The 47,821-nt window shown below is 62.1% G+C and carries 36 protein-coding genes and 6 pseudogenes; 27 read left to right on the forward strand and 15 right to left on the reverse strand.

What is annotated here, in order from left to right; genetic code table 11:
* The 4 genes from KQH60_RS13750 to metH all read left to right on the forward strand — a co-directional run.
* The coding region (locus KQH60_RS13750) for a DUF3108 domain-containing protein (RefSeq protein WP_237576990.1) at nucleotides 1-1,148 on the forward strand (1,148 nt) is incomplete at its 5' end.
* Nucleotides 1,149-1,369: 221 nt separating this feature from the next.
* Entirely contained in the window at nucleotides 1,370-1,627 is a 258-nt protein-coding gene (locus tag KQH60_RS13755; RefSeq protein ID WP_237576991.1) for a DUF3567 domain-containing protein, read from the forward strand.
* A 152-nt stretch (nucleotides 1,628-1,779) separates the two neighbouring features.
* On the forward strand, nucleotides 1,780-2,829 hold the full coding sequence (locus KQH60_RS13760; protein ID WP_237576992.1) for a homocysteine S-methyltransferase family protein: 1,050 nt from the start codon (nucleotides 1,780-1,782) through the stop codon (nucleotides 2,827-2,829).
* Nucleotides 2,826-5,543 (forward strand): methionine synthase, encoded by a 2,718-nt coding sequence (gene metH / locus KQH60_RS13765; protein ID WP_237576993.1) that lies wholly within the window; start codon nucleotides 2,826-2,828, stop codon nucleotides 5,541-5,543. The genes KQH60_RS13760 and metH overlap by 4 nt, the downstream gene beginning before the upstream one ends.
* A 92-nt stretch (nucleotides 5,544-5,635) precedes the next feature.
* Here the strand turns inward: metH and KQH60_RS13770 are convergent, their stop codons facing one another.
* Entirely contained in the window at nucleotides 5,636-5,962 is a 327-nt protein-coding gene (locus tag KQH60_RS13770) for a DUF1840 domain-containing protein (RefSeq protein WP_237576994.1), read from the reverse strand.
* A 195-nt stretch (nucleotides 5,963-6,157) separates the two neighbouring features.
* On the opposite strand from KQH60_RS13770, the gene argS reads away from it, so the two are divergent.
* The 7 genes from argS (at nucleotide 6,158) to KQH60_RS13805 (ending at nucleotide 13,181) form a co-directional block, all read left to right on the forward strand.
* On the forward strand, nucleotides 6,158-7,966 hold the full coding sequence (gene argS, locus KQH60_RS13775) for an arginine--tRNA ligase (RefSeq protein WP_237576995.1): 1,809 nt from the start codon (nucleotides 6,158-6,160) through the stop codon (nucleotides 7,964-7,966).
* Between the two features lie 128 nt (nucleotides 7,967-8,094).
* The gene (locus KQH60_RS13780; RefSeq protein WP_237576996.1) at nucleotides 8,095-8,862 is read left to right on the forward strand and encodes an SPOR domain-containing protein; all 768 of its coding nucleotides are present in this window, start codon (nucleotides 8,095-8,097) and stop codon (nucleotides 8,860-8,862) included.
* A 124-nt stretch (nucleotides 8,863-8,986) separates the two neighbouring features.
* Nucleotides 8,987-9,634, forward strand: a complete 648-nt coding sequence (locus KQH60_RS13785) for a thiol:disulfide interchange protein DsbA/DsbL (protein ID WP_237576997.1) — start codon at nucleotides 8,987-8,989, stop codon at nucleotides 9,632-9,634.
* 40 nt (nucleotides 9,635-9,674) lie between these two features.
* Nucleotides 9,675-10,463: an SDR family oxidoreductase gene (locus tag KQH60_RS13790; protein WP_237576998.1), complete on the forward strand. Its 789-nt coding sequence runs from the start codon at nucleotides 9,675-9,677 to the stop codon at nucleotides 10,461-10,463.
* A gap of 191 nt (nucleotides 10,464-10,654) precedes the next feature.
* Nucleotides 10,655-12,214: an ABC transporter substrate-binding protein gene (locus KQH60_RS13795; protein WP_237577020.1), complete on the forward strand. Its 1,560-nt coding sequence runs from the start codon at nucleotides 10,655-10,657 to the stop codon at nucleotides 12,212-12,214.
* A gap of 165 nt (nucleotides 12,215-12,379) precedes the next feature.
* On the forward strand, nucleotides 12,380-12,790 hold the full coding sequence (locus tag KQH60_RS13800) for a hypothetical protein (RefSeq protein ID WP_237576999.1): 411 nt from the start codon (nucleotides 12,380-12,382) through the stop codon (nucleotides 12,788-12,790).
* 1 nt (nucleotide 12,791) lies between these two features.
* A complete protein-coding gene (locus tag KQH60_RS13805; RefSeq protein ID WP_237577000.1) occupies nucleotides 12,792-13,181 on the forward strand; it encodes a GtrA family protein in 390 nt (129 codons plus the stop codon).
* Nucleotides 13,182-13,320: 139 nt separating this feature from the next.
* Here the strand turns inward: KQH60_RS13805 and KQH60_RS13810 are convergent, their stop codons facing one another.
* Nucleotides 13,321-14,403: an MBL fold metallo-hydrolase gene (locus KQH60_RS13810; RefSeq protein ID WP_237577001.1), complete on the reverse strand. Its 1,083-nt coding sequence runs from the start codon at nucleotides 14,401-14,403 to the stop codon at nucleotides 13,321-13,323.
* Between the two features lie 80 nt (nucleotides 14,404-14,483).
* Here KQH60_RS13810 and KQH60_RS13815 point away from each other — a divergent pair, with 80 nt between their 5' ends.
* From KQH60_RS13815 to bioB, 8 genes and pseudogenes are all read left to right on the forward strand, one after another.
* The gene (locus KQH60_RS13815) at nucleotides 14,484-14,915 is read left to right on the forward strand and encodes a MerR family DNA-binding transcriptional regulator (protein WP_237577021.1); all 432 of its coding nucleotides are present in this window, start codon (nucleotides 14,484-14,486) and stop codon (nucleotides 14,913-14,915) included.
* A complete protein-coding gene (gene aceK / locus KQH60_RS13820; RefSeq protein WP_237577002.1) occupies nucleotides 14,912-16,741 on the forward strand; it encodes a bifunctional isocitrate dehydrogenase kinase/phosphatase in 1,830 nt (609 codons plus the stop codon). The genes KQH60_RS13815 and aceK overlap by 4 nt, the downstream gene beginning before the upstream one ends.
* 53 nt (nucleotides 16,742-16,794) lie before the next feature.
* Nucleotides 16,795-17,592 carry a carbonate dehydratase gene (gene can, locus KQH60_RS13825; protein WP_237577003.1) on the forward strand — a complete coding sequence of 266 codons (798 nt, stop codon included), beginning with the start codon at nucleotides 16,795-16,797 and terminating at the stop codon, nucleotides 17,590-17,592.
* A 42-nt stretch (nucleotides 17,593-17,634) separates the two neighbouring features.
* Nucleotides 17,635-18,165, forward strand: coding sequence for a hypothetical protein (locus KQH60_RS13830; protein WP_237577004.1), 531 nt, complete (start codon nucleotides 17,635-17,637; stop codon nucleotides 18,163-18,165).
* Nucleotides 18,166-18,206: 41 nt separating this feature from the next.
* Complete coding sequence (locus tag KQH60_RS13835; RefSeq protein ID WP_237577022.1) at nucleotides 18,207-18,632, forward strand: YchJ family metal-binding protein; 426 nt, start codon at nucleotides 18,207-18,209, stop codon at nucleotides 18,630-18,632.
* 61 nt (nucleotides 18,633-18,693) lie between these two features.
* Nucleotides 18,694-19,735, forward strand: a pseudogene (gene bioA, locus KQH60_RS13840) (adenosylmethionine--8-amino-7-oxononanoate transaminase); the annotation flags it as partial.
* Between the two features lie 5 nt (nucleotides 19,736-19,740).
* Nucleotides 19,741-20,304: pseudogene (bioD, locus tag KQH60_RS13845) on the forward strand (dethiobiotin synthase); the annotation flags it as partial.
* Nucleotides 20,305-20,468: 164 nt separating this feature from the next.
* Nucleotides 20,469-21,542 (forward strand): biotin synthase BioB, encoded by a 1,074-nt coding sequence (gene bioB / locus KQH60_RS13850; protein ID WP_237577005.1) that lies wholly within the window; start codon nucleotides 20,469-20,471, stop codon nucleotides 21,540-21,542.
* Between the two features lie 90 nt (nucleotides 21,543-21,632).
* Here bioB and KQH60_RS13855 read toward each other — a convergent pair whose 3' ends face one another.
* Nucleotides 21,633-22,622 carry a sulfate ABC transporter substrate-binding protein gene (locus KQH60_RS13855; protein ID WP_237577023.1) on the reverse strand — a complete coding sequence of 330 codons (990 nt, stop codon included), beginning with the start codon at nucleotides 22,620-22,622 and terminating at the stop codon, nucleotides 21,633-21,635.
* A gap of 311 nt (nucleotides 22,623-22,933) precedes the next feature.
* Here KQH60_RS13855 and hemN point away from each other — a divergent pair, with 311 nt between their 5' ends.
* Nucleotides 22,934-24,325 (forward strand): oxygen-independent coproporphyrinogen III oxidase, encoded by a 1,392-nt coding sequence (hemN, locus tag KQH60_RS13860; RefSeq protein WP_237577006.1) that lies wholly within the window; start codon nucleotides 22,934-22,936, stop codon nucleotides 24,323-24,325.
* A 28-nt stretch (nucleotides 24,326-24,353) separates the two neighbouring features.
* On the opposite strand, the pseudogene KQH60_RS13865 reads toward hemN, so the two are convergent.
* The 4 genes and pseudogenes from KQH60_RS13865 to KQH60_RS15100 form a co-directional block, all read right to left on the reverse strand.
* Nucleotides 24,354-24,603, reverse strand: a pseudogene (locus KQH60_RS13865) (solute carrier family 23 protein); the annotation flags it as partial.
* A 209-nt stretch (nucleotides 24,604-24,812) separates the two neighbouring features.
* Nucleotides 24,813-28,445 (reverse strand): indolepyruvate ferredoxin oxidoreductase family protein, encoded by a 3,633-nt coding sequence (locus tag KQH60_RS13870; protein ID WP_237577007.1) that lies wholly within the window; start codon nucleotides 28,443-28,445, stop codon nucleotides 24,813-24,815.
* A 308-nt stretch (nucleotides 28,446-28,753) separates the two neighbouring features.
* The gene (locus tag KQH60_RS13875) at nucleotides 28,754-29,068 is read right to left on the reverse strand and encodes a hypothetical protein (protein WP_237577008.1); all 315 of its coding nucleotides are present in this window, start codon (nucleotides 29,066-29,068) and stop codon (nucleotides 28,754-28,756) included.
* Between the two features lie 398 nt (nucleotides 29,069-29,466).
* A pseudogene (locus KQH60_RS15100) lies at nucleotides 29,467-29,716 on the reverse strand (aspartyl/asparaginyl beta-hydroxylase domain-containing protein); the annotation flags it as partial.
* A gap of 348 nt (nucleotides 29,717-30,064) precedes the next feature.
* Here KQH60_RS15100 and KQH60_RS13890 point away from each other — a divergent pair.
* Nucleotides 30,065-31,816 carry a penicillin-binding protein 2 gene (locus KQH60_RS13890; protein ID WP_237577009.1) on the forward strand — a complete coding sequence of 584 codons (1,752 nt, stop codon included), beginning with the start codon at nucleotides 30,065-30,067 and terminating at the stop codon, nucleotides 31,814-31,816.
* Between the two features lie 733 nt (nucleotides 31,817-32,549).
* Here KQH60_RS13890 and KQH60_RS13895 read toward each other — a convergent pair.
* Nucleotides 32,550-33,542 (reverse strand): bile acid:sodium symporter family protein, encoded by a 993-nt coding sequence (locus tag KQH60_RS13895; protein WP_237577010.1) that lies wholly within the window; start codon nucleotides 33,540-33,542, stop codon nucleotides 32,550-32,552.
* A gap of 264 nt (nucleotides 33,543-33,806) precedes the next feature.
* On the opposite strand from KQH60_RS13895, the gene KQH60_RS13900 reads away from it, so the two are divergent.
* Nucleotides 33,807-34,499 carry a hypothetical protein gene (locus tag KQH60_RS13900; RefSeq protein WP_237577011.1) on the forward strand — a complete coding sequence of 231 codons (693 nt, stop codon included), beginning with the start codon at nucleotides 33,807-33,809 and terminating at the stop codon, nucleotides 34,497-34,499.
* 776 nt (nucleotides 34,500-35,275) lie between these two features.
* Here the strand turns inward: KQH60_RS13900 and KQH60_RS13905 are convergent.
* Nucleotides 35,276-36,235, reverse strand: a complete 960-nt coding sequence (locus KQH60_RS13905; protein WP_237577012.1) for a nitronate monooxygenase family protein — start codon at nucleotides 36,233-36,235, stop codon at nucleotides 35,276-35,278.
* 268 nt (nucleotides 36,236-36,503) lie between these two features.
* On the opposite strand from KQH60_RS13905, the pseudogene KQH60_RS13910 reads away from it, so the two are divergent.
* A pseudogene (locus KQH60_RS13910) lies at nucleotides 36,504-37,365 on the forward strand (alpha/beta fold hydrolase).
* A gap of 287 nt (nucleotides 37,366-37,652) precedes the next feature.
* Here KQH60_RS13910 and KQH60_RS13915 read toward each other — a convergent pair.
* A pseudogene (locus KQH60_RS13915) lies at nucleotides 37,653-37,985 on the reverse strand (YbaK/EbsC family protein); the annotation flags it as partial.
* Between the two features lie 192 nt (nucleotides 37,986-38,177).
* Between KQH60_RS13915 and KQH60_RS13920 the strand changes: the two are divergent.
* Entirely contained in the window at nucleotides 38,178-38,936 is a 759-nt protein-coding gene (locus KQH60_RS13920) for a Mut7-C ubiquitin/RNAse domain-containing protein (RefSeq protein ID WP_237577024.1), read from the forward strand.
* On the opposite strand, the gene KQH60_RS13925 is transcribed toward KQH60_RS13920, so the two are convergent.
* The 4 genes from KQH60_RS13925 to KQH60_RS13940 form a co-directional block, all read right to left on the reverse strand.
* Nucleotides 38,911-40,806 carry an ATP-binding cassette domain-containing protein gene (locus KQH60_RS13925; protein WP_237577013.1) on the reverse strand — a complete coding sequence of 632 codons (1,896 nt, stop codon included), beginning with the start codon at nucleotides 40,804-40,806 and terminating at the stop codon, nucleotides 38,911-38,913. The genes KQH60_RS13920 and KQH60_RS13925 overlap by 26 nt on opposite strands.
* The gene (locus KQH60_RS13930; protein ID WP_237577025.1) at nucleotides 40,803-41,648 is read right to left on the reverse strand and encodes an extracellular solute-binding protein; all 846 of its coding nucleotides are present in this window, start codon (nucleotides 41,646-41,648) and stop codon (nucleotides 40,803-40,805) included. Before KQH60_RS13930 ends, KQH60_RS13925 begins: the two co-directional genes overlap by 4 nt.
* 950 nt (nucleotides 41,649-42,598) lie before the next feature.
* Nucleotides 42,599-42,769, reverse strand: a complete 171-nt coding sequence (locus KQH60_RS13935; RefSeq protein WP_237577014.1) for a hypothetical protein — start codon at nucleotides 42,767-42,769, stop codon at nucleotides 42,599-42,601.
* A gap of 580 nt (nucleotides 42,770-43,349) precedes the next feature.
* On the reverse strand, nucleotides 43,350-43,868 hold the full coding sequence (locus KQH60_RS13940; RefSeq protein WP_237577015.1) for a DUF6496 domain-containing protein: 519 nt from the start codon (nucleotides 43,866-43,868) through the stop codon (nucleotides 43,350-43,352).
* A gap of 479 nt (nucleotides 43,869-44,347) precedes the next feature.
* Here KQH60_RS13940 and KQH60_RS13945 point away from each other — a divergent pair, with 479 nt between their 5' ends.
* Entirely contained in the window at nucleotides 44,348-44,902 is a 555-nt protein-coding gene (locus KQH60_RS13945; protein ID WP_237577016.1) for a hemerythrin domain-containing protein, read from the forward strand.
* A 362-nt stretch (nucleotides 44,903-45,264) separates the two neighbouring features.
* The gene (locus tag KQH60_RS13950) at nucleotides 45,265-45,510 is read left to right on the forward strand and encodes a DUF72 domain-containing protein (protein WP_237577017.1); all 246 of its coding nucleotides are present in this window, start codon (nucleotides 45,265-45,267) and stop codon (nucleotides 45,508-45,510) included.
* 195 nt (nucleotides 45,511-45,705) lie between these two features.
* Here KQH60_RS13950 and KQH60_RS13955 read toward each other — a convergent pair whose 3' ends face one another.
* Nucleotides 45,706-46,572: a glucose 1-dehydrogenase gene (locus KQH60_RS13955; protein ID WP_237577018.1), complete on the reverse strand. Its 867-nt coding sequence runs from the start codon at nucleotides 46,570-46,572 to the stop codon at nucleotides 45,706-45,708.
* Nucleotides 46,573-47,369: 797 nt separating this feature from the next.
* Between KQH60_RS13955 and KQH60_RS13960 the strand changes: the two genes are divergently transcribed.
* Nucleotides 47,370-47,540 carry a hypothetical protein gene (locus KQH60_RS13960; protein WP_237577019.1) on the forward strand — a complete coding sequence of 57 codons (171 nt, stop codon included), beginning with the start codon at nucleotides 47,370-47,372 and terminating at the stop codon, nucleotides 47,538-47,540.
* Nucleotides 47,541-47,821 lie beyond the last annotated feature (281 nt).

The raw sequence follows: 47,821 nt of genomic DNA on the forward strand, positions 1-47,821 counted from the left end.
CCCGCACCCCGCGCGCGAACAATGACACCCGCCCCCGTACGCCGGCACACCCCACACCGGCTGACACGGCCGCACAAGCCTTTGCCGGCACACGCGCTGCGCTCGCCAGCAAATACGGCGCCGGCCGGCAAGCGCAGCCGGCCACGTGCGACGCGGTGGCCAGCGACGCGTTGCCGCTGGCCGAGACGCCGGGCGCATCCGATGCTTCGCCTGCCTCGGCTGCTTCCGGTGCTTCCGGTGCTTCCGGTGCGCTAAGCGTTTCGCGTACGTTGGCCGCTTCAGCCCCATCGCCGGCCTCCGCGTCGGTCACTCCCGGCGGCGAGAAATTCACGCTGCCCCCGAGCGCGGACATCCGATACGACACTTTCTACAACGGCGTACAAAATCAGGTTGGCACGCTGCGTTGGACTACCGATGGCTCGCATTACCAGATGGTCGTCTCGATGACGCTGCCGTTCGTGGGCACATACAGCTTCACCAGCGAGGGCCGCGTCGATGCATTCGGGCTCGCGCCGCAACGCTACGTGGAACAGCGCGGGCGCCGCGGCACCGATACGACGCGTTTCGAGCGCGACACGCAGCCGGGGCGCATCGCGTTCTCGCGCTCGCCCCAAACCGTGCCACTGTCCGACGGCGCGCAGGACCGCTTCAGCATGGTGATGCAATTGGCCAGCCTCGTGCGCGGCGACCCGTCGGCCTATACGCCGGGCGTCACACGCCAGTTTTTCGTCGCCGACAGCGACAGTGGTGAGACCTGGCCAGTCGAGATGATCGGCACCGAATCGGTGCAGGCTCGACAAGGATTTGTCGATGCATTGCATTTCATGCGCCTGCCGCGCCGCGACGGCGACCGGCGCCGTATCGACGTATGGCTCTGCCCCATGCTCGATTACCTGCCGGTCAGGCTGGTGCAAACCGAGCCCAATGGCACGCAAGTCGAATTGCTCTGGCACGGCAAACTGCCGATGAACAGCGAGGTGGGCCGGTTCACCCCATCCGGGGCGGCCGACATGCCCGAAGCGGGGACCGTCACTGCGGTCAAACCCGCTCAGAAGCGTCTGCCGCCCGCGACCGCCAATGCACCCGCGTCCGTGCCGGGCATAAGCCATGCTGAACCATTGCCATGGCAAGCGCCGGCGAAACCGTAACGTGGATGCTTCGCTTCGCCGTTCAGCACGTCGGCCTGGCGCTGGAATCCTTTTTCGCACCGGTGGTCGAATCGGTAGATTCGGAACGACAGTCAGTTCGACAACGTAACATACTGTAACCGCAGGAAATATCCGTTCCGGGTCGGCCCCTTGAATTTCTGATCAACCTCTCCATCTACGGTGCAAACCGTGGCAGAGCAACAGAATTGAGGAGTGTCGCCATGCAAATGATCTACAACAGCCCGAACTACTGCGTTGTCGAATTCGCCCCCCAAGCCGAGCACGGCACCCTGCTGTCCGGCGGATTCGAGATCGTCGACAAGCATGCGCAGCGTGAAATATTCATCGACGGCTCGATGGCGGCGCGCTTTCGTGAGCACGTGCAGCGCCTGATCCAAGAGCAACCGTCGCTGGAGGAAGTCGACGAATTCCTCGGGCAATTCGATAGCTTGATGAACCAGCCCGTCGTACTGCATTGATTCTCGATCGCTGGCGGACTCCAAAAAGACCCCCACCGGATACCCGGCGGGGGTTTTCTTTTAGAATGCCATGTTACGGCACACTTCGGCACGCGCCGCCGACCGTCACGACGTGAAGTGACGCGGCCAGCCACAACTCGTGCATTCATCCCATGCCAAACGCACACAGCCTTCGCTACACCCGGGGCAGCGCACTGCCCGCGCTGCTCGCGCGCCGTATCCTGATACTGGACGGTGCAATGGGCACGATGATCCAGCGCTACAAGCTGTCCGAAGCCCAGTACCGTAGCGAGCGGTTCGCTACGCTGGACCATGATGTCAAGGGCAACAACGAGTTGTTGTCGATCACGCAGCCGCAGATCATCGGCCAGATCCACGAGCAGTATCTGGCCGCCGGCGCGGATATCGTCGAGACGAACACGTTCGGTGCGACCCGGATCGCCCAGGCCGATTACCGAATGGAGACACTTGCCGTCGAAATGAATATCGCTTCGGCACGGTTGGCGCGCGCCGCATGTGACCAGTATTCGACGCCGGACAAGCCGCGTTTCGTCGCTGGGGCGATTGGGCCCACGCCGAAGACCGCAAGCATCTCGCCGGATGTCAACGACCCGGGCGCGCGCAATGTCACCTTCGACGAATTGCGCGACAGCTACTACGAACAAGCGCAAGCGCTGCTTGATGGCGGTGCGGACCTGTTCCTGGTGGAGACGATCTTCGACACGCTCAATGCGAAAGCCGCGTTGTTCGCGCTCGACCAATTGTTCGAGGATACCGGCGAGGTGCTGCCGATCATGATTTCCGGCACGGTGACCGATGCGTCCGGACGAATCCTGTCCGGACAGACTGTCGAGGCATTCTGGAACGCGCTGCGCCACGCGCGGCCGCTGACCTTCGGGCTAAACTGCGCGCTCGGGGCGGCGCTGATGCGGCCGTACATCGCCGAGCTGGCGAAGTTGTGCGACACGTACGTGTCGTGCTATCCGAACGCCGGGTTGCCGAACCCGATGAGCGAGACCGGCTTTGACGAGACACCGGAGGTCACCTCCGGACTGCTCAAGGAATTCGCCGACGCGGGTCTCGTCAATCTGGCTGGCGGTTGCTGCGGCACAACGCCCGAACACATTGCAGCGATCGCCGCGCGCCTGGCAGGCGTCAAGCCGCGCGCATGGGCGCATTATCAGGAAAAAAGCGAGTCATGACCGACCATACGATGCGCCTTTGCGGACTCGAAGCGTTCAACGTCACGGACGCGACGCTGTTCATTAACGTCGGCGAACGCACCAATGTAACCGGCTCCAAAGCCTTCGCGCGCATGATCCTGAACAGCCAGTTCGACGATGCGCTCGCCGTCGCGCGCCAGCAAGTCGAGAACGGCGCGCAGGTGATCGACGTGAACATGGACGAGGCGATGCTCGATTCGCGCGCCGCGATGGTTCGCTTCCTGAACCTGATCGCGTCGGAACCGGATATCGCACGGGTGCCGATCATGATCGACTCGTCCAAATGGGACGTGATCGAAGCGGGGCTGAAATGCGTGCAAGGCAAGGCGATCGTGAACTCGATCTCGCTAAAGGAAGGCGAGCAGGCGTTTCGCCACCATGCGAAGCTGATCCGCCGCTACGGTGCGGCCGCCGTCGTGATGGCATTCGATGAAAACGGCCAGGCCGACACCTTTGAGCGCAAGTGCCAGATTTGCCAGCGCAGCTATGACATCCTCGTGAACGAAGTGGGCTTCCCGCCCGAGGACATCATCTTCGATCCAAACATCTTTGCGATCGCCACCGGCATCGACGAGCACAATAACTACGCGGTCGACTTCATTAACGCCACACGCTGGATCAAGCAGAACCTGCCGCATGCCAAAGTGAGCGGCGGCGTATCGAACGTATCGTTCTCGTTTCGCGGCAACGACTCAGTGCGCGAGGCGATCCATACGGTGTTCCTGTATCACACGATCCAGGCCGGCATGGATATGGGCATTGTCAACGCCGGCCAGCTCGGCGTGTACCAGGAGTTGGACCCCGTGCTGCGCGAGCGCGTCGAAGACGTCGTGCTCAATCGTCGGCCCGATGCGACGGACCGGCTACTGGAGATCGCGGACAAGTACAAGAGCGGTGCGGCCAAAAAGGAGGAAAACCTCCAATGGCGAGACCAGCCGGTCGAGCAGCGGCTGGCCCACGCGCTCGTGCACGGCATCACGACCTTTATCGTTGAGGACACCGAGCAGGCGCGCATGAAAATCGCGCAAGCCGGTGGGCGGCCGATCAACGTGATTGAAGGGCCGTTGATGGACGGCATGAATATCGTCGGCGACCTGTTCGGACAAGGCAAGATGTTCCTACCGCAGGTGGTGAAATCAGCGCGCGTGATGAAGCAGGCGGTCGCGCACCTGATTCCGTTCATCGAGGAGGAAAAGCGTCAATTGGCCGCCGCCGGCTCGGACGTGAAGCCTAAAGGCAAGATCGTGATCGCCACGGTCAAGGGCGACGTGCACGACATCGGCAAGAACATCGTGTCCGTGGTGCTCCAGTGCAATAACTTCGAGGTGGTCAACATGGGCGTGATGGTGCCGTGCACGGACATCCTTGCGACCGCCAAAGCCGAAGGCGCCGACATCGTCGGACTGTCCGGGCTAATCACGCCGAGCCTGGAGGAAATGGCCTACGTCGCCGCCGAGATGCAGCGCGATGAGTATTTCCGTGGCAAGAACATCCCGCTGCTGATCGGCGGCGCGACCACCTCGCGCGTGCACACCGCGGTGAAGATCGCGCCGAACTACGATGGCCCGGTTGTCTACGTGCCCGACGCGTCGCGCTCGGTCTCGGTCGCCTCCAGCCTACTGTCCGACGAAGGCGCGGCGCGTTACATTGACGAGTTGCGCGCCGACTACGACCGGATCCGCGAGCAGCACGCGAACAAGAAGGCCCAGCCGCTGGTCACACTGGCGCAGGCACGCGCGAACAAGACCCGCATCGACTGGGACGGCTATGTGCCCCCCAAGCCCAAGTTCGTTGGCCGGCGCACGTTCAAGAACCAGGATCTGGCCGAGCTTGCGCGCTACATCGACTGGGGCCCGTTTTTCCAAACCTGGGACCTGGCCGGACGCTTCCCGGCGATCTTAGACGACGAGGTAGTCGGCGAATCGGCGCGGCGCGTGTTCGACGATGGCAAGGCGATGCTCGCGCGGCTGATCCAGGGACGCTGGCTGAGCGCGAACGGCGTGATCGCGCTGTTGCCCGCCAACACGGTGAACGACGATGACATCGAAATCTATACCGACGAGCGCCGCACACAGGTTGCGCTAACGTGGCGCAACCTGCGCCAGCAAAGCGTGCGACCCGTCGTGGACGGCGTGACGCGGCCCAACCGCTGCCTGGCCGATTTCATTGCGCCGCGCGCCAGCGGCATCGCCGACTACATCGGCTTGTTCGCGGTCACGGCGGGATTAGGCGTGGACGCGCGCGAGAAGCAGTTCGAGCAGCACCATGACGACTACAGCGCGATCATGCTGAAGGCGCTCGCGGACCGGCTTGCCGAAGCGTTCGCCGAACAACTGCATCAGCGCGTGCGACGCGACTTGTGGGGCTACGCGGCCGACGAGGCACTGAGTAACGATCAGTTGATTGCTGAGCAGTACGCCGGCATTCGGCCCGCGCCCGGCTATCCGGCGTGTCCGGACCATCTGGTCAAGCGTGACCTGTTTGCGACGCTGCAGGCGGACGAGATCGGCATGAGCCTGACCGAATCGCTGGCGATGTGGCCAGCGGCCAGCGTGTCGGGCTTCTATCTGTCCCACCCGGACAGCCGGTATTTCACCGTCGGCAAGATCGGCGACGATCAGCTCGAGGACTACGCGCGCCGCATGGGCCTGTCACTGGAGCACGCGCGACGCGCGCTGGCGCCGCAGCTGTGAGCCCGATCTTGGCACGAGCCAATCGTTCACCGGCCCTGCCCGGCGGCGCCGGCGCGCGATGGCGCCCCCGCATTGCGGGGCGATTAGCGCGCTCAAACGCCCCAGATCACGTCCGATTTTTCCTTGTGCGCCTGCCGCAGCATGTCGAGGAACGGATAGGCACGCTGCGCCAAGCCGATCGGCACCTCGTGCGCCTCGTGATCCCCATCATGGTCATCGACATGGCCGCCGTGTTCGGCACGGCGTTGCTTGTCCTGCGCAATAGCCGCCTCGAGTTTGGCGATCGCCGGCTGCAATTCGTCATGCGCGATGACGCCACGCTGCGCGAGGCGCTTGCCGATGATCGCCAGCAGGAATTGCGCAAGGTTTTCGAGCATCGTCACCTCCACGGTGGCCCGAGACTTGAACGTGATCAGCATGGCGGCTCCTTGTTCGCTGCGTCGGTCCGGTCGCGCCAGCGTCGCTGGCGCTGCATGCGCACCGCACCGGCCTGAACTGTATTCGACAGTTTAGCACCTGCTAAAATCCATCATTTCCGCTTTGTGCGTGTTCGCGGGGCAGGCGGCCAATGGGGTTGCCGCGCCCGCGCCCGTTTCGATAACTGCCGTCATTCCATGCTGCCCGCACAGAAACACATCATCGAATCGATCCTAGCAGATGCCGTCGCCGGAGTCGTCCAGGCGTCGCCGGCGGCCAGCGATGCAGCATTCGTGCAGCCCACCATCGCGCTGGACCGGCCCAAGATCGCCGCACATGGCGATGTCGCGTCGAACCTGGCGATGCAACTGGCCAAGCCGCTGCGCGCCAATCCGCGCGTGCTGGCGCAACAACTGGCCGAGGCTACCCTCGCGCACCCGCGCGCAGCCGGGCTGATCGCCGGCGCGGAAGTCGCCGGCCCGGGTTTCCTGAACCTGCGGCTGACCGACGCCGCGAAACAGCAGACCGTGCACGCGGTACTGGCAGAGCGCGAGCGCTTCGGCTTTGCGCCGCCAGGGCACGGCGGCCATGGCAAGCAGGTGCTGATCGAATTCGTGTCGGCCAATCCGACCGGGCCGCTGCATGTGGGCCACGGCAGACAGGCGGCGCTCGGCGACGCCCTTGGCGCACTCATGCAGACACAGGGCTGGACCGTGCACCGCGAGTTCTACTATAACGACGCCGGCGTGCAGATCAATACGCTTGCCCTATCGGTGCAGGCGCGAGCGCGCGGCTTCAAGCCGGGCGATGCGCAGTGGCCGGAAGCGGCCTACAACGGCGACTACATCGCGGACATCGCGCGCGACTACCTGGCCGGCGAAACGGTGTCGGCCAGCGATGGCGCGCCTGTGACGGGCGCCGGTGACGTCGACAATCTCAATGCAATCCGGCGCTTCGCCGTGACCTACCTGCGCCGCGAGCAGGACATCGACTTGAAGGCATTCGGCGTCCAGTTCGACCAGTACTACCTGGAGTCGTCACTGTACGACGAAGGCCGCGTCGAGCGCGCGGTTCAGGCGCTGGTGAGCGCCGGCAAGACGTACGAGGACGATGGCGCGCTGTGGCTGCGCACCACCGACTACGGCGACGACAAAGACCGGGTGATGCGCAAGAAGGACGGCACCTATACCTACTTCGTGCCGGACGTCGCCTATCACGTCACCAAGTGGGAGCGCGGCTTCACGAAAGTGATCAACGTGCAGGGCTCGGATCACCATGGCACGATCGCGCGCGTGCGCGCCGGCTTGCAGGCATTGGCCATCGGCATTCCGAGCGGCTATCCGGACTACGTGCTGCATAAGATGGTCACCGTGATGCGCGACGGCCGCGAGATCAAGATCTCCAAGCGGGCAGGCAGCTACGTGACGGTGCGAGACTTGATCGTATGGTCCGGTGGCGGCAATCCAGACGAGTCCGCCGCCTCGCTGAGCCCTGGGCAACTGGACAGCGACATGCTTCGCAAGGGCCGCGACGCGGTGCGCTTCTTCCTAATCTCGCGCAAGGCCGATACCGAATTCACATTCGACATCGACCTCGCGTTAAAGCAAAACGACGAGAATCCGGTCTACTATGTGCAATACGCGCATGCGCGGATCTGCTCGGTGCTGTCAGAGTTGCGCGCACGCTATGCGGACGATCCCGAGGACTGGTCGCAGATTGACTTGACGCCGCTCGGCACCGAGCGGTCCAAGGCGCTGCTGCAAAAACTGGCCGAATATCCGCGGATGCTGGAGCACGCAACAAACGAATTGGCCCCTCATGCCGTCGCATTCTATCTGCGCGACCTGGCAGGCGAGTTCCATTCGTTTTACAACGACCGCGCCGAGCGGGTGCTCGTGGACGATGCGCGCGAGCGCCTGGCCCGCGCGGCGTTGCTGGCCGCGACGCGCCAGGTATTGGCCAACGGGCTCGCGACGATCGGGGTGTCGGCGCCCGAGAAGATGTAAGGCACGGCAGGCGGCGTGGGGACCGTATAATCGGTGCTTCCCGGTCACGGATGACTCGGGCGCGACAGCGGCATGGCGGCCACGGTGTCATCCAGGCGGTTTCATAGAGAAATAGGTAATCAAACACGATGGCAAAAGCACGACGATCTTCCTCGCCGAATTCGAAGCAACGTGGAGGGACGTTCCTCGGTATCGTATTGGGATTGATCGTCGGGCTGGCGATCGCAATCGTGGTGGCACTGTACATCAGGGGAGCGCCAACGCCGTTCGTGTCCAGGGGCAACGCACCCGAAACAGCATCCGACACGGCAGGGGGCGGCACGACGTTTGATCCGAACCGGGCGCTGGCCGGCAAGTCGCCCGGTCAGGCGGTACCACCATCGGCCACCCAGCCGCCGCCGAACACGGCGCCAGGCCAGAGCTCGCAGCCATCGCAGCCCACGGGCGTGCTGGAAGAGCCGCAGATCGTCGAGGTCCCGTCCACGGCCAGCGCCACGCCAGCGCAGCCGAAGCCCCCGGCGCTCTGGAGCCCGCCCGCGACGCCGGCGCCCCATCCCGCGCCGTCCGGCGGCAGCGCCAGCGCGCCCACCTCCGCATCGGCCAAGCCAGGCGCCGGCACGCCGGCTGCCCTGCAAAATCCGGACGCGAACGAGGCCAACACCGGCTATTTCCTGCAGGTCGGCGCGTACCGCACGGAACAGGATGCGGAGCAGCAGCGCGCGCGGCTGGCGCTGCAAGGATTCGAGTCCAAGATCACGCAGCGCGACGCCGGCGGGGTCGTGTATTACCGTGTGCGCATCGGCCCGTTCTCGCGTTTCGAGGACATGAACAGCGCCCGGCAGCGGCTGTCCGATGCCGGTGTCGACACTGCCGTGATCCGCTTCACGAAGCAATAGCCTCGAGTCCCGCGTCACGCGCGAGCCACGCGCGTGACGCGCACTCTTGAACCGGCGGCATCCGTACCCGTCTAAACAGGTTTCATGCCGCTTTTTTCTTGCCACGCTTTTGCCACGGTCCACCATGAAAAAAACCCTTAGCGTTGCCCTGCTCGCCGCCGCTGTCGCCCTCGGCGCAGCCCCGTTCGCCCACGCGTCACCGTCCGCGCCGGTCGCTGGCAAGGACTATACGGTGCTCGCGCCAGCCCAGCCAGTGAAGGCCCCGGCCGGCAAGGTCGAAGTGACCGAATTTATGTGGTACGGCTGCCCCCATTGCAGCGAGCTCGACCCGTACCTTGAAAAGTGGAAGGCCAAGCAAGGTGCGAACATCGTGTTCCGGCGCGTGCCGGTCGCGTTTCGCGACCAGTTCGTTCCTCACTCGAAGATGCTGCTCGCGCTGGACGTGCTCGGCCTGAGTGACAAACTCGCGCCCGTGATCTTTGACGAGATCCACGTCAAGCGGAACTACCTGCTGACGCCGGACGCGCAAGCGGACTTTCTTGCCAAGCACGGCGTGGACAAGAAAAAGTACCTCGATGCATATAACTCGTTCACCGTCGCGAGCGAGTTGAAGCGCGTGTCGCAGATGGCGCAGGACTACAAGATCGACGGCGTGCCAACCGTGGTCGTGCAAGGCAAATACGAGACTGGCCCGGCGGCGACCAACAGCCTGGAAGGTACCGTTCAGGTACTCGACTACTTAGTCGAGCAAGTGGCCGCGAAGAAAATGTAGCGGGTGCGACGCATCCCGCGCCACGCCATGCCATGCCGCGATGAGTGAAGCCGCCCCATTGAAGGTCTTCATCACCGGTGCGTCGAGCGGCATCGGGCTCGCATTTGCGCGCCACTACGCGCGAGCGGGGGCGAGCCTGGGGCTGGTCGCACGCCGTGGCGAGGTCCTGGCCCACTTTGCCGAGTCGTGCCGCAGCCGCTTCCCGCAAGCAAGCGTGTCGATCCATGTGGCAGACGTACGTGATGCCGCCGCGCTCGCGCTCGCGGCACAGCAGTTCATCAACCGCTACGGTCTGCCGGATATCGTGATCGCAAACGCTGGCATGAGCGCCGGCGCAGTCACCGGCCACGGCGACCTGCCAGCGTTCCGCGCGATCATGGACACTAACTACTTCGGCATGGTCGCGACCTTCGAGCCATTCGCCGCCGCGATGGTCGCCGCCCGGCGCGGTACGCTGGTGGGCATTGCCAGCGTGGCGGGCGTGCGCGGCCTGCCAGGCGCAGGCGCCTACAGCGCGTCCAAGGCGGCCGCGATGAAGTACCTGGAGGCGCTACGGGTCGAGATGCGCCCCGCCGGCGTGGCAGTCGTCACGATCGCGCCCGGCTACATCCGTACGCCGATGACCGACGGTAATCCCTACCCGATGCCGTTTTTGATGGACCCCGACCGGTTCGCCGCTAACGCGGCGGCGGCCATCGCCGCCAAGAAGCGCTTCGCCATCTTCCCGCGACCAATGCGCGTAGTTGCCGCGTTGCTACATGTGCTGCCGCGCTGGCTCTACGATTTCGCGTTCGAGCGGGCGCCGCGCAAACCCCGCGCTGCGCGATAAAGCGACGCGACAAACAGCACGGTGGCGAAAAACGTATCAGAATAGCCGGATTCGGCCCCTGCCGCCTGGTAGTCGAGGCCACCATCAGGAACCGTGAAGAATAAGCTTTGGGAGATCGTATGCGTGTGAAACACCCCGTTAGCGTGCGCCGTGGACCACGCGGCGCAGCCGCGTGGCTCGGCGTGGCGACCATGCTGCTGACCGCGCCCGCCTGGTTGCAGGCCAAGCCGTTGACCGTGTGCACCGAGGCTAGCCCGGACGGCTTCGACGTCGTGCAGTACAACTCGCTGACCACCTCCAACGCATCCGGCGACGTCGTCTTTAATCAATTGGTGCGCTACGACGAGTCGGTCGGCAAGCTCGCGCCGTCGCTCGCCGACCGGTGGGAGGTCAGCTCGGACGGGCTCGTCGTCACGTTCCACCTGCGCCCCAATGTATCGTTCCAGACTACGGAAGAATTTAAGCCGTCCCGCGCACTGAACGCCGACGACGTATTGTTTACGTTTAACCGGATGCTCGATCCGAATCATCCTTGGCACAAGATTGGGGGCAATGGCGGCTTTCCGCATGCGCAGTCGATGAACCTGCCGAAGCTGATCAAATCGGTTACCAAAGTGGACGACCTGACGGTGAAGTTCGAACTTTCCGAGTCCAATGCAACGTTTGTGTCGATCCTGACGATGCCGTTCACATCAATCTACTCGGCAGAGTACGCGCGCCAGTTGGAAAAGACGGGCAGACAAGCCGACATCAATTCGAAGCCGGTTGGCACCGGTCCGTTCGTGCTGAAAAGTTACACGAAGGATGCGGTGATCCGCTACGACGTGAATCCAACTTATTGGGGTCGTAAACCGAAGATCGACCGGCTAATCTATGCCATTACGCCCGATGCGGCGGTGCGCGCGCAAAAGATCAAGTCAGGCGAATGCCAGATTGCGCTGTCGCCCAAGCCGCAGGATGTAGTGGCAGCCAGGAGCGACAAATCACTCAAGGTCGTGCAAACACCAGCGTTTATGACCGCGTTTGTCGCATTGAATACGCAGCATAAGCCGCTGGACAATGATAAGGTCCGGCAAGCATTGAACATCGCGTTCGACCGGCAGACGTACATCAAAACGCTGTTTGACAACACGGCAGTGCCGGCCGTCAACCCGTATCCGCCCAATACGTGGATCGATGACAAGACGATCGAGCCCTACCCGTACAACGTCGAGCAGGCGAAAAAGCTGCTGGCCGACGCCGGTTATCCGAACGGTTTTGAGACGACGATCTGGGCGCGCTCCGGCGGCAGCGTGCTGAATCCGAACCCGAAAGCAGGCGCCGAGCTGTTACAAGCCGACTTAGCGCGCATCGGCGTGAGGGCACAGGTCAAGGTCATTGAATGGGGACAGCTGATCAAGGATGCGAAGCAGGGTCAGCACGACCTACTGTTCATGGGATGGGCGGGCGACAACGGTGATCCGGACAACTTCCTGACGCCGCAGTTTTCGTGCGCCTCGGTGAAATCCGGCATCAATTTTGCCCGCTACTGCGACCCGCAACTGGACAAATTGATCGCGGATGGCAAGCGCACCGCCGATCAGCCCACCCGCGCGAAAGTGTACGCCGCCGCCCAGAAGATCATTCATGACAAGGCATTGTGGATTCCCCTGGCATACCCGAGCGCGACCGCGCTGACGCGCAGCAATGTCAGCGGCTACCGGGTGAGCCCGTTCGGCCGACAAGACTATTCGAGCGTGAAGGTCGACTAGGCAAACGTTGGCGAGCTCGGATAGAAAACGCTGACACACCACATTTGTGAGCCTTATCATCGCTTTTTCACCGATATGCTGTCTGGATACCGCGCATTCTCACGCCGTTTTGTACAATCTTTTCCGGCTCATGCGAGCAGCTTTGAGATTGAAACCGAGTTCACGATGCATGCACTGGAACTGCGCATGCCCGTCGCCGAGATTTCGACTGCATATGGCGTGCGACCGCGAGGATCTACCAGTAAGCTGAACACCTGGACCGACGGTTGGCGAATCCTGATGATGATTGTGCGGTTGTTCAAAGCGGGGAAGCCACTACTGTTTTTTTCGATGGGCTTCTTCGTCTGTGCACTGTCGTCGTTACTGCTTGCGCTTCCCGTCTTTGACGATTATTTGCATACCGGATTTGTGCCTCGGTTGCCAACCGCTGTACTGTGCGCGGCATTGATGCTGATTGGTTCGATCCTGCTAGCCTGCGACATCATACTGGACACTGTGACGCGCGGGCGCATCGAGGCAAAGCGATTTGCATACTTGTCGGTGGATGCGCCACGGCCTGCGACAAAACAAGGCTAACGTGCGTTCGCAATTCCTTCGTTTCGCGATCGCCGGTATAGCGGGATTCATTGTCGACGCCGGCATGCTATGGCTCATGCTATGGATCGGGCTCGGCTACTTCGCTGGACGCGCGGCGTCGTTTCTCGTGGCCGTCTGGGTCACCTGGCAGTTGAACCGGCAATTCACATTCTCGGACAAACAATGCGGATCGGCGTGGCGCCAATGGTGGCGGTACTTCATCGCAATGTTCGCTGGCGGGTGCGTGAACTACGCCGCATACAGCGCAGTGGTCCTTAATTTGCCACCGCGCGTCTTTGTACCTTACATCGGGGTAGCGGCTGGCTCGCTCGCTGGACTTGCGGTAAATTTTTCCTCTGCCCGCTGGTGGGTTTTCCGTCGCAAGCGTTAACAATGAAGAGAAACAAAAGCGGAACAGTTGATAGCCGACAGTTTGAATGCCATGCCTATGGTCCGCATAGCCGCCCCGCTAGCGTCGTCGTGTATCCAACGGGTCTGATGAGCACACCGCCCGGCTTATCGACGGCACACTAATTAGCGTACGGCGCGAACCGAATCACGCCGTCGTGCTCGACGCGCTCAAGTTCGCCGGCATGCCAAAAAAAATGCAAATGGGCCAGCGCCTCGCCCATCGCAAACGTCATCTGATGCAAGTCCAGCGGCCGCTTGAACATCAGCGGCACGATGTCGGCTGCACTGTGCGGCTGCCGCGCGCACGCTTCACGCACTTCGTCCAGCCGCGCCGCATGATGCTCGCGTAACTGTGCGATGCGCGTGTGCAGGCCACGGAACGGCTTGCCGTGCGACGGCAACACGAGCGTATCATCAGACAATCCATGATAGCGGCCAAGCGAATCCAGATACTGCGCCAGCGGGTTGCCGCCCGGCTCGATCTCAAACACCGATACATTCGTCGAAATCCGCGGCAACACCATATCCCCGGAAATCAACAGGCGGTCCGCGTCGCAATACAGCGCGCAATGCTCGATCGAATGGCCCAATCCGGTGATCACGCGCCAGCGCCGCGAGCCGATCGTCACCGTATCCCCCTCCTGCATCCGCACATACGACATGGGCACCTGCGGGACCAGCGCGTGGTAATACCCTTTGCGTACACGGATCTTCTCGACCGACTGCGGATCGTTCAGGCCGTGGCTTGTGAAAAACCGCGCAGCCGCCTCGCCGCCGGCGTTCGAATCCCCATCCTTGGCCGATGACAGTAGACGGCCCATCAGGTACTCGCCCAACGTCATCCACAGCGGGGCGCGCCAGCGGCCGCGTTCGCCACCGTCGCACAGCCAGTGCGCCAAGCCCAAATGGTCCGGGTGAAAGTGGGTGACCAGCACGCGCAGCACCGGCAAGCCGCCCAGCACATCGTCGAAAATCCGCTCCCAATGGGCCTTGATCGTGTCGCTCGCGATCCCGGAATCAATGATCGTCCAGCCGGGTTGCGCGCCGGATTGGTCGCGCAGCAGCCACAAGTTGATGTGGTCAAGTTTGAAGGGCAGCGGCATGCGGATCCACAACACGCCAGGCGCGACTTCGTGCACGGCGCCGTCGGCCGGCAGGATATCGGCGAAAACGTAGTCCAACTGATGTTCGAGCGCGTTCATGGGAGTCGGGTTTGCAGTCGTTGCGTTCCGGTAAGGTTGACGATAACGTAAACATGCATTGTATCCATGTTGCTGCCGACATGCCGACGCACTACACCATGACTGAATTAGCCCGTGAATTCGACGTGACGCCGCGGGCGGTCCGTTTCTACGAGGACCAGGGCCTGTTGTCGCCGAGCCGCGAGGGCGCAAGCGGCCTGCGCCGCGTCTTCTCGGCGCGGGACCGCACGCGGTTGAAGCTGACGTTGCGCGGTAAGCGGCTCGGTTTCACGCTGTCCGAGATCCGTGCGCTGCTCGACCTATACGAATCGCCGACCGACACGGTCGCGCAGCTTCAGGCCTTTCTCACCACGCTGACCGAGCACCGGCGGGTGCTGGAGCATCAAATGGAAGATCTGAACGCAACGCTCGAGGACCTTGCCCAGTACGAGGCGCAAGCGCAAGCGCTGCTTGAGTCATCGCAGCGGCATGATGTGGCTACCGAACTACGGAAAAAGACGCTAATTGCATGAAACTTTTCCCGAAACTGCTGTCGTCGCAGATCGGTTTTGACGTCGCGCAGACGATCCTGGAGGGTTTCAACCGCCATTACCAGATCTTTCGCGAGGCCGCGATCAACGCGAAATGCCAGTTCGAGCGCGGCGACTGGCACGGTTTGCAGAAGCTCGCGCGCGAGCGGATCACATCGTACGATGATCGGGTGCGTGAGTGCGTCGAGTTGCTCGAGGACGAATATGACCCGGAAAACATCGACGACGAAGTCTGGCAACAAATCAAATTGCACTACATCGGGTTGCTGACCCACCACCGGCAGCCCGAGTGTGCAGAAACGTTCTTCAATTCGGTGTGCTGCAAGATGCTGCACCGCTCTTATTTCAATAACGACTTCATTTTCGTGCGCCCGGCCATCTCAACCGAATATATCGAGAACGACGAGCCGGCGGCCAAGCCCACATATCGCGCGTACTACCCGGAAGCCGACGGGCTCGCGTCGACGCTGCAGCGCATCGTCACGAATTTCCAGCTCGACGTGCCGTTCGAGGATCTGCCACGCGACGTGGACTGCGTGATGCGCTCAATTCGCGACGCGTTTGGCGAGTTCGACGCGGCGTTCAACTTCCAGATCCACGTGCTGTCGTCACTGTTCTTTCGCGACAAGGCAGCCTACATCGTCGGGCGGATCATCAACGGCGAGCATGTGATCCCGTTCTCGGTGCCGATCCGGCATACCGCGGACAGCCTGCTGACGCTGGATACGGTGCTGTTGCGCCGCGAGCAAATCCTGATTATTTTCAGCTTCTCGCACTCGTACTTCCTCGTCGACATGGAGGTGCCATCGGCCACCGTGCAGTTCCTGCGCTCGATCATGCCGGGCAAGCCGAAGGCCGAGATTTACACATCGGTGGGCCTGCAAAAACAGGGTAAGAACCTGTTCTACCGCGACCTGCTGCATCACCTATCGCACTCCAGCGACAAGTTCGTCATCGCGCCCGGCATTAAGGGATTGGTGATGCTGGTGTTGACGCTGCCCTCGTTCCCTTACGTGTTTAAGTTGATCAAGGACAGTTTCCCGCCACCGAAGGAGACCACGCGCGAGCAAATCCAGGCCAAGTACCAGCTCGTCAAGCGGCACGACCGTGTCGGCCGGATGGCCGACACGCTCGAGTATTCGGAAGTCGCATTGCCGCTGTCGCGGCTGGACGATGCGCTGACCAAGGAACTGGAGACATACGCGCCGTCGATGATCGAGTACGAGGGCGACACCGTGGTGATCCGCCATCTGTACATCGAGCGCCGGATGACGCCGCTCAACCTGTATCTGCAGCATGGCACGGACGAGCAGGTCGATCACGGCATCAAGGAATACGGCAATGCGATCAAGGAACTGATCAAGGCCAACATTTTTCCCGGCGACATGCTATATAAGAACTTCGGTGTGACGCGTCACGGCCGCGTTGTCTTCTACGATTACGACGAGATCGAATACCTGACGGACTGCAATGTGCGCCGCGTGCCGCCACCGCGTCATGATGAGGATGAGATGTCGGGCGAGCCCTGGTACGCGATCGGCCCGCACGATATCTTCCCGCAGACCTACGGCACGTTCCTGCTCGGTGACCCGCGTGTGCGCGCCGCGTTTCTGCGTCATCACCCGGATTTTTTCGACCCGGCGTTGTGGCAGTCAACCAAAGAACAGTTACTAGCTGGTATGTTACCCGATTGCTTTCCCTATGAACGCAGCGAGCGATTTTGCGTGCGTTACCCTGAATGCTTCGCAGCGGCCCGCCCCCGCCGCGCAGCCGTTGGCCAACGCACGCCGCGCGCCGCCGTTGCATGAGACCTAACCGACACGCAATGTACGAAGCACGACCAACAAACGAAACGATGACCATGGATCAAAAACCGTCCTCTCCCGCGTCTGAACCGCTTGCACACCTGTTCGAGAACAACCGGCTGTGGGTTGAGCGCAAGCTCGGCGAAGACCCCCAGTACTTCGCGAGACTGGCCGAGCAACAGAACCCGGAGTACCTGTGGATCGGCTGCTCCGACTCACGCGTGCCCGCCAACCAGATCATTGGCTTGCCGCCCGGTGAAGTGTTCGTGCACCGCAACATTGCCAACGTGGTCGTGCACTCGGACCTGAACTGCCTGTCGGTGATCCAGTTCGCCGTCGAGTTGCTCAAGGTCAAACACATCATGGTGGTTGGCCACTATGGCTGCTCGGGCGTGCGCGCCGCGCTGTTCGGCACGCGCGTCGGACTGGCCGACAACTGGCTGCATCACATTCAGGACGTGCACGGCAAGCACGCGGCGCTGCTTGCTGAATGGCCGCTGGGCCAGGTGCGACACCACCGGCTCGTCGAGCTCAACACGATCGAACAAGTGGTCAACGTGTGCCGCACGACGATCGTGAACGATGCGTGGAAACGGGGCCAGCCGCTTACCGTGCATGGCTGGGTGTACGGCGTGCACGATGGCAAGATGCGCAACCTGGGCATGACGATCTGCGAGCCGGGCGCGCTGGACACAACCTATGCGCGGTGCGTGGATGCGCTCAAGCGCAACCGTCCAGCCGATGCGGCGCCGCCGTCTCATCCAAACGACGTGCTCGCCGACGATGCGGCGCGCTTGGCGGCAGCCGTCGGCCACGTCCACCCAGGCGAACCCGCTGCCGGCGTTACGCGCTGAATCGAACCAGGAAATACTCGATTTGAGCCAGAAGACACCCCGATGACCGCCTCCATCGAACGCGATCCGATCGTGATCGCCAGCGTTGCCCGTACGCCGATTGCTGGCTTCCAGGGCGATTTCGCGTCGCTGACCTGCCCGCAGCTCGGCGCTGCGGCGATTAGCGCCGCGCGGCAACGGGCGCGCTTGGAGCCCGCGCAGCTCGACGAGGTGGTGATGGGGTGCGTGCTGCCCGCCGGAGTTGGCCAGGCGCCGGCGCGCCAGGCCGCTTTGGGCGCAGGGCTGCCGCTGTCCACCGGCTGCACGACAGTCAACAAGATGTGCGGTTCCGGCATGCGCGCCGCGATGTTCGCGCACGACATGCTGGCGGCGATGCAGGCACACCGCTTACCACACGAGAAGGTCAACGTGCATGGCGGCGCCTGCGCGCTGGGCCATCCGATTGGCGCCTCGGGTGCGCGCATCATCGCGACGTTGATCGGCGCGTTGCGCCAGCGCGGCCTGAAGCGGGGTGTTGCAAGCCTGTGCATCGGCGGCGGCGAAGCCACTGCGATGGGGATCGAGTTGTTTTGAACCGCACACCGCAGACGCCCCGCGCGCGGCACACGGCACATCTGCACTTGTCGCCCGAGGCGCCGTGCCCCTGCGGCGCAGTGCAGCAAGGCCGCCCGGCACGTTATGGCCCCTGCTGCGCGCGCTTCATCGAAGACGGCGAAGCGGCGCCCTCGGCGCTCGAACTGATGCGCTCGCGCTATACCGCCTATACGCTGCATGCGTTCGACTACTTGCGCCAGACGTGGGACCCGTCCACCTGTCCACCGGATCTGGGCTGCGACGCCGATACGCCGACCCGCTGGCTCGGCTTGACGGTCAAGCAACACGTCAGCGACGATGATGCGCACAGCCGGGTCGAGTTCATCGCGCGCTACCGGAGCGCCGGCGCAGGCGGCGGGCGCGCACAGCGGCTGCACGAGCTGAGCCGGTTTTGCCGCGGTGACGACGGGCGGTGGCGCTACGTCGACGGCGACATGCTCGATTAATCAACACCGTCGTCTGGGCGGGCCGTTGACTGGCGCCGGGTAATTCGTATGACTATAGGCTTTGAAGAACCATTCGTCTGACCTAATTTGCCGCAGCCTGCGCGCAGTGTGGCATCCGTGCACGCAGATGAAGCACCATGAGCAGTTGCCATTGATCGCCGTTGCGCGCGGCGCCGGGGCATGGCTCTACGATCACGACGGCAAACGCTACCTCGATGCCATCAGTTCGTGGTGGGTCAACCTATTCGGTCACGCCAACCCGCATATCAACGACGCACTGAAGGCGCAACTGGACACGCTCGAGCATGCAATGCTCGCCGGCTGCACACATGAGCCGGCGGTCGAGTTGGCTGAGCGCCTGTCGGCCCTGACCGGCCACGTGCTCGGCCATGCATTCTTCGCGTCCGATGGGGCATCGGCCGTGGAGATCGCGCTGAAAATGAGCTTCCATTTCTGGCGCAACAGCGGCCGCAGTCAGAAACGCGGGTTCGTCTGCGTCGCCAACAGCTATCATGGTGAGACAATCGGCGCATTAGGCGTGACCGACGTTGCGCTATTCAAGGACGCGTACGATCCATTGATTCGCACCGCGCACGTGGTCGCGTCGCCAGACGCACGCCAAGCCCGTGCCGGCGAGCAGGCGGCGGACGTGGCGGTGCGCGCTGGACGATGTCAAACGACTGTTCGTCGAGCGCGGCGAACAGATCGCCGCGTTAATCGTCGAGCCGCTGGTGCAGTGCGCCACTGGCTTTGCGATGCACGATCCGTCGTACTTGGCCGGACTGCGCGCACTGTGCGACGAATACCACGTACATTGGATTGCCGATGAGATCGCGGTGGGTTGCGCACGCACCGGAACCTTCTTCGCCTGCGAACAGGCGCACGTATGGCCGGATTTCTTGTGCCTGTCCAAGGGCATCAGCGGCGGCTACCTACCGTTGTCCATCGTGCTCACGCGCGATGCGATATACGCGGCGTTCTACGATGACGACACCACACGCGGCTTCCTGCACTCGCACTCGTACACCGGCAACCCGCTCGCCTGCCGCGCGGGCCTGGCCACGCTCGAACTATTCGACGCACACGACGTACTGGCGCGCAACTACGCAACGGAATCTGGCATAACGAAGATGCGGACCTGCTACGCGAGGCGTCCAATGTCACGCTGCCGCCACACGTGTCCACGCCTTATCTGCTGCGCGAGCCGGCCGCCCCACATATCGTGGCCGCACGCGAGGGCGTGCAATTGGACATCGCGCATATCGTCGCCTGCCATCACGATGTCGAACAGCTCGCCGATGTGGTCGTCGTCGAAGGCGTGGGAGGGTTCCGCGTGCCGCTGGACGACATGTGGGATACGTCGGACCTCGCGTTCGCGCTCGAGTTGCCAGTCATACTGGTCGTCGGGTTGCGACTCGGCTGCATCAACCATGCATTGCTCAGTGCTGAGGCGATTGCGGCACGCGGCCTCATGCTAGCGGGATGGATCGCCAACGCGATCGATCCGGACATGGCATGCGTCACCGAGAACGTCGAGGCGATTCGACAGCGCCTGGATCGGCAGTATAGCGCGCCGCTGCTCGGTACGATCCCACGCCTGGACGGCAAGCGCGCCGATGAAGCGGCAACGTACATCGATATTGACGCATTGCTCAAGCGGCTTCGGCGCTGACGCGCGCGCTCATCCGGGCCTTGGCGGCGAACCATACCCGGTTGGTAAATCTGCTTACGGAATCCGACAATCAGCGCTGCCTGGGATGTACCCCGTGGGAAACTGGCTGATGTGCATCAATCCGCGCACATTCGAGCGGATTCGACAAAAACGGGGATAGACCGATGACGATGACCCAAAGCGCGGCCCACACCGGCTTGCCAGCGTCCATTGCCCGAAGCAGTTCAGATACACATGCGCTGACCGACATGAGTACAGCGGGGGTCGAACGCAACAGTACCACCGATCTCACGCGTGACCAGCACACCCTGCGCTGGAGCACCTGCGACATCGCTGCCTTGTACGAATTGCCGCTGGGCGACCTGCTGTTCCGCGCGCAGCAAACACATCGCGACCACTTCGACCCGAACGCCATCGAGCTGTCGACGCTGCTGTCGATCCGAAACGCCGGATGCGAGGAAGACTGCACCCGCTGTCCGTCATCCGCTCACCCTGGCACGGGACTGAAGGCGGCGCCGCTCGTGTCGTTGCACGAGGTGCTCAGCGCGGCTCGCGCGGCCAAGGAAAGCGGCGCGAGCCGGTTCTACATGAGCGCCGCATGGCGCAATCCAAAGGCGCGGCATCTGGACCAGATTTTGGAGATGGTCCGCGGCGTCAAGGCGCTCGGGCTACAGACCTGCGCCACGCTGGGCATGCTCGACGATGAGCAGGCCAAGGCACTACGCGATGCGGGTCTAGACTACTACAACCACAATCTCGACACCTCGCCCGAATTCTACGGGCAGATCATTTCGACCCGCACCTATCAGGATCGTCTGGATACGCTCGAGCGAGTGCGCAATGCGGGCATCGCGGTGTGCTGCGGCGGCATCGTTGGGCTGGGTGAGTCGCGCCGCGACAGGGCCGGGTTAATCGCTCAACTGGCGAACATGGTGCCCTACCCTGAATCGGTGCCGATCAACGGTCTGATGCGCGTGCAGGGCGCGTCGCAGCCCGATGCCACGGCGCTCGACCCATTTGAGTTCGTCCGCACGATTGCCATCGCGCGCATCACGATGCCCACAGCAGAGATTCGCCTGTCGGCCGGGCGCGAACACATGGACGATGCGCTGCAGGCGCTATGCTTTTTCGCCGGCGCCAACGCCGTACTCTACGCAGACCCCTTGCTGGAATCGGGCCACCCGCTGCGGGTCAGGGACCGCACGCTGTTTGCTCGGCTGGGGCTGCACATCGCGTAACTTTCGCGCTGGCTACAGCCACATGAGGCGGCCGCACCCTGCTTGAACGGCGCTTGGTAATTCACGCTGCGCGCCGTGTCTCCCTAACCACTATCGACGCTTTTTCGGGACTATTTCGTCAAGCGTTCCGCCGTCGATAAAATGCGTTTGCTCCGCTTTAGCCCAGCCACCGAATACCTGCTCGACAGTAAATGTCTTAATTGCCGGAAACTTTGCTGAATGCATGGCTAATATCGTCGCATCGCGTGGCCGCAAATTGTGATTTGCAATGATTTGCTGCGCCTCGGATGACCATAGGTAATTGAGATACGCCTGGGCTTGCTCACGCGTGTTGCGCTCGTCGACGACCTTGTCCACCAGGGCAACCGGCGGCTCAACAAGCAAGCTTATCGACGGATAAATCGCTTCATAGTTCTCTCCCCCTTCGCCACCTATGATGGAAGCCACTTCATTCTCGAACGTCACGAGTACGTCGCCGATACCGTGCTGCGTAAACGTCATCGTTGCGCCTCGACCTCCGGTATCAAACGTCGGCGTATCGGCTACGATCGCCTTCACAAATTTCTTCGCCTGAGCGTCATCACCGCCCCGTTGCAGTTTGTAGCCCCACGCAGCCAAATAGGTATAGCGGCCGTTACCCGATGCCTTGGGGTCGACAATAATGACCTGAATACCCGGCCGCGCGAGGTCATCCCAGTCCCTAATCCTTTTTGGATTCCCCTTGCGCACAACGAACACCACCGTGGTCGAATAAGGGCTGCTCGAATTCGGCAGCCGCGTACGCCAGTTCTCAGGCAGAAGTTTCCCACGCTGAGCGAGTAGATCGATATCCGTTGGGTGGTTCATCGTTACGACATCGGCCTGCCGCCCGTATAGCACGGACAGCGCCTGGGAAGTTGACGCACCGTGCGACTGCCGGATCGAGATGGATTTACCCGTGCTCTTCGCGTAGCTGGCGACGAAGCTTGCGTTGATATCCTCATAGAGTTCGCGCGTAACGTCATATGACACGTTTAGCAGCGACTCGTCGGCACGCGCCCCTCCCATAACCGCCAGCGCTAACACCCAACACGCTGTCATTACGAGCCATTTCACAGGGTGAATCTCCATCCCTCTCCCCGGTCTAAAAATCACATTGTAACGACCCCTTCAGCAGTAGGGTAGCCGAAGACCATAACGCTTGGTGCGCCCACTGTAGAACAACGCGCGTTCCAGTAGGGCATGCCGTCGGCACAGAATAGGGGTTCGTCATGCCGAGATCAGCCTGCTTTGATTTCTGTCAATGGGCCAACCGCTGACACTGGCATACTTGTTTGCATATGGACCGGAGTGTGCTGCCGCTGCCCGGCTCCGGAGCAAGCCGCAGCACACCGCACAAGGATATCCCCCGCATGACGACCACCCGCGACCTGTTCGACGCCGAGTTGATCGGCCGCTACGCGCTCGATGGCCCTCGCTACACCTCCTATCCGAGCGCGGCGTTGTTCAATTCATCACTGGACGTCGATGTATACCAAGGCGCCATCCAACGCTCCAATGTGCACGGCCAGGACTTGTCGCTGTACGTGCATATTCCATTTTGCAACACCGTTTGCTTCTACTGCGGCTGCAACAAGGTCATCACAAAAAACCGCAGCCGCGCCGATAGCTACGTGGAAGCGCTGGGCCAGGAACTTGCGCTGCAATCGACGCTGTTCGGACAAGGCCGGCGGATACGTCAATTGCATTGGGGAGGCGGCACGCCAACGTTCCTGTGCCAGCTTCAGATCATGCAGTTGATGAAAGGGATCGGCGAGCATTTCACGCTCACGCCGGATCGGGACGACGTCGAGTATTCCATCGAGATCGACCCTCGCGCGGTTGACGATTCGACGATCTCGAGGCTGCGCGAGCTGGGCTTCAATCGTCTGAGCCTGGGCGTACAGGATATCGATCCGCTCGTGCAGCAGGCGGTCAACCGGATTCAGCCACGCGAGATGACAGCCGACGCGATCCGCCAGGCACGCGAAAGTGGCTACAAGTCGATCAGCGTCGATCTGATCTATGGGCTGCCGCACCAGACGGTATCGAGCTATGCGCGCACACTCGACACCCTCATCGAACTCGCGCCGGACCGGCTGTCGGTGTTCGCCTACTCCCACCTGCCGCATCTGTTCAAGATGCAGCGCCAAATCGATTCGAACGCACTGCCATCGCCCACGCAGCGGCTGGCGATCTTGCAGTTAGTGATCGAACGGCTCAGCGACGCCGGCTACGTCTATATCGGGATGGATCATTTTGCCCGGCCGGACGACGAGTTGGCGATCGCACAACGCAACGGCACGCTGCACCGCAACTTTCAAGGCTACAGCACCCACGCTGACTGCGACGTATTGGGCATTGGCGCGTCATCGATTGGCCGTATCGACGATGTCTACGTGCAAAACGAAAAGGACGTCGAGCGCTACGAGGCCCGGGTGCGCCACGGCGAGCTGCCGCTTTCTCGCGGCTGGCAGCTGAGCGCCGATGACCAGTTGCGACGGGATGTGATCGGGCAATTGATGTGTACATTCTCCGTGCGCTTCGCGCAGGTCGAGACGACGTACAGCATACGCTTCTTATCGTATTTCGAGCAGGAACTGGAGCGCCTGCGCACACTGCAAGACGATGGGCTGGTGTCGGTGGACGACAAGGGCATCGTCGTGCCGATGCGCGGCCGGCTGCTGATTCGCAACATCTGCATGACGTTCGACCGCTACGTGGGTACCTCCAGCAACGTGGTGCAGTATTCGAAGACGGTCTAAATGCCACCGGTCGCGGTGCGGTACTCCGACCCTGCCCCGCGTAGCCCTTGACGGCGATCACCAATCCCATGAATGCGAAACTCGATTCGAGGTAACTCGTCACGTGGCCGCCGACTAGCACGCAAAACAGCAGCGTGCCGATACCCGACATCCAAACACAGGTTCGGAACAAACCCCATCAACAACGGCGCGAGCACAGTCGAGCCGAACATCGCGACCACGTGCTGCACGCCCGTCACCAGCGTCTGCGCGACTGGCAACCGCTCTTCGGATGCGATGACGCCAGGCGGCGCGCCACAGCGCGCCTAGCGCCCTACCTACGCCCCTTCGAGCGTGCGGCGCACAACGGCTTGCGGCGGGCGAGCCGACGCAACGGACGGCATCGCCGGCCAACCGACCTGCAAGTCAATGTGCCACCAGACCAGCCGCCATGACCAGCAGGGCGACGCGCCACCAGGCCAACTGCCATGCGCCCATGGCTGGCAACTCAGCGCGCCACCACCGGTATGCCGCGCAACGCGCTGGTCACGGGTGCCTGCTCGAGCGCGGCGCGCACCGCGTCGCCGGTCGCCGGTTCGATGCCAAGCCGCCGTGCGAGCACGCGCTCGTGGGCCTTGGCTGCCACCACGCTGGCGAGCTTGACCGGTCCATAGCCGCGTACTTGCTGCATGACTTCGGCCAGCCGTACCGCGTCGGACAACGTATCGGGCGAAAGCACGCCGAGCAGCGCATCGATGCTGGACGCATAGTCCAACGCGAGTTGCCGCTCCATACGCCTTTCCAGCGTTTTGCCGAATGGATCCAGCGGCGTGCCACGCAACCCCTTGAGCCGGGCCAGTACGCCGAGTGCAGGCCACATCCATTGGCCAAGGCGCACCTTCTTTGGCCGCTGCCCGAGGGCCGCGTGCGTGAGTACCGGGGGTGCCATGTTGAACTCAATACGGAAATCGCGTCCCGCCACACCGTCGAATTGCGCCTGCAGCGCCTGTCGGAATGTGCCGTCGCTATAGAGGCGCGCGACCTCGTATTCGTCCTTGACGGCCACCAACTTGAAGAAGGTCGTCGCCACCGCACGCGTCAATGGTTCACTGCGGTGCCCGGCTGTTGCGCCGCCGGGCGCCAGGCGCCGCTCCGCATCGCGCACCTTGTCAAGCAGCGCGCAAAAGCGCGCGACGTACCGCGTCCCGCCATAGTCGAGCAGCCGGGCCTGGCGGTCGGCGATTACCGCGTCCACGTCGGTAGCCAAATCGGGCGTCACCGAGAACGGCAACGCCGGGGCCTCGGCACACGGCGCGTGAAGCAGTCCGTCGAGCGCCGCCGCATCCGCGGCGGCGATCCGACCGAGCGAGAACGCCAACTTGTTCGCGCTGACCGCGACGTTATTTAACTCAATCGCACGCAGCAGTGCATCGAGTGACACGGGCACGAGGCCGCGCTGCCACGCATAGCCGAGCATCAGGATGTCGGAGCCGATCGTGTCGCCGAGAAACCGTTGCGCGAGCGCCTGCGCATCGCAGGCCTCGAGTCGCTCGTCCCCTACTGCGTGGCGCATCTTATCGAGCAACGCTGGTGCATGAAGGTCCGCATCGGGATTGCCGACAAACGAAGCAGTCGGGATCAGATGGGTGTTGACGATGAGGCGGGTACGGCCGTGCCGGACCGTTTGCAATGCGTCGGCGCCCGCGCCGACGACCATGTCACAGGCCAGCAGCAAGTCGGCCTGTTGCGTATCGATACGCACCTGGTTCAGCAGCACGTCGGTCGCGGCAAGCCGCACGAACGACAGCACCGCGCCCCCTTTTTGCGCGAACCCCATGAAATCGAGCACGGACGCACTCTTGCGCTCCAGATGCGCGGCCATCGAGATCAGCGCCCCCACGGTAACCACGCCCGTGCCGCCCACGCCGGTCACCAGGATGTCGTACGGCGTATCGCCCAATGGCGTCGCCGGCAGCGGTAGCCGAGACACCACCACGGATAGTGCATCGACGTCAAATGCGGCGCCGGCTGGCTGCTTCAGCTTCGCGCCACGCACGGTCACAAAGCTCGGGCAGAAGCCGTTTATACACGAGTAGTCCTTGTTGCACGACGATTGCTGGATGCGACGCTTACGTCCCAGCGGGGTCTCCAGCGGCTCGACGGACAGGCAGTTGGACTGCACGCCGCAATCGCCACATCCCTCGCACACCGCCTCGTTGATGAACAGGCGCTGATCCGGATCAGGGAACTCGCCCTTCTTGCGACGCCGCCGCTTCTCGGCGGCACAGGTCTGGTCGTAGATCAACACGGTGACACCAGGCGTGTCGCGCAGGCGACGCTGCACCTCATCGAGCTGCGCGCGCGGATGAAACGTAGTGCCGCGCGGAAACAGCCCCTCGTGTCCCTGGTATTTCTGCGGCTCATCGCTGACCACGACGAGCGCTGCAATGCCCTCAGCCTCGACCTGCCACGCAATCTGCGGCACGGAGATACTGCCGTCCACGGGTTGCCCGCCAGTCATCGCGACCGCATCGTTGTACAGGATTTTGTATGTAATATTCGTGCGCGCCGCCACCGCCTGGCGAATCGCCAGTAAGCCGGAATGGAAATACGTGCCATCGCCCAGATTCTGGAATACGTGCGGCGTCTTCGTAAACATCGAGTGCGAGACCCAATCGCTCCCCTCGCCACCCATCTGGACCAGCCCGGTCGTATTCCGCTCCATCCACGAAGCCATGAAATGGCAACCGATGCCCGCCTGCGCGATCGACCCTTCCGGCACACGAGTCGACGTATTATGCGGACAGCCGGAACAAAAATACGGCACCCGGCGCACCGCATCGGCCGCGTTCGACAGAACCTGCGGCGCGACCAACTCGACCACCCGCTCGCGGCGGTCCAGCGCCGGCTTGTGGCGCGCCAGCCAATCGGCCAATACCGGCAGCACACGCGACGGACGCAACTCGCCGAGCGCCGACAGCAATGGCCGCCCCTGCGCATCGTGCTTGCCAATCACCACGGGTCGCGCATCGGCGCGGCGGTTGAACAAGTAATCCTTGATCTGCTGCTCGACGACCGGCCCCTTTTCCTCGATCACGAGAACTTCGGACAACCCGTTGACGAAAGTGTCGATGCGGGTCATCTCGAGCGGGAACGACAGACCCACTTTGTAAATGCGAACACCCGCGGCGTCCAGATCCTGCACTGTGAACTCCAGCCGCCGCAACGCTTCCATCAGATCCAGGTGCGCCTTGCCGCACGTGACGATGCCCACGTTCGCCTGCATACCGCGCGCCACCCACTTGTCGATGCTGTTGACACGTGCAAAATGTCGGGCCGCGTCAAGCTTGGCCGCCATGCGCGCCTCGATGGCCAGGCTCGGCAGATCCGGCCAGCGGTTGTGTAGCCCGTGCGGCGGGCCGACATAGTCGGCCGGCGCAGACCATTCGGTTCGCAACGCGTCTAGCTCGACGGTCGAGCCCGATTCGACCGTCTCAGAAATCGCCTTGAAGCCGACCCAGTTTCCCGAAAACCGCGACAGAGCCCAGCCGTACAAGCCGAACTCGAGCATGTCGGCGACATTTGCCGGATTGACGATCGGCATCTGCCACGCGATCATCGTAAAGTCGCTTTGGTGCGGCATTGACGAGGACACGCAGCCGTGATCGTCGCCGGCCACCACCAGCACGCCGCCGTGCGGCGATGAGCCATATGCATTGCCGTGCTTGAGCGCGTCGCCGGCGCGATCCACGCCCGGGCCCTTGCCGTACCACATCGCAAATACGCCGTCAACGGTGCGCTGCGGGTCGGCCTCCACGCGCTGCGTGCCGAGTACCGCAGTGCCACCAAGTTCCTCGTTGACGGCCGGCAGAAAGCGGATGCCACCCGCATCGAGATAGGGCTTTGCCTTCCACAATTGCAGGTCCACCATGCCCAGCGGCGAGCCACGATAGCCGCTGACGAAACCTGCCGTGTTGAGCCCCCGCGCCTTGTCCAGCGCACTTTGCATCAACGTGAGCCGCACCAGCGCCTGCGTCCCGGTAAGAAAGACGCGGCCGCTAGTCGCGCGCAGATTGTCCGACAACTGGTAGGCGGACAGTAGCGGACCCAGCGATCCAGGCGGAAGGCGATCGAAGCCCATATTTGTCTCCTTGTATTTTGGAGTACTTGGGAGGCCTCGCGGCAAACACCGGGAGCCGCGCCTCGCCTGACGGAGAACGCGAGACCTTAGCAATACACCATTTTCCGCACGGACGCGGGAAGATTTTTACGAAGATCGGTGCACGCATGGCGTTTGTGCGGTGGATTTGCCACGAAACTTTAAGTTACGAGCGAATTCACCTATTTGCGCAAAAAAGAAATAGCGTTGCCGACACCGACGGGCGGGCGGCCCGCGCATGCTGGCCAAGCCCCACTACAGACGCGCGTCAATCCGCCGACCATCGTGCATCAAAATGGCAGTTCGCTGAGAATGCGAGGCGCGAGTGCCCACGCCACGCCGGTCAGGTTATCGATGTTGAACGAACGCACGTCCAACGCCCACAGATCGATCAACACGAATGGCTTGTGCGTCGCGATGATGGCCTGGACCCATTTCGGCTCGACGAAGCCGGCCAACGCGAGGGCGTCCGACTGGCGCACACGCAACAGGCAGCCAAACGCGTCGTCGCCGCTGACCGTCAGCATCGATGGCGCGCTCGCTGCAAACCTGCTCGTGCTCGACACCGTGCAGCACGTGAGAGAAGAATGGGTTCGAAATGCCATTGTTATGCTACCGGCGGATCACAAACGCGAGACGCCGGATGCACTCGAGACGCAACTGCGCCAGATCGTAGCCCAGCCGCTTGGCCACTTGCACGACACGCGCGCGTGGCATCGGACAAGGCCGGCTGGTTCTTCAGCGCACGCGACACGGTGCCAATCGATACCTGGGCGACGCGCAACTTCTCCGATCGTGGTGTTCATCGTCGAGAAAAAGGTGCGGCGCCGTCCCATTCAGCGCGCGCGTTTATGGTATGCGCGCAGTGTATAGTAAATAGCACGATGTCAAAAAATAGGGTCGCTTGAGGATGCTCAGCGACTGCATTTTTCCTCTTTTTTCATTTCAGGATTTAAGGTTACCTGGTCCGATCTTTATTGTTTAGTAAGTTTTAAATCGTCCGTTATCCCTGGACATTTACGCCAATATCCGGCTGCCGCATAAGTCCCCTCAGCCACGCCGCCACAACGGTCAGCGTGGACAATCTAGGCAAGTTAGCGGCAGGTCGCGCAGGCGGATATCGAGCAGCAGCACAATACGCGCCTCGTCGCTGCCGTGCCACACCTCGTGCAGGAATATGTCATCCTCAGCAGATACTCGCCGTCATGCAGCCGATACGCGCGCTGATCCCCTTTAAGCACGGTGGCTAGCGTGTCGCCTTGATGCCGCGGCATCAATCGCAATAGGTCATCAAGCAAGATGGCCCAGAATGACTCCTGTTGCGGTGCAATAGGCATGCCCGACGCGAGTAATGGGCACGATGCCAGACAGCGTCGGGCGGCGCGCCCAGTTGTGCCGATCGGTACACTATAGGCTGTCGCCACACTCATGGAGGATAGTCGTCGGCCCTATGCGGGTTCGTGGGCAGGTATTCACACATCCGATCGTCGTTTAGAGATATCGGACGATACGCACATTCTGGATGATGCACGCTTGCCAGCGAAAGGAGATTGAAAGCAAAATACACGTCAACCGTCGCTTCGGAACGCCGTACCCCCGCCATGTCGCTTTGGAATAAAAGGTTGTCGCGTGATCCTTATGCACCGCTAAAAAGCCCTCTGCTCGCGGTCCGCATGCCACGCTGGCGCTCCAGGTTGGTCCTGGCGTTGATCATCGTAGGCTTCAGTGCGTTGGCCGTGCGCGCGCTGTGGGTACAAGTCATTGACCGAGATTTCTATACTGCCCAAGGCCAAAAGCGCTATCAGCTCACGTTGCCGCTGGATGCGACGCGCGGGCGCATCGTCGATCGGCATGGTGCACTGCTCGCCGTCAGCGTGGCGACCTATGAGATCTGGGCCACACCCGGGCTGGTCAAGCCGCAGACAGTGGCACCATTGGCCAAGCTGCTGGACATGCCGGTGGCCGAACTCGAGCGCCGGCTCGCGCCGCATCGTGGCTTCGTGCTGCTCAAGCGCCAGATCGACGAGGAAACCGCCACCCGCATCGAGGCGCTCGGCGGCGCGGGCATCACGCGCGTGGCCAGCGAGAAGCGCGTCTATCCAGAAGGCGAATCGGTCGCGCAGATCGTGGGTTTCACCGACCTGGAGAATAACGGGTTGGAAGGCGTCGAGCTCGCGTTGAACGAGGCGCTCAAAGGCAACGCTGGCCAACGTGAGGTGGTCCGTGACCGACTCGGTCGGTTCCTGTACGATGCGCGCCCCATTACGCCGGCCCGACATGGCGACACGATCCAGCTGACGATCGACCGCCGTATCCAGCAGCTAGCGTATGCGCAGCTCGAAGCCGCGATCAAGCAACACCAAGCGAAGGCGGGCAGCGTCGTGGTGCTCGATGCGCGCGGCGGCGAGATCCTGGCGATGGCAAACTGGCCGACCTTCGATCCAAACGATCGGGCGGCCCGAGTGTCGGGCCAGGTCCGAAACCGTGCTCTGACCGACACGTTCGAGCCGGGCTCGACAATCAAGCCGATGATCGTTGCACTGGCACTGGACGCAGGCAAGGTGCGCCCCGATACGCTGATCGATACATCCCCCGGCACCTATCGGATTGGGCGCAACGTCATCCACGACACGTCGAACCACGGCCTGATCACCGTCGCGCAGGCAATCCAGAAATCCAGTAACGTCGCCATGGCGAAATTGGCGCTATCGCTGCCGGCCGAGACAATCTGGTCCAAGTACCAGGAATACGGCTTTGGCCATCCGCCTGCCATCACGTTTCCCGGCGCTGCTCCGGGCAAGTTGCGTCCGTACAAGCACTGGGTCCCGATCGACCAAGCCACGCATGCGTACGGGTATGGACTGTCGATGTCGCTGATGCAGGTTGCCCAGGCCTACACCGCGTTTGCCGGCGACGGCGTGATGAAGCCGGCCAAGCTGGTGATCAGGGACGAACCGGACATGGCCGTTGGCCATCGCACCGTGACGACACCAGACACAGCGGCATCGATCCGCGCGATGCTGGAGATGGCCGTCGGCCCTGGCGGCACCGCACGCGCCGCGATGATCGATAGCTACCGCGCTGGCGGCAAGACGGGCACCGTGCGCAAGCTCGCCGGCACCAGCTATGCGAAGGACAAGTATCGCGCACTGTTCGTCGGCATGGCGCCGATGAGTGATCCGCGCGTCATCGTCGCGGTGATGATCGACGAACCGGCAGGCCGATCGTTCTATGGCGGCTCGGTCGCCGGACCGGTGTTCGCTGCGGTGACCGGCGAGTCGCTACAATTGCTCGGCGTGCCGCCGGACGCCACGCCGCTGCTGTCGGGCACGTCAAACGACGCCAGCGCTTAACCCGCGTCGCGACGGGTGTGCGCACTTTTCTTGATAGCGCGCACCTAGCTCTCGCCGGTCACCCATTCAAAGTAGCCGCCGTTTTCCACGATCACAAAGCGATCGGTCGGATAAAGCGGGGCATCGCTCGTCAAAATCCGCGCCACCTGCTCGAGCGTTGCGCCCTTGTCGATCGTTCATGGCGCGGCATTGGCGGCGAAATGGCGAAATGGCGAAATGGCGAAATGGCGAACGTCAGGCATGGCTTGCTGCCAAACAGTTCACGGTGACAAGGCAGCGCATAGCGGTCGATGAGGGCGCGCCGGACCAACCGTCTCGCCTAACGGCCCGGCCAGTTGCGAGCCAATCCCATCGTCGTTTCCAAGTTAGTGATATTTTCGAATCGGCATTCTCAGCAGCCAGTTCAAGCGACCGATGATGGATTGGTTACCACGAATCTAAAACAGTTAGAGCCCTTATTCCATTCCGGCCGCACGGCTATCACGCAAGTACAATCGGCCCAACGCACTGCTGCCCGAAAATAGGCCGATATGCCGGAAAACCCGTCCAGCGCGATTATTCGGCAGACAACAATGGATTAATAAGCTTGAATTACCAGAAGTTATGACATGTTCGCGGGAGCAGTACAATTTCCGCCAATATGTCGGATCGAATTTCCGTCAACGTGCCGGATCGAGCGGACAGGGGCGGCTCACGCGACGGCGCTCCTTTGACTAACGCTCGTCGCGCGATTTCAACGACGTATACACGATTGGGTCGCGCCGGCGGATCGCGCGCTCCAACGTTGCGCCAGCACCGCGCAGGTCATCAGTTGAATCTGATGGAATAACATCAGGGGCAACACGATCGCCCCCAGCGCGTGGCCGGCGAATATTACCTTGGCCATCGGAATACCGGCTGCAAGGCTTTTTTTCGAGCCGCAGAAAATAATGGTAATCCGATCCTCGTCATCAAAGCCGAGCCATCGGGCGGCAAAGCCAGTGAACAACAACGCGAGCGCGAGCAACAGCATGCATGAGAACAGCAGTGCGAGCAGCGCCGATAGCGGAATCTGGTGCCACAATCCCTGATTGACCGCCTCGCTGAACGCGGTATAGACAACGAGCAGGATCGAGCCTTGGTCGACTAACTTCAGCACCACGGCATGACGCGCAATCCAGCGGCCGATCCATGGCCGCAGCAGTTGGCCTGCGACGAACGGCACCAGCAATTGCAGCACGATATTGAACACGGTGTGCCACGACTCGCCACCCGCGTTCTGCTTGGACAGGATCATCCCGACAATCAACGGCGTAGCGAAGATACCAAGCAGACTGGAAGCCGACGCGCTGCACACCGCCGCCGGCACGTTGCCCTTGGCAATCGACGTGAAGGCGATCGAGGATTGGACTGTTGAAGGCAACGCACACAGGAACAACATGCCGACATAGAGTTCCGGCGTCAACAGCGGCGCGATCAGCGGTCTGAGCGCAAGCCCAAGTAGCGGAAATATGGCGAACGTGCACAGCATCACAAAAAGGTGCAGCCGCCAATGGGTCGCGCCAGCGACGACCGCCTCACGCGACAGCTTCGCGCCGTGCAGGAAAAACAGCAACCCGACGGCACCATTCGTGAACCCATTGAATGCCAGTGCCGTGCCGCCGCGACACGGCAAGAAAGTCGCGATCGCCACCGTCGTGACCAGCGCAAGGGTGAAATTGTCAGGCAGCAGCTTAGGTCGGTCCATAGTTATCTGGGCGCCGTGTGGCGTCATCGCGGCGGGCCGCGCCTGTAACCCTCTCGGGCCATGGGCACGCCCACGTGGAGAAAGCACCTATTGTCGGCGCTCGTTTATTTAATAGACAAATTCATTTTTCTATTGTTTCCATGCATCAATTTCATATATTTGTCGCTCACCTTGGCCGTTACATGCGGTTACAACACGGGGGCTCACCTAACATTTTTCGGCTCGACACGCGCGTGTCATGTGAATAAATTAGCTTGATAACCGGTGCAATCCTCGACTTTGATGCTGCTGCGTGGCGGCCGTACGTTTTCGTTGCTGAGCGTGTCCGCCATCACAATCGGGACGGTGATCGCGCTCGGGCTAGTTACCAGAGCGCTCACGCCGGGCCGCGAGGGGATACAGATGCAGCCATTTGTCTGGGCGCTGCGGTTACCCGGCCTCACGACGCAGGATACGCATCCGGCGGGCAGTAACGCCGGGGCCTCGCCCCATCTGCACAACGCCGCGTCCGGGGTCTTGCTGGTAGCGGGCGCCGCCGACGCAGGCATCGCGCATGTCAATCCGCGGGGCCCACGCGCGCTGGCCAGTGTACTGTCCATGCAGGCCGAGACATCCGGTTCGACCGCGCAGCAGGTTGCAGCGGCGCGCGGGCAAGGGGGCAAGATTGAGTTCGGCAGGCCAGCACAGCCGTTCATCGCACCCTGCGCCGCGCAGCGCGTAATGATCGTGCGGATTGGTGCGCGGACACCGCAGTTGCGCCCACTGAGCCCAATCGTGCCGGTTTCGGTCGAGATGCGTGTGACCTCCCGGCTCGATATGGAGCACAGCGCGGTGCGCGCCGGCTCGCTTCGGGCGGACATCACCCAGTACAATGCGGAACATCGCCATGTGCCGCCGGCACGCCACGCGACGCCGTATGTTCCGCCCCCTCACGACGCCTGGCCCTACGCGCATTGACGCCATTGTCACGTCGATAAAATACAATACTGCTCGGCGTGCCGCTGCGTTCAGCAAGGTCGCCATTGCCCGCGAGTGCCGCGCGATTGCTAGGCACGGGCGACTTCTTGAATCCGCCCGACGCCGCCATGGCTGCGCAGCCAGAGCATTGCCCAATTAGGTATCGTTTTAATTTTTCGATCGCCAATGTATGTGGCCAGTACATCCTCACGGAGAACTCGGGGATGACCGGAGAGAGGGCACGCAGGGGAAACCGGCGAAGGCAGGCATGACCGTTCCATTGGCCGGCAGCACTGTGATGGCCTCGTACGCGCCCTCAAAGGATGGCAGCGGCATGGACCAGAAGCGCAACACGTGAGCACTTGGCTATGACTATTTGCTGTCCAAGCGCGGCCGACGTGTAGGCCACGTACATGTACGACCAGTTCGCTGGCCAGTGGAGCGGCGACACGTTCGACGTGGGCCTATGCGCGGTTCTGACTGCGAGTCGGCGCAACGCGCACTTGCTTGCCGCCTTAAAAGCGCACATTATTTCCTGACACGAACGAATAAGCGCCGGCCACGGCGTAAGTGCACGAAATCATGGATACGCTGGTCAGCATGAAAGTGTTTCGCCACGTCGTCGAAGCCGGCAGTTTCACGGCAGCGGCTGAGCGCATGGATCGCCGAGCACTTCGCTGGCGGCGCGTACTGGCCAACCCGCGAACATGTGACGATGCTGGCCGCACGCGGTGCCGCCTACTGCCAGCCAGCCGGCGAGAACATGACGAGCCGCGCTACAACGCAAGCCTCGCGCGGGCGGCTTGGTACTCGTCCTTAAGCCGCGCGACAAGTTCGGCCACGCTTGGAATATCGTCCACCAGGCCAACCCCTTGGCCGGCGCCCCAAATGTCCTTCCATGCCTTGGCCTCGCTGCTGCCACCGCCAAAGTTCATTTGACTCTTGTCGGACACCGGCAAGTTGTCTGGATCTAGGCCGGCCGCCACGATGCTCTGCCGTATGTAGTTGCCATGCACGCCGGTGAATAAATTCGTGTAGACAATATCCGCCGCATTGGCCTGTACGATGGCCTGCTTGTACGCGTGCGCTGCATGCGCTTCGCGCGTTGCAATGAAGCGCGTGCCGATGTACGCCAGATCCGCGCCCATTGCCTGGGCGGCAAAAATGGACGCGCCATTGGCGATCGATCCGGACAGGACCAGCGGCCCATCGAACAGTTTGCGCACTTCACCCACCAGCGCAAACGGCGACAGTGTGCCCGCGTGCCCACCGGCGCCGGCCGCCACCAGGACCAAGCCGTCGACGCCTGCCTCCAGCGCTTTTTGCGCATGACGCAGATTGACCACGTCGTGTAGAACGATGCCGCCGTATGAATGGACCGCGTCGATCATCTCCTTGATCGGCGCGCGCAGACTGGTGATAAAGATCGGCACCCGATGGTCGACGCACACGCGCACGTCGCGCTCCAGTCGGGCGTTGGACTGATGCACGATTTGATTGACCGCGATCGGGCCGATCACTGCGTCCGGATGCTCAGCACGGTGCTGCGCCAGCGCCTGCTGGATTTGCGTGAGCCATTCGTCGAGTAATTCTGGCGGCCGCGCATTGAGCACGGGAAAGGATCCGACGATGCCCGCCTTGCACTGCGCCAACACCAGTTCCGGATAGCTGACGATGAACATCGGCGACGATACGACCGGCAGTGACAAACGCTGCAGTAACGGGGGCAAGGCCATGCTGGATGTCTCCTAAAGCCGGAGGGTATCGAACGCCCTTTATTATACGGGGCGATTAATAGGATATTCCTTTAAAGCACGTCCGTTCGTTCTTGTTTTATTGAGGAAGTATTCGGTTTAGATGAAAATTGCGTGGTTCAATCCGACAAAGGAAATAGCGTGCTCCTGCAATACGCCCTTCACTGATCGCCCCGAGGGAACCATGGCGCGTGCGACTGAATCGATCGCTGGATTTCGCCACGTCAGTGTGCGTGTTGCCGACACGGCAATGGGGCGCTCCGACATCGAGATTTTCACCGCGCTGGGTGGCGACGGGCCGCCGCTGCTGTTGCTGCATGGTCATCCTCAGACGCATATGATCTGGCATCGCGTCGCAACTGGCGCAGCGGTTCACCGTGATTGCCGCCGATCTGCGCGGATACGGTGCGTCGTCGAAGCCCGCTGCCGACGATCCGCAACACGTGCTTTATGCCAAGCGGACAATGGCGGCTGACCTCGTACAGGTGATGCGCGAGCTCGGCCATGAATGTTTCTTCATCTGCGCCCATGATCGAGGCGCGCGCGTCGCACATCGAATGGCGCTGGACTGCCCTGGCGCGGTGGAACGGCTGATGCTACTGGACATCGCGCCGACGCTGGCGATGTACGAGCAAACTAACCGCCAGTTCGCGACGCAGTACTTTCACTGGTTTTTCCTGATCCAGCCGGAACCGCTGCCTGAAACGCTGATCAGCGCGGCGCCACACGTCTATATCGAGCAAGTCATGGGATCGCGGCATGCCGGCCTGCAGGCATTCGCGCCGCAAGCGCTGCACGCCTATCGTCAGGCGCTGGCGCAACCCGGCGCCGTGCACGCGATGTGCGAGGACTATCGTGCGTCGGCCGGCATTGACCTACTGCACGAGCGCATCGACCTCGAGCGAGGCAACAAGATTGCCTGCCCGTTGCGCGTGCTGTGGGGCGAGCATGGCGTGCTCGCACAATGCTTCGATCCTCTGGCGCAATGGCGCCGCGTCGCCCGCGACGTGAGCGGCCGAGCGCTGCCGTGCGGCCACTATATTCCGGAGGAGGCGCCGCAAGCGCTATTGGAGGAAATCGATGCTTTTTTCGATTACCGACCACCGGCGTGACATGGAAATAGCGCGACCGATTTTTCATTTGAATGAATCATTGCACCCCACGTCATTCCATTCACGAATCGGTATCAAAAAAAACGAAATTCGCGCACCCGTGACACTCAAATAACGCGGTTATTTGAAATTCATGCCGACATTATCTGTAGGGAAAGTACCCATTCAGCGACGTTGATCCGTCAGATAGCATTCTTGCGACGCTGATCACGTCGCACGATATTCTGCCGTTTGCCGCTCGCGAACGGCTTTTTCTTTTTCTGGCATACCATCGCGTGTCGTGCCTGTCATGGCACGTCACGCAGCGCGACGTCGACCACCGGCGCATCGGTCAACTCAACGCGTTGCCGCGGCGACAAGTTGAATACCGCGTGCGGGTGGCCGGCTGCCGCCCACAGGATATCCAGCGCCAGCAGGTCGGCATCGATCAGCGTGACCGGCGACACCACATGGCCAATCGGGCAGACCCCGCCGATCGCGTAGCCGGTCTTCTCACGCACAAACTTCGCATCCGCACGGGTTAGCGCGCCCACGCGCGCGGCCACCTTGCGCTCATCGACCCGGTTGAGGCCGCTTGCCACCACCAGCACCGGCGCATCGTCATCGACGCGACGGAAGATACCTGTATCGATCCGTTATTCTAAGGTAGTGCCGCGGCATGCCAGATGTTACAGTTAATTTATGGGCTTTGATGGTCGCCGCCCGTTGCAGCCACGAAGCGTCGCCCACGACTGGCCGATGCCATGTTTGCCGGAGAGCACCATGCTCAATTTCGCGATTTTTGCCAAGGCAGCCGGTATCGGCTTGGCGTGATGACCACGGCGAGCTTCCGTTTCCACGCTGAATTGAACGCGTTTCTGCCTGTGGGACTGCGTCAGCGGACATTCGCCGCATCGTACGCGCGCAATGCGTCGGTCAAGCACACGATCGAGGCGCTGGGCGTGCCTCATACCGAAGTGGGACGGCTTGTCATCAATGGCGAGGCGGCTGGCTTCGAGCGAGCGCTCGCCGACGGGGACAGCGTGGTAGTGTATCCGCCCAGCGAGCGCGCCCCGGTGCCGCTGCGCGGCACGCTGCCCGACCCGTTGCGGTTCCTCGCCGACGCCCACCTAGGCCGACTCACGCGTCTGCTGCGCATGGCGGGCTTTGACACGCTGTACGACAACCGCATCGACGATCGCGACGTCGAGCGAATCGCCGCGCAGGAACGACGCATTGTGCTCACGCGCGACCGCGAGTTGCTCAAGCGGCGCGGCATCGAGCATGGGTGCTATGTGCGCGCGCTCGATCCGCTCGAACAACTGCGTGAAGTCGCCGCGCGACTATCGCTGCACACACGGGCACGGCCATTGCACCTCTGCCTGCACTGCAATGCGCCATTGCGCAGAGTCGATAAGGCTGCCGTGCTCGCGCGGGTTCCGCCCAGTGTGCGCGAGCGATGCGACCGGTTTTCAACCTGCGACGTATGCGGCAGGCTCTACTGGGAAGGCTCGCATTGGAAACGGATGAGCGAGCTGATGAACGAGGTGCTGGGCGCACGAGCCGCTACGGCGTCACGGGCCACACCGTAGTCGTGCCTGCCGCGATATCAACACGGCAGCACTGGCCTTCGCGCTCGTGCAACCCGCACGCTGTACGCGCGTCAGCGTCCGATGGCGCACGGCAATGAAGCAGCGCGGCGCCCAGTCGCACCGCCACGCGCGTCTCGCCATGCGATTCATACACCCGTTCCACCACTGCGGTGTGCCGGCCCTGCGCGCTCATCGAGACGCCGCGCGCATCGACGCGCCACATCAGCCGCGTACCGGCCGGCAGACCGCCGTCGCGCACGTCGAGCAACACGCCGCCGATATCCACCTTGCCGCCGGCCACCAACGTGCCCTCGCCAACGTTGTCGATACCTAGCAACTGCGCCACCTTCAGACTGGCCGGCCGCTCGAATAGCGCGCGCGTCGGCCCTTGCTGCAACACGCGTCCGCGGTCCAGCACGAGCATTTCGTCGGCTAGCAACGCCGCATCATCCGGATCGTGCGTGACGAGGACCGTGATCGCATCGATCTCCCGCTGCAACGTGCGCAACATCTCGCGCAACATACGCCGGCGCGGGGTATCCAGCGCGGAGAACGGCTCGTCCAGCAAGATCACGCGCGCGTTGCGCGCCAATGCGCGCGCCAGCGCCACGCGCTGCCGCTGGCCAAGCGAAAGCTGTGCTGGCAGGCGCTGCGCCAGTGGCGCGATCCCCAAATGCAGGCTCCAGTAGCGCGCGGCACCCGGGTCGGCGTCGGCGGCGAACGTGAGCTGCCGCGCAACGCTCATATGCGGAAAAAGACCGTAGTCCTGTGGCACATAGGCCATGTGCCGCGACTGCGGCGCGCTGGCCGTCATCACTTCACCATCGACGATAACCGAGTGCGTTGCGCCATGCTGCAGACCGGCGATCATGCGCAGCGTAAGGGACTTGCCGGACCCGGACGCGCCGATGATCGCCAACCGCCGGCTGCGCGCGCGCCATTGAACATTGAGCACGAAATCGTCGAGCGTGCACGTGAGGTGAAACGCCAGCGTGCCGCCCGAGGAAGGACGTGGCACAGGCACGACTGCACGGGCGAGCGGGCGCAATGGGTCGAGCTCGTCGCCCGGGGCGGCAATGGCGACCGGGCGCGATGGCCGCAGACGGACGGTGACCGCCAGCGACAATGCCAGCGCGATGCCCAACGTCGGCGCGAGCAGCGGCAGCATCGCGGGCAGACCCACCGAGCCGAACACCACATACGTATACACCGGCAGCGAGTACGGATGGTAGGCTACCATCACCGTGGCGCCGAACTCGCCGAATGCGCGAAGCCACGCGAGCACCATGCCGGCGCGGATGGACGGCCAGGCGATCGGCAGCCAGACGCGCAACAAGCGCGTGCGCGCGTCATGCCCCAGCGTGGCCGCGACGTCGTCCAGGACCGGATCGACAGAATCGAATGCCGAACGGGCAGCCACGATCAGAAACGGCGCAGCCACGAAAGTTTGCGCGAGCACGACGCCCGCGAACGAATCAGTCAACCCGCCACCAGCCAACGTGCCAAGCGGACTGTACGGACCGAGCAGAAACAGCAGGAGCACGCCGCTGGACAGCGGCGGCAACGCCAAGGGCAATTGCGCGACAAAGCCGAGCACGCTTGCCCATCTGGAGCGTGAACGCGACAGTAGATAACCGAGCGGGATTCCGGTGAGCGCGATCAGCAGTGTGGCCAGCGTCGCGCTGCCCACCGACACGGCAGTTGCCTCGGCAAGCGCCCCGGGCTCGATCGCGCGCCAGTCGGCGTGCGTGAGCTGCGGCAGCACGGCGATGAACGGCGCGCACAGATAAAGCGCCAGCAACGCCGCAAGCCACCCCAGGGGCGTGGCGCGCCGCCGCCTCGCGCCGCCACCGCCACGTTGCAGCGTCATCGCGCCGCATCGAGCATGGCTTGCACGCGCGCAGGGACCTGTGTGCGCTCGCCGCCGACACTCGGCACGATCACGTCGATGCCGGCGTCACGCAGCAATGCACGCGCCTTCGGCCCGAGCAGAAACGTCACGAAGCGCATCGCGCCTTCCTTGTTTGGCGCGTCGTTCAAGATCGTGACTGTATAGCTGGCCTTGACCGCGAGTTCGTTCGGCAATTTCACCGTCGGGACATGCAACTGCGCCGTCTCGGTCGAATAAAAAAAGCCCACATCGAGCTGCCCCGACTGCAGGCGGCCCATCAGCGTTTCTTCCGGCAACACCTGCTTCGGATTGTCTGGTGTCCCGAGCATGCGCTGCACCAGATCCGGCTGCCGATACAGCGACGCGGCGCGGGTCACCGCCTCGAGCGTAAAAGCCCCCTTCGGATCGAGCTTCGGATCCGTGCGCCCAATCCGGATGCCCGGCTGCAGCAACACCTTGTCCCAGCGTTCAGTCTTCAGCGATGCCGCAAAGCGGCTGTTTGCGTTGTAACCGAGCAGCAGCGGCGACTCGCCAAAATTCACATACCAGCTAACCAAGTTGCCGTTCGCAGCACCGTCCAGGCTTACATTGACCTTCGGCGTGGCGCTGATGAACACGTCACCACGCCGCAGCTTACCCTTCAACTCGTTGGCCAACTTGTTTGAGCCGGCGCCATAGCCAGAGAACGCCAACCCCGACGCCTTCTCGAACGCCGGCCCGATGGAGCGCTCCATCACCTGCACTAGCGACCCGGCGTACAATACCCGTACCGTGCCGGCTTCGCCAGCCAGCGCGACATCGGGCGCCGCCGCCACGGCCATCGCCGCCAGCACGAGCGCACTGTGCACGAACCACGACAGCGATAGGCACAGCGCACGGACACTCGTCGCGAAGCGTTCATGCAACATTGCGTTCCTCATCTTCGTTATATTGGGCAATATATTACGTTATCGGCTGCGTTGAATTTTGCACGCTGCTCCCTGCAGCAACATTGTTATCCCACGCCCCTGCCCGGTCAGCCAGACTGCACGTGGTGCCGCACTCAAACCGTCAAGGCATGCGAACGAATCGCGCGCTTGTACTGATCAACGGGGCAAGCTGCCGCGTGCTGCTTCGCGTGGGAACGTTGCGCCTTGGGGGCTGAACCCGCGCGCGCTCCGCCGCGCGCCGCGCCGACCGTCGACAGCGCTGGCTCAAAGACCTAATCGCCGGCTGCACCGTCGCCCGTCGCCGGCCTGCTGCCGCCCCGCTGACGGCACGAGGATCGTGCCGCGTGCTTCGTCGATACAGACTTCGGCCCACACCGCCGAATGCTTACCCATGACATCGCTGTGCTGCCATGATTATTCACGGGCCGACGCTCCAAATCTGCTCCACTCGATAGTGGAATTTTTCGGTACGATACTGAATCCCAGCGTGTACTCGAATCTACCGAAATTTGTGCGCGGCCCCAAATATTCGGCAACTGTTTGATTTAAAGAACTTGGATAAATTGCTGAAAAGCTCTTCGGAATCGAGAACTTGGATCAGATGGGCCTAGGCGGATCGAAACCTCATTCGCAATGCGAAGCTCGAGAGTTCAATCATCCTCCGCTCCACCAAGAATTTACTTTAAATTAATGCTTAGGCTGATTTTCTTTCTGCGTTGCTTCTGTCGTCGTTTGGCTCGACACCCCACAGGGTGACAGACAGTTGCCTGCCCGGCGGAAAGAATGGCATGCGCTCCGATACAAGATCAACAGTTACGACAGGGCGTGACCACTCGCGACCGTTATCCTTCGTCCTCTGATGTGCGGTCTTCGTCAGCGATGCGATTCTTCTGTCGAAGCAATGCCAGCACCTTTTCATGATCATCGTAGAAGTCGTGCAACAAGTATGCCGCGTATTCCTTGGTTACCTTCACTTCCGGCGGCGTAACTTGTCGCCATTCTTCGAGCAGCATGTAGTTTGCACAAAGTTACGAATTTCGTCTTGGGCGCGTTTGCGTCGTGACGTAGTGATCACGTCGTCTGCGGCAGCCAAATCAATTGACTGTTTGAGTGCTATACCTTTCTTGGGTTTTTATCCGTTGGTGCGAAGCGTCTTGTCCAGCACGGACTAAAACAAGGCAGCCGCCCGTTAGCATCAGGCTTGCGCGCACTCTTTTCTAGTATTTATTTAGGTTTCCTTCTGGGATCGCTTCAGGCAATACTTGGCGAACTCACCGAACTGGGGTCGAGCTTGTGTGCCGCCTTTTGTGGTTTATGGCAATGGGCAGAGAAACGCGAGCCGGAATTGCGCGTTGAGCGAAAAACTAGAGGGTTCAGCGTGACGTACGGAACAACAAGACTGGACACGGCACGCAATTAAAAGCCGCATGACGACGGCCATAAAGAAGCACCTCGGGGTAACGCCACGGCAGCACAGGTAGTCCGCTCCAGCACCGCTTAGGCGGACGTCGTAGTCAACGGAGCAGCCGCGTAGATACGAGGCGGCTACGCGGGACGGGGGCGCGCGACCCGGCCGTCCCGCGCCCGTTCCTCTTAGTGGTATGCGCGTGCGGCGCGCGTGTGGGCAGCCTTTTTGGCGGCAGCAGAGCGGCCGGCCGCGCCCTTCGTCTTGGCTGCACGCTTGGCCGCAGCGGAGCGGCTGGCGGCTGGCCGTTTAGCCGCGGCGGATCTGGCCTGCTTTGACATCGACTCGCGTGTGGCACCGTCCGAATGCTCGCGCCGCAGTACAGAGGTCGTCGTGCGCGAGCGCTTGGCTCGGCTCTCGTTGCTCGCGGAACCCGTCGTCTTGTGCTGACCCGCCGCGCTGTCTTTGGCCGTTTTTTTGCGGGTTGACTCGCTGACGGTGCCTTTCTTCGGCGGCTTCAGCTCAACGCCCGCCCGCCGCGCCTTTGACAGCCCGATGGCCACGGCTTGCTTAGCCGAGCGCACACCATGCTTGCCGGCCCGAACATGTTCGATCTCTTCCTTGACGAATTCGCCGGCCTGCGTGCTAGCCGATTTACCCGCACGCTTGTCGGCCCGCGCTCGAGCCATAGTCTTTCTTTCTGGCATGACAATCCTCCTTGAAAGAGACGCTGTATGCCCGGAACCAGCAACCCTCGTGCCAGCACATGACCACGGCACGCGCTGGTCCTGGGCTCGCATCGGTCGAATCGCTTGGGTTATCGATAGGTCGCGCGGCGCCCGTCCTTCGCGTCTCGAGTCGGCCCTGGTGCAACCTGATTGCCCCCGTCGAGCGCGTAACGGTCAGCATTTGGGCGATCTCGGCGACGTCAGTTTGTCCCGAAAGCCGGGCATCGGCTTCCGGACGCGAACCGCCTTTGATGATCAGGCATGCGATCTATAAAACATCGTTACTCGCGAGCATAAGGCGAGCGCGCGGTATGGGCTGCCAGCGCCTAACTCGCCGTCCGCGTGCGGGGCTGACTTCGGGCGGGAACAATGCTCATGCCGTGCCATGCGGCGGCTCGGCGACACGGGGCCGGGCGCGTCGTTTGCTAAACGCAGTAGACCTTCCCACAGGAGCGAACATGACTACTACTGCGACACACCAAAAATCCACGCAATCTTCGACAATACCATCTCATGATGTCGGCACTACGCATGCAGCCGAGCAGGACGCGATTGCACTGTTGGAGGCGGACCATCGCGCGGTCCAGCGGCTATTCGATACGTTCGACAAGACGCCCGATGACGATCCCGACGCCAAGGCAACGCTAGTTACGCGCGCGTGCGACGAATTGGCCATGCATACCATCATCGAGGAAGAAATTTTGTATCCAGCGGCGCATCGTGCGCTGTCGGGGCAGCCGCAAAAGGAAGTCGACCAAGCCTATGTCGAGCATTTTCTCGTTAAGACTTTGATGGAGAAACTACGGGGCTCCCGGCCAGGGGACGATGGTTTCGATGCTGCGTTCAAGGTATTGTCGGAAAACGTCCAGCATCATGTCAGCGAGGAAGAGTCGGTACTGTTCCCCGCGCTGCGCAAGGCAGGCGTGGACCTGGCTGAGCTTGGCGCGCGTATTGCACAGCGCAAGGCGCAGTTGCAGAAGAAAGTGTCCAAGGACGTCGGCGACCGCACTTGATGCGCGAACGACTCGTGGCGCGCTGTGCCAGCCTGCTTGGCGAGGCAGGCTGACATCACCGGGGGCGCACTGTCGTATCGTGAGAGATCGCGCCCGCAGCGGGCGCGTCTGTAATCTGACTGCGCGCTACAGACGGATCGACGTCGGGGCGAGTGGCGCGCAGGCCCGCTACACGTCAACCAAGTCAGTTCAGATTAGCTCCGGGACATGCCGGCGGCGCGGGAAACTCGCCAGCGGGCATGATCGTCATATTGCGCAGTCCTATTTGGCGCTCCATCATAACCGCAAGCTTAGACATGCGATCGAGGTACGTCACGAGCGCTTTGTGAATCCGCCGTTCATTCACCTGCTGCGCCGCTATCATGCCGCCCCGGTCGTGGGATTCCACCGAACATTGGCCCTATATCGAGGATGTCACGGCCGACTTCGTTTATCTGCGCCTGTACAGCACCGAGAACAAGTACGCCGGCGCCGCATATAGCGACCCGGCGCTGCAACGCTGGACGCGCCGCATAGCGTGCTGGGCGCAAGGCGGATTGCCTGACGATGCGATGCTGCCCGTGTCGGACAACACCCATCATGCGCCGCCGCGTATTGTGCTATTTTGAATACCAAGACACAAGCGCCGTTCGATGCCTAGCGTTTGAACGAGATTCTGGCGCAGGCGAGCTCTTCCGCGGCGGCGGGCGAGACAACCCGATGAGCGGTGGCGGCCGCAGCCGGCTTTGCATCCGCTCGGCCGCCCGTTTGCCGCCCGACACCCCTGCGCCGGCACGGGTGAGGCCGGCCTGCATGACTCGCGCCTACAGCATCGGTGCGCCGCCCGTTACCGCGATCGTCGCCCCTGAAACATAGCTCGATTCGTCGGATGCGAGCATCACATACGCGGGGGCTACTTCGGCCGGCTGTCCGGGCCGTTTCATCGGCACCTGCGCGCCGAATTGCTTGACCTTCTCCGCCGGCATCGTTGCGGGGATCAATGGGGTCCAAATGGGCCCAGGCGCCACGCAGTTTGCTCGAATGCCTTTTTGCGCAAGCAATTGCGCCAATCCCGCCGTGAAATTCTGGATCGCCCCCTTGGTGGCGGCATACGCCAGCAAGGTCGGATTCGGATGATCGGCATTGATTGATGTGGTGTTGATGATGGAGCCGCCCGCCTTCATATGATGCAGCGCGGACCGGGTGATCCTGAACATTGCTCCAATGTTCGTATCGAACGTGTTGTCCCACTCGTCGTCTGAAATCTCGTCCAGCGACTCATGCGTCATTTGAAACGCCGCATTGTTGACCACGACATCGATTTTGCCAAATACATCAGCGGCTTGCTGGACAATCCGCGCGCAGTGTTCGCGCTGCGCCACATCGCCGCGCACAAGCACGGCACGTCGCCCCGCCTGTTCGACCCAGCGCGCTGTCTCGCGCGCATCATCATCCTCGTCGAGATAGGCGATTAACACGTCAGCGCCTTCCCTAGCAAATGCGATGGCTACCGCGCGTCCGATTCCGCTATCGCCTCCGGTAATAATCGACGCTTTGCCGGCAAGGCGGCCCGAACCTTGGTATGAGTGCTCGCCATGGTCGGGTTGCGGTTGCATGCCGCCAGTGTGGCCCGGCACCGTGGCTTGCTGCTGGTGTGGCAATGGGGGTTCTGGACGTTGGTTTTCAGTCATGACACGCTCCTGTTCGTTGATCGTCGCGCGACACCGGCGCGCGCATGCTGGTAATAGCAACCCATGGGCCCGCAGCGCGAAGGTTTCCGCCCAGTGCGCGATGGGACGTGCAGCGTTGTGCCGTACCAGTCATGACTCGCTGCGGTAGATGGGCTACCCGGCAAAGTGGGCCATTCAGCGACGCCACTGCCTTGCTGCACGACGAGCGTCAATTCGCATTCCATCCGATCATCTTTGTTGACCGTACGCCATTGGATATCGGATTGTTCCTCGATATGTCCGCTTTCTTGGCCCACCGTTGCACCGTTGGAGTGGAACTGGCATCACAACTGCGAGAGCGTGCAACTGCGAGAGCGTCCCGATTAGATCCGGCATGGTGAGCGATCCCGCTGGCTTGCCGGCCGGGATGGCAGCACGTTCACCTGCTGCATCGACAGGCATGCGGCCAAATCCACCAGCAGCGTCATGCGAATCCGGCCGGCTTGCCTGACTTGCCGCGATTCAAGCGTAGTGCCGCGCCGGCGAGCAGCGCGACCGCCCACCATAATGCGACGTCGCGTCAACTGAGCGATGCGACATTGATTTCATGATACGACGGGCGCACGGCGCTGCGTGAGCGTCTCGGGACGGGTCAACGTAACCGTATGTCGGCTGCGGGGTGTTGGCTCGCGCACTTCGTTAGGAATAGCCTTTGCTAAATTTACCTTCGTACACTGGCGGGTACGAGGCATTCCACGCCAACCGGCGAAGGCGTGCCTCTCATACCGGTTAGTGTCGACATTAAATGGAGGAACACGATGAAACAATCGGACAAGCCGCTGTCGCCTGGTGATGAGGCTGGGCCGGATGCGCCGGGCGTGGGCGAGGCGATCTGCCAAGCGTGCCATGGCACCGGGACAGTGAACGGCGTATGCTGCACGATGTGCAATGGGACGGGCAAGGTGCTGCAAGGTGTGGGTGGCGGCTAAGCCATTGGGCGATCAGCGCCTAGCGGCTTGACCCAACGTCTCGGGTCCCCGCCACTGCGCCATGTTTACGGTGACACGGCTTTGCGGCCACTTGAACGGCGTGGGAATGAGATGTCGATACAGTCCTTTGCAGCGAAAGTGCAGCCTTGTCAGCAACACGTTGAAAATGGCTCTTCCACACTTTGTGTGAACCTGCAGGTGACAATAGTGGTCAAGCGCGATATCGCATCACTCGGATAATTGTCGTGAATTTTTCCTTCCTTCAGCGCCTGTTGCCCGCT

Origin of the sequence: Mycetohabitans sp. B8 (assembly GCF_021991875.1) — a bacterium.
Classification (GTDB): domain Bacteria; phylum Pseudomonadota; class Gammaproteobacteria; order Burkholderiales; family Burkholderiaceae; genus Mycetohabitans.

Coding starts and splice junctions, on each gene's coding strand:
- KQH60_RS13940 (WP_237577015.1), bottom strand. CDS start 43,868: ATGCCAGAAAGAAAGACTATGGCTCGAGCGCGGGCCGACAAGCGTGCG.
- KQH60_RS13755 (WP_237576991.1), top strand. CDS start 1,370: ATGCAAATGATCTACAACAGCCCGAACTACTGCGTTGTCGAATTCGCC.
- KQH60_RS13760 (WP_237576992.1), top strand. CDS start 1,780: ATGCCAAACGCACACAGCCTTCGCTACACCCGGGGCAGCGCACTGCCC.
- KQH60_RS13935 (WP_237577014.1), bottom strand. CDS start 42,769: ATGCTGCTCGAAGAATGGCGACAAGTTACGCCGCCGGAAGTGAAGGTA.
- KQH60_RS13960 (WP_237577019.1), top strand. CDS start 47,370: ATGAAACAATCGGACAAGCCGCTGTCGCCTGGTGATGAGGCTGGGCCG.
- KQH60_RS13945 (WP_237577016.1), top strand. CDS start 44,348: ATGACTACTACTGCGACACACCAAAAATCCACGCAATCTTCGACAATA.
- KQH60_RS13895 (WP_237577010.1), bottom strand. CDS start 33,542: ATGGACCGACCTAAGCTGCTGCCTGACAATTTCACCCTTGCGCTGGTC.
- KQH60_RS13890 (WP_237577009.1), top strand. CDS start 30,065: ATGTCGCTTTGGAATAAAAGGTTGTCGCGTGATCCTTATGCACCGCTA.
- KQH60_RS13870 (WP_237577007.1), bottom strand. CDS start 28,445: ATGGGCTTCGATCGCCTTCCGCCTGGATCGCTGGGTCCGCTACTGTCC.
- KQH60_RS13785 (WP_237576997.1), top strand. CDS start 8,987: ATGAAAAAAACCCTTAGCGTTGCCCTGCTCGCCGCCGCTGTCGCCCTC.
- can (WP_237577003.1), top strand. CDS start 16,795: ATGGATCAAAAACCGTCCTCTCCCGCGTCTGAACCGCTTGCACACCTG.
- KQH60_RS13830 (WP_237577004.1), top strand. CDS start 17,635: ATGACCGCCTCCATCGAACGCGATCCGATCGTGATCGCCAGCGTTGCC.
- KQH60_RS13920 (WP_237577024.1), top strand. CDS start 38,178: ATGACCACGGCGAGCTTCCGTTTCCACGCTGAATTGAACGCGTTTCTG.
- KQH60_RS13815 (WP_237577021.1), top strand. CDS start 14,484: ATGCCGACGCACTACACCATGACTGAATTAGCCCGTGAATTCGACGTG.
- metH (WP_237576993.1), top strand. CDS start 2,826: ATGACCGACCATACGATGCGCCTTTGCGGACTCGAAGCGTTCAACGTC.
- KQH60_RS13905 (WP_237577012.1), bottom strand. CDS start 36,235: ATGGCCTTGCCCCCGTTACTGCAGCGTTTGTCACTGCCGGTCGTATCG.
- aceK (WP_237577002.1), top strand. CDS start 14,912: ATGAAACTTTTCCCGAAACTGCTGTCGTCGCAGATCGGTTTTGACGTC.
- KQH60_RS13770 (WP_237576994.1), bottom strand. CDS start 5,962: ATGCTGATCACGTTCAAGTCTCGGGCCACCGTGGAGGTGACGATGCTC.
- KQH60_RS13955 (WP_237577018.1), bottom strand. CDS start 46,572: ATGACTGAAAACCAACGTCCAGAACCCCCATTGCCACACCAGCAGCAA.
- KQH60_RS13800 (WP_237576999.1), top strand. CDS start 12,380: ATGCATGCACTGGAACTGCGCATGCCCGTCGCCGAGATTTCGACTGCA.
- KQH60_RS13780 (WP_237576996.1), top strand. CDS start 8,095: ATGGCAAAAGCACGACGATCTTCCTCGCCGAATTCGAAGCAACGTGGA.
- KQH60_RS13790 (WP_237576998.1), top strand. CDS start 9,675: ATGAGTGAAGCCGCCCCATTGAAGGTCTTCATCACCGGTGCGTCGAGC.
- hemN (WP_237577006.1), top strand. CDS start 22,934: ATGACGACCACCCGCGACCTGTTCGACGCCGAGTTGATCGGCCGCTAC.
- KQH60_RS13930 (WP_237577025.1), bottom strand. CDS start 41,648: ATGGCCGTGGCGGCGGCGCCCGATGTCGCGCTGGCTGGCGAAGCCGGC.
- KQH60_RS13875 (WP_237577008.1), bottom strand. CDS start 29,068: ATGGCATTTCGAACCCATTCTTCTCTCACGTGCTGCACGGTGTCGAGC.
- KQH60_RS13855 (WP_237577023.1), bottom strand. CDS start 22,622: ATGACAGCGTGTTGGGTGTTAGCGCTGGCGGTTATGGGAGGGGCGCGT.
- bioB (WP_237577005.1), top strand. CDS start 20,469: ATGACGATGACCCAAAGCGCGGCCCACACCGGCTTGCCAGCGTCCATT.
- KQH60_RS13950 (WP_237577017.1), top strand. CDS start 45,265: ATGCCGCCCCGGTCGTGGGATTCCACCGAACATTGGCCCTATATCGAG.
- KQH60_RS13925 (WP_237577013.1), bottom strand. CDS start 40,806: ATGACGCTGCAACGTGGCGGTGGCGGCGCGAGGCGGCGGCGCGCCACG.
- KQH60_RS13795 (WP_237577020.1), top strand. CDS start 10,655: ATGCTGCTGACCGCGCCCGCCTGGTTGCAGGCCAAGCCGTTGACCGTG.
- argS (WP_237576995.1), top strand. CDS start 6,158: ATGCTGCCCGCACAGAAACACATCATCGAATCGATCCTAGCAGATGCC.
- KQH60_RS13810 (WP_237577001.1), bottom strand. CDS start 14,403: ATGAACGCGCTCGAACATCAGTTGGACTACGTTTTCGCCGATATCCTG.